Below are 48928 nucleotides of genomic sequence, written 5' to 3' on the forward strand. Positions count from 1 at the left end.
GAAACCGAGCGCAACCGCGACTGGAACCGCGACAAATCCCGCATCATGAAAGAGGGCGGCCGGGGCTAAGGCTTCGCCTTCACCTGACTGGCCTATCCCCACCCACGATGTCACCCCGGCGTAGAGCCGGGGCCCATCCTGAGACCATGCCGGTGAACCCATCTCGAGATGGGTCCCGGCTCAGGGCCGGGATGACACCGCGTTTAGCTGCTGGAATTGTCGGGTGAGGGCGCTACTCGGCGTCGTCCGCCACCGGCGCAACCGGCGCCACCACCGGCCTCGTGCTCGGTGGGCGGCCGACCGTCTTGGCCAGGTCGGCGACGTCGATGAAGAAATCCGCCTGCCGGCGCAGATCGTCCGAAATCATCGGGGTGGAGGTGGTCAGTGTCGACACCACGGTCACGCGCTTGCCCTTGCGCTGCAGCGCCACCACCAGCGCGGTGAAGTCGCCATCGCCGGAAAACAACACCATGTGATCGTAATAGGGGGCCAGCTCCAGCGCATCGACGCAGAGCTCGATGTCCATATTGCCCTTCACCTTGCGGCGCCCGGTTGAGTCGGTGAACTCCTTGGCCGGCTTGGTTATGACGGTGAAGCCATTATAGTCGAGCCAGTCGATCAGGGGCCGGATCGACGAGTATTCCTGCTCCTCGATTAGCGCCGTGTAATAATTGGCGCGCAGCAGATAGGCCCTGGCGGCAAAATCGGCCAGCAGCTTGCGATAATCGATATCGACGCCGATGGCTTTGGACGTCGCATATAGATTGGCGCCGTCGATAAACAGCACGATTTTTTCGCGGGGGTCGATGGGCATCTCAAATCTCCCGATGGCGGTGTGCCCCGACTAGAACAAGGGCCACGAAAAAGTGGCTGGAATGGATGACTTAAATTCCGCAGAGAGCATTAATTTCGGTATTCGCATGTTTTCTGGCGGCGAGCAAGATATGGCTGAATGGGCGCTGCATGGCCGCTGCGCACAGAGCGGGGCAGGCAATCCTTGTGCCAGCCGGACCACTGGTGTATGGGATGCGTTCATTCCATAAGTTTTGGAGACGTTCGTGGCCCGCGTCACCGTTGAAGATTGCATTGAAAAGATCGAGAACCGCTTCGATCTCGTTCTCATGGCTGCCCACCGGGCGCGCATGATTTCGGCTGGCGCCCAGATCACCGTTCCGCGCGACAACGACAAGAATCCTGTTGTTGCGCTGCGTGAAATCGGCGACGGCGCCATTTCGCCCGACGATCTGCGTGAGGATCTGATCCACTCGCTGCAGAAATATGTCGAAGTCGACGAGCCCGAGAGCCATGCGGCTCCAATGATTGGTGGCGACGACGATTCGATCAGTTTCGATACCATCAGCGAAGAAGAACTGCTGCGCGGTATCGAAAGCCTGGCTCCGCCAGAGCGCCGCGACGACTAAATACGCGTCGTCTCGCGAAAATTATCAACACCCTCGGCGCCAGCCGGGGGTGTTTTTGTTTGATCCTGCCCAAACATCACCCGCGACAGCCTCGCCCATCAAGGGGGAGGTGCCGTTCCGTGCTTGGGGCAGCATGGTGCCAACTCCGCTGCGCTGTACCTCCCCCTTGATGGGGGAGGCTAGGAGGGGGTGGAGCCACAGCCGCGATACTCCCGTTCATCCCTCATCGCACCCCAGATACTCCGTCGCCGCCCTTTCCCATTTTCTTTCAAAGCGCTAAGCTCATTCCTTCGAGCGAGCGGCAGCCACCCCCATGATGCGTCAGTATGAGCTTGTCGAACGTGTTCAGGCTTACAATCCTGACGTCGACGAGCAGTTGTTGAATAAGGCCTATGTGTACGCCATGCAGAAGCATGGCTCGCAGAAGCGCGCCTCCGGCGACCCCTATTTCAATCATCCCCTCGAAGTGGCGGCCATCCTGACCGAGCTCAAGCTCGATGATGCCTCCATCGCTGTCGGCCTACTGCACGACACTATCGAGGATACCGACGCCACCCGCGCCGAAATCGATCAGCTGTTCGGCGCCGAAATCGGAGCCATTGTCGATGGCCTGACCAAGATCGACCGGCTGAACCTGGTGTCGCGCGAGGAAGCGCAGGCGGAAAACCTGCGCAAGCTGCTGCTGGCCATCAGCCAGGACGTGCGCGTTCTGCTGGTCAAGCTCGCCGACCGCCTGCACAATATGCGCACCCTGCATTATATGCCGCCCGAAAAGCGGACGCGTATCGCGCAGGAAACCATGGATATCTATGCGCCGCTCGCCGGCCGCATGGGTATGCAGGACATGCGCAACGAGCTGGAGAATATCTCCTTCAAGATCCTGCAGCCTGAGCATTATCAGGCCATCGTCACCCGCCTTGACGAAATGCAGGAAACCTATCGCGAAACCATCGCCACCATCTCGACCGAGCTGACCGAGCGGTTGTCCGCCGAAGGCATCACCGCGCGGGTCAAGGCGCGGGTGAAATCGCCCTTTTCGATCTTCAACAAGATCGAGCGCAAATCCATCGCGCTGGAACAGCTCTCCGACATGATCGGCTTCCGCGTCATCGTCGGCTCCATCGAGGAATGCTACCGCACCATCGGGGTGGTCCATACCAAATGGAAAGTCGTGCCCGGGCGCTTCAAGGACTATATCTCGGTCCCCAAGCATAACGACTACCAGTCGATCCACACCACCATTGTCGGCCCCGGCCGCCAGCGCGCCGAGCTGCAGATTCGCACCGAGGAAATGGATCTGGTCGCCGAGTTCGGCATCGCCGCCCATTCGCTCTACAAGGATGGCGCGTCGGCCGATCTCAGCCGCATCGAGAATGAATCGCAGGCCTATGGCTCGCTGCGCTCCACCATCGCCCACCTCACCACCGGCAATTCCTCCACCGAGGATTTCCTCGAATATACCAAGCTGGAGCTGTTCCAGGATCAGGTGTTCTGCTTCACCCCGCGCGGGCGGCTGATTGCCCTGCCGCGCGGCGCCACGCCCATCGACTTCGCCTATGCCCTGCATACCGATATCGGCGACACCACGGTTGGCGCCAAGATCAACGGCTCCATTCTGCCGCTGGTGACCCAGCTGCGCAGCGGCGACGAAGTCGAAATCATCCGCGACCAGAACCATCTGCCGCCGCTCAACTGGCTCGGCATTGCTGCCACCGGCAAGGCCCGCGCCGCCATTCGCCGTTCGGTGCGCCATGCCGCGACGCAGCGCGCGCTGGCGCTGGGCGAGCATGTGCTGGCCATGCTGCTTGAGCGCGAAGGCGTCATGCTCGATGACAGCGAGGCCAAGGCCTTGGCCGAGGCGCTGGCTTTGCCCAACCGGCGCGATCTGCTGATCGCCGTGGGTGAGGGCAAGATCGGCTCCGAGCCGCTGGCCGCCGAACTGGCTAAGCTCAAGGGGCTGCGCAAGCGTCGCCGCAAGCTCGATCTGCCGGTCGCCGACACCGCCGATGGCTGGTTTGCCCTGCGCTCCACCGACCTGTTCCGCTTCCGCGTGCCGGGCGGCCAGCGCTCGGGTCCGCGCGCCAAGGCGGCTTTGGCCCAGCTCGATTTCCATATGAATGTGGTGGTGTCGGGGGAGGGCGTCGTGCCCGGCGACCGGCTGGTCGGCATCCTGCAGCCCGATAGCCCGATGCTGGTCTATCCGATCCATTCCGAAGCGCTGATCGACAAGCATGACAGCGATGTGGCCTGGGTCGACGTGCGCTGGAACATCGCCAGCACTGATGATCGGCTCTATCCCACGGTCATCACCATGGAGAGCGTCAACAAGCCCGGCTCGCTGGCGCAGATTTCCTCGGCCATCGCCGCCTGCGACGCCAACATCAACAATCTCGTGATGCGGATGATTTCGCCCGACTTTCACCAGATGATCTTTGAAATCGAGGTGCGCGACCTTGCGCAACTGACCGATGTTCTGGCAACGCTCAAGCGCAGCCCCGGCCTCAGCGCCGTACAGCGCGCCGGTGTGCGCGAAGCGGGCATGATTTCGACCCTGGAATGGGACGGCAAGGTTGATAAGAGGTTTGTTGATGACGAAAGATGACGTGCTGGCGATTTTCCGGGAATGCGGCGCCATGCTCGAAGGCCATTTCATCCTGTCGTCGGGCTTGCGCTCGCCGGTGTTCCTGCAAAAGGCCAAAGTCTTTCAATACGCCGCCCAGACCGAAAAGCTGTGCAAGGCGCTGGCCGACAAGATTCGCGCCGAAGGCTTTGGCGACGCCACCAAGGTCGTTTCGCCCGCCATTGGCGGCATCATTCCCGGCTACGAAACCGCGCGCCAACTCGGCCTCCCGGCCCTTTATACCGAACGCGTCGACGGCAAATTCGAACTGCGCCGCGGCTTTGAAATTTCGCCTGACGACAAGGTGATCGTGGTGGAAGACATCGTCTCCACTGGCCTCTCCATCCGCGAATGCGTCGAAGCTTTGCGCGGCATCGGCGCCAATGTCATTGCCGCCGCCTGCCTGATCGACCGGTCCGGCGGCGAAGCCGATGTCGGCGTGCCGCTGGTCAGCCTCATCGAATTCAAGGTTCCCGCCTATCCCGCCGACCAACTCCCCCCCGAACTGGCAGCCATCCCCCCCATCAAGCCCGGCAGCCGCGGCATTCAGGGGGTGAAGTGATCCGCATCGTGCTTGTGGCACCCTTGTGCGACACAAACCGGCCCGATACCTCCCCCTTGATGGGGGAGGCTAGGAGGGGGTGGGGCCACACGTACGGAGCGGTGACCCCATGATCATCGGCCTAGGCTCCGACCTCTGCCAGATTGCGCGGGTGCAAAAGACCCTCGACCGCTATGGCGAGCGCTTCACCCAGCGCTGTTTTACCGAGATCGAGCGCCGCAAATCCGACCGCCGTGCTCAGCGCGCTGCCTCCTACGCCAAGCGCTTTGCTGCCAAGGAAGCCTGCTCCAAGGCGCTGGGTACCGGCATCAGCTGGGGCGTCTATTGGCGCGATATGGGCGTGGTGAACCTGCCCTCGGGCAAACCCACGATGAATTTGACCAATGGCGCGGCAAAAGCGCTGGCCCGGCTTGTGCCGCCCGGCCACGAAGCCCACATCCACCTGACCATCACTGACGATGCGGGCCTGGCCCAGGCTTTCGTCATCATCGAGGCGCTGCCCATTGCTCCGATACGCTAAGGTCATCGGCAATAGTTTCGCACGCATTGATTGCAATCGAAGCGCCAGCAGAATAACGCTGCCGCGCTACCTTTTTCGGGGAAATTCATGAGCCAGCCCACTGACAAGTCCATCAAGAAGGCCCCGGCCAATGAATGGGTCGAAACCATCGTCGTGGTGGTCGAGGCGCTGCTGATCGCCATCGTGCTGCGCTCGTTCCTCTACCAGCCCTTTTCCATCCCCACCGCCTCGATGCAGCAGACGCTGATGATCGGCGATTATTTCGTCGCCAATAAATTCGTCTGGGGCTACGGCAAGCATTCCTTCTCGCTCGGCCGCTACGGCGATTTCACCGCGCTGGATTTCGAACTGCCGATCAATAACCGTATTCTCGGCCGTGAGCCCAATCGCGGCGATGTCGCCGTGTTCCGCCCGGTGCCGCAGAATATGGAATATATCAAGCGCGTCGTCGGCCTGCCGGGCGATACCATCCAGGTCCAGCAGGGCCGGCTCTACATCAACGGCACCATGGTCGAACGCGAGGAAATCGGTAAGGCGCAGGATACCGACAGCAATGGCGATACCCGCGACGTCACGGTCTATCGCGAGACCTTCCCCGAGGGCTCGACCCACACCATTCAGGAAATCTCCGATAACGGCCCGCTCGACAACACCTCCGAATATGTCGTGCCCGCCGGCCATTACTTCATGATGGGTGACAACCGCGACCGATCTGCCGACAGCCGCGTGCTGAGCCAGGTCGGCTATGTGCCGGCGATCAATCTGATCGCCAAGGCCGAAGCGCGCTTCTTCTCCATCAAGGACAATCTGCCGCCCTGGCAGCTGTGGCAGTGGCCGGCCAATGTGCGCTGGGACCGCATGTTCCAGTCGATCGATCGATGAGTCGTGCCGCGCGCAGCCATGAAAAACTGCAATTCCGGCTCGGCTATAAATTTGCCGATCCGGAACTGCTGAACCGCGCGCTCACCCATTCCAGCGCCGTCTCTCCGGCGCGGCGCATCGAGCGCTCCTATCAGCGCCTCGAATTTCTCGGCGACCGCGTGCTGGGGCTCGTTGTCGCCGACATGCTGTATCGCCGCTATCCCAAGGCCAATGAGGGCGAGCTGAGCCGCACCCTCAATACGCTGGTGCGCAAGGAAACCTGCGCCATCATTGCCCGCACCCTCGATCTGGGCAGTGAGATGATTTTGGGCGAGAGCGAAGCCCGCACGGGCGGCGCCGAAAAGGAAGCCATTCTCGGCGACGTGACCGAAGCGGTCATCGGCGCGATTTATTGCGACGGCGGCATGAACAAGGCTTATGAATTCGTCGAGCGCATGTTCGAGGAATTTCTCGCCGACGGCCAGGCCAACAAGGCCGATGCCAAGACCACCCTGCAGGAATGGGCCCAGGCCCGGGGCCTCGAACCGCCGACCTATACCCAGACTGACCGGCGTGGTCCCGACCACGCCCCCGAATTCACCATCACTGTCACTCTGGGCGAATTTGAACCGCTGAGCGCCACCGGCCCTTCCAAGAAGATTGCCGAACACAAGGCCGCCGAGCTGTTTCTCATCGCCCAGCAGGTATGGCAGGAACCCAAAGGCACACCGCAATGACCGAATCCATCCCTCCCATCCCGACCATCGAACCGATCGACACCGCCTGCGGCTTCATCGCCCTGGTTGGTGCTCCCAATGCCGGCAAGTCGACCCTGCTCAACGCCCTGGTCGGCACCAAGGTTTCCATCGTCACCCACAAGGCGCAGACCACCCGCAGCCAGGTGCGCGGCGTGGTGACGCTCGACAAGGCCCAATTGGTGTTCATCGACACGCCCGGCATTTTCGCGCCCAAGCGCCGGCTCGACCGCGCCATGGTCGATAGCGCCTGGGGCGGGGCAGGGGATGCCGACATCGTCGCCCTGATTGTCGACGTTGACAGGGGTTTGACGGCGGAACTTGAATCTTTGCTTGAAGGGCTGGAGAACGTCCGCCACCCGCGCATCCTGATCCTCAACAAGATCGACACGGTCAAGAACGAGGAACTGCTCAAGCTTTCCGCCGCCATCAATGAAAAGCTGCGCTTCGAAGCGACCTTCATGATTTCGGCGCTCAAGGGCTATGGCGTTGCCGACTTCATGGAGTGGTGCATCAAGCACATTCCGCCCGGTCCCTGGCATTTCCCCGAGGATCACCTCACCGATCTGACCATGGCGATCACCGCCGCCGAGATCACCCGCGAGAAGCTGTTCCTGCGCGTCCACGACGAAATTCCCTACAACACTACGGTCGAAACCGAGTCCTTCAAGATCCAGAAGGACGGCTCCTACAAGATCGACCAGGTGGTCTATGTGACCCGCGACAGCCACAAGAAGATCGTGCTCGGTGCCGGCGGCCAGACCATCAAATCCATCGGCCAGGAGAGCCGCAAGGAATTGATGGAAATGTACGAGGTGCCGATTCACCTCTTCCTCTTCGTCAAAGTCCGCGAAAAGTGGGGCGACGACCCCGAACGCTACCGCGAAATGGGCCTGGAATACCCCCATGGGAAGGGCTGACACGGCCCCGATCCTTCAGTCGTCACCCTTCTCCCCCTGTGGGAGAAGGGAAGGAAGTAGCCATGGAATGGACCGCTGACGCCCTGCTGATCGGCGTTCGTCGCCACGGCGAAAGCAGCGTCATTGCCGAGGCCATGGTCGCCGGGCGTGGGCGCTCCCTTGGCCTAGTGCGCGGCGGCCGTTCCAGCAAGCTCGCCGCCGCCCTACAGCCCGGCAATACCGTCCAGCTCACCTGGCGCGGCCGCCTCGAAAGCCACCTCGGCATTTTCACCGTCGAACTGCTGCAGGCCCGCGCCGCCGAACTGATCATCGACCGCACCCGGCTCTATCTCAGCCAGCTGGTTTGCGACCATCTCCGCCTGCTGCCCGAGCGCGATCCGCATGATCGCCTGCTCGGCATGGGCTTGCGTCTCATCGACGGCGCCCCCGACGGCGTGGCTCTGGCCCGGTTCGAGCTGGCCGTGCTCGACGAACTGGGCTTCGGCCTTGATCTCAGCGTCTGCGCCGTCACCGGCGTTACCGACGACCTCACCCACGTCTCGCCCAAAACCGGCCGCGCCGTCTGTCGCGCCGCCGCCGCGCCCTATCTTGACCGCCTGCTGCCGCTGCCCAGCTTCCTCACCGCCCGCGGCAATGCCAGCCCCCACGACATCGGCGACGCCCTCCGCCTCAGCGGCCACTTCCTCGACCTGCACATCTGGGCCCCCCGCGAGCTGGCCCACCCGGCCACCCGGGAACTGCTGATCGAGGCTCTGTCCCGCGACGAAGGCTAGTGATCTCCAATCACCCCCTCCCATCCTCCCCCATCAAGGGGGAGGTGTCTGATCGTGTATGAGGCACCATCGAGCCAGACCCCACCGGCCGATACCTCCCCCTTGATGGGGGAGGCTAGGAGGGGGTGGAGCCCCGCCCGCCGACTTCAGTGCTTCCCACCCCCGATAATCATGTGGAAAGCGCGCGGAACCGCCATTTATCGTGAGGCGGAGAGCCCCGCCCGCTATACTGCTTTCCTGATTCGTTCCTCTGGAAGCCTTGCCGATGTCCGACGCCGATACCTTGCCGCCTGCCGACGACCAGCGCGTCGTCGATCTCAAGCAGGCGCTTGAGGAGCGGTACCTCTCTTACGCTCTCTCGACCATCACCCAGCGGGCGCTGCCCGACGTGCGCGACGGCCTCAAGCCGGTGCACCGCCGCATCATCCATGCGATGCGTCTGCTCAAGCTCGATCCGGGGCAGGGCTACAAGAAATCGGCCCGTATCGTCGGTGACGTGATCGGTAAGTTCCATCCCCATGGCGACCAGTCGATCTATGACGCGCTGGTGCGGCTGGCGCAGGATTTTGCCCAGCGTTACCCGCTGGTCGATGGCCAGGGCAATTTTGGCAATATCGACGGCGATAGCGCCGCGGCGATGCGGTACACCGAAAGCCGCATGACCGACGTGGCGATGCGCCTGCTGGAAGGCATCACCGAAAACGCCATCGACTTCAAGGCGACCTATGACGGCGAAGACGAAGAGCCGATCGTGCTCCCGTCCAACTTCCCCAACCTGCTCGCCAACGGGTCCACCGGCATTGCCGTGGGCATGGCGACCTCGATTCCGCCGCATAATATTTCCGAGCTGTGCGATGCGGCGCTGCATCTTATCAATGTGAATCCAGAAGCTTCGGCCCAGGACCTGACTCAATTCGTCAAGGGCCCGGATTTCCCCACCGGCGGCATTCTGGTCGAATCGGCCTCGTCCATTGCCCATTCCTACGCCACCGGGCGCGGCTCGTTCCGGCTACGCGCCAAGTGGGAAGTCGAGGAAAGCGCCCGTGGCGTTTACCTGATCGTGGTCACCGAGATTCCCTACGGCATTCCCAAGTCGCGGCTGGTCGAAAAGATCGCCGAACTGCTGCTGGCCAAAAAGCTGCCTTTGCTCAAGGACGTGCGCGACGAAAGCTCGGACGATATCCGTCTGGTGCTCGAACCGCGCGCCCGCACCGTCGATCCGGTGATCCTGATGGAGCAGTTGTTCAAGACCACTGATCTCGAAACCCGCTTTCCGCTCAATCTGAACGTGCTCGATCGCGGCACCGCGCCCAAGGTGATGAGCCTGGCCCAGGCCCTCAAGGCCTGGCTGGAGCACCGCAAGGAAGTGCTGGTTCGCCGCTCGACGCACCGGCTCGAGCAGATTGCCCACCGTCTGGAAGTGTTGGCCGGCTACATCATCGCCTATCTCAATCTCGATGAGGTGATCCGCATCATCCGCGAGGAGGATGATGCCAAGGCGTCACTGATGGCGACCTTCGAGCTGAGCGACGTGCAGGCCGAAGCCATCCTCAATATGCGGCTGCGGTCGTTGCGCAAGCTCGAGGAAATCGAGTTGCGCAAGGAGCACGGCACGCTGACCGACGAACAGGGCCATTTGCAGACCCTGCTCGCCTCCGACAAGCGCCAGTGGGGCGTCATCTCCAAGGAGATCGAGGCCCTCAAGAAAATCTATCCGTTGACCAATGCCGATGGCACGCCACACGCCCTCGGCGCCCGCCGCACCGAACTCAAGGATGCGCCGACCGCCGATCTGGCCGAGGTCACCGAAGCCTTTATCGAGCGCGAGCCGATCACCGTCATCCTCTCCGAAAAGGGCTGGATTCGCGCGCCGCGCGGTCACGCCGTTGAGGTCAATGACGAGAAGGGCTTCAAGGCCGGCGACCGGCTTAAGCTCTCGTTCAAATGCGAGACCACCGACAAGCTGCTGCTGCTCACCACCGGCGGCAAGGTCTATACTCTGTTCGGCGACAAGCTTCCGGGCGGGCGCGGCCAGGGCGAGCCGGTGCGCATCATGGTCGATATCGAGGAGGGGCAGGATATCGTCGATATCTTCGTCTATCGCCCCGGCCAGAAGCGCATCGTCGCCTCATCCACCGGCTACGGTTTCATCGTCGGCGAAGACGAGATGATCGCCAATACCCGCAAGGGCAAGCAGATCCTCAACGTCACCACGCCCGCCGAGGCCGCCTTGCTGGTCCCCGCCAATGGCGACCGCGTCGCCGTCATCGGCCAGAACCGCAAGCTGCTGGTGTTCCCGCTGGCCCAGCTCGCCGAAATGGGCCGTGGCAAGGGCGTCCGTCTGCAGCGCTACAAGGATGGCGGTATTTCCGACCTCAAGACCTTCTATGCCGCTGATGGCCTGACCTGGACCGACAGTTCTGGCCGTACCTTCACCAAGCCGATGGAAGAACTGACCGACTGGCTCGGCGACCGCGCCACCGCCGGCCGCCAGCCCCCCAACGGCTTCCCACGCAACAACAAGTTCGTCGGGTAACTTAGCTTCTTCCCTTCTCCCCTCGTGGGAGAAGGTGCCCGCAGGGCGGATGAGGGGGCCTTCCCTCCATCCTGCCCCCTCATCCGTCGCGCTGCGCGCGCCACCTTCTCCCACGAGAGGAGAAGGATGAAAGTGGAAGCCCATGATCCGCCACTGCGTCTTCGTCAAATTCCGTCCCGAAATCAGCGCCGCCGAACGCGCTGAAATCTATGCCGGGCTCAACGCACTGGTCGGCCAGATCGAGGGCCTGCTCTCGGCCGATTTCGGTCCCAATATCTCGCCCGAAGGCCACGCCAAGGGCTTCAATGACGGCTTCATCATGGACCTGGCCGACGAAGCCGCCCGTGATCGCTACCTCGTGGATCCCGCCCACAAAGCCGCTGGCGCCAAGCTGGTCGCCGCCCTGGAAGGCGGCCGCGACGGTTTGCTGGTGTTCGATCTCAAGCTCGGCGCTTAGGCTTCACTCCACCGAAAAAGTCATCACCACCGGCAGGTGATCGCTCGCCGTCGCCGCGCCGATATGAATATCGTGCACCATTATGCCGCCTTTCGTCATCACATGGTCCAGCGGCAGGAACGGGACCGTGTCGCGCCAGTCCCCGAGATAATACCAGCTCATCGGAAAGGTGAGCAGGTTCATCGTCTGACGCACCAGCCCGTTCCGCGCCACGAAATCGCGCAGCGCGTAGGACCACGGCGTTGAGTTGAAATCTCCCGCCAGGATCACCGGGCCCTCCACCTTGTCCACCACCTCGGACAGCGCCGTCAGCTGCTCCTGCTGGCGTGAGACGGGGATCGGCCAATCCATATGCGTGGTGATCACCGAGAAGCTCTTGCCGGTCTCGGGGTGGAAATTGGCCAGGATATGCGCCGTCCGCGTCGTGCCATAGGCATTGTCGGGACAGGCATCCGCGTCGGTCTGCTCGAATGGAATGCGCGAATACAGCCCCAGATTGGCGCGCTTGCCGCCCCGGCAGCGCACGAAATACGGATAGCGCGTCAGCAGCGCCGGATGCAGGTCGGTGGCCTGTTCGCCAAAATACTCCTGCAGCACGATGATGTCCGGGTCCTCGGTGAAAATCGCGGCGGTGACCTTTTCCATCTCGTAGTTCATGCCGAACAGATTATGCGTCATCAGCGTCACGCTGCCGCTGCTGGGCGCTGCCGGCCGCGTCTGCAGCGAGCCGACATATTCGGGCAGCATCACATTGGCCGATGCCGCAACGCCCACCACGGCATAGATGATCGCCACGCCGCGCAGCCGGCCACGCAGCAGCACGGCGAGGATCAGCAGCGCAATCGCCGTGCCCGGCAACAGGAAAATCTGCGCGTGATTGAGCAGGTCGAGTTCGGGCAGGGCAAAGCCGAACAGCGCCAGAATCGCCAGCGTGGCGACGCCCAGCGCGCCGAGAATGAGGCCCAGCCGGATCAGTTTAACAAGCAAAGACATGCGGCAGTCCGGCAGGGAGGAGAGGCGGGCGATAGCCGAGCTTTATGGCGCAACCATGCCTGCGGCAATGAAAAAAGGGCAACCGCGCGGTTACCCTTGATCCGAATTCTGCTGGGTCACCTAGTCGAGCCGGCACCAGCCGAGCGGACCCTTTTGCACTTCCAGCGGCTGATACAGCGCCTTGTAGGCCATCTTGGGGGAATCCTTCACCCAATAGCCGAGATAGACATAGCGCAAGCCGGCGGAGCGCACCTGCGCGATATGGTCGAGAATGAGATAGGTCCCGAGGCTTCGCGGCGCCAGGTCGGGGTCGTAGAACGAATAGACCATCGACAGCCCATCCGGCATCACATCGGTCAGCGCCACCGCGATCAGCGTCTGGTCGGGATGGTCGCGCAGGCGATATTCCACCAGCACCGACTGCACCGGGGTGTCCTCGACCATATATTCATAGTCGACGAAACTCATCTGGTTCATGCCGCCGCCGGCATGGCGTGATTCCAGATAGCGCTTGAACAGCTCATATTGTTCGCTGGTCGCCGTGGTCGGGCGCACTTCCACCGACAGATCGTCATTATGGCGCAACACGCGACGGAATCGACTCGATGCCTCGAATTCGTCGGCGACGATGCGCACCGACAGGCAGGCATTGCAGCCTTCGCAGGCCGGGCGATAGATCAGGTTCTGGCTGCGCCGGAAGCCGTTTTCGCTCAGCAGATGATGCAGGCTCGCCGCGCGGCGGCCCGTCAAATGGGTAAACAGCTTCCGCTCCTGCTTGCCCGGCAGATAGGGGCACGGCATGGCGGCGGTCAAAAACAGCTGCGTGGTTTCGGGCGTCTGGTCGGTCATCGAAGACCCTTAGGTGGCATCGGCAGGATGGTACTCCCCCCGGTCACCCCCGGCAACGCCTCAAAATGCCTCGGTTGCAGGACCCGAATGCGTCTGCCGCCAGTGGCGCACCATCGGCGAGCGGCGCACCATCAGCGTGCCCACCACCAGATCGTGGATCATCTGCCGGCGCGGCGTAAACAGCGCGAAGGCCAGCGACAGGGGCCAGGAAATCCAGGTGGTCAGCCAGAACACCGCAGCATGGATGATCGCCATCCACCCATCCAGCGGCTGCCCGCGCGTCGGCGTCAGCACGATATCCATCATCTGCATGCCCAGCGTGGCGCGCTTCGACGAGCCGAGCGTCACGCCATAATAGACGATGATGGCGGCCGGTACGACGAACACTAGCGCCAGCCAGGCCAGCCCGAAGGTCAGAAAGCCGGCGATGATCCCCACCAGCGAAAAGCCGATGATCATCAGGCTCATCACGAACAGGTCGATAACGAACGCGATCACGCGGCGCGTCAGCACCCCCTCGAACAGCTCGGGGGCAGTGGCAGGATCGGGCAGGGTAGGGTTGCTCTGGTTCATAAGCAGAAGATTGTCACGGCCAGGGCAGGGTGCAAGAGGGCGGGCACGAAAATGTGCCCGTCAATTTGGTGTCGGCGGCGAAATGGATTGCCCGGACAAGCCGGGCAATGACGATTGGAGGAAAACCCCGATCATACCCCACCGTCATCACCGGGCTTGTCCCGGTGATCCATCTTCCAGGTAGCGGAGAGAGCCGTTTAGCCCCAATACCGCTATTACCGCCCCAACTCCCGCGCCACTTCCAGCGCAAAATACGTCAGCACCCCATTGGCCCCAGCGCGCTTGAACGCCCACAGGCTCTCCAATATCGCCCCCTTGCGGTCGATCGCCCCGGCCGCAGCCGCCATCTCGATCATCGCGAATTCGCCACTCACCTGATAGGCGTAGATCGGAATGTTGAAGCTGTCCTTGGCCCGGCGGACGATGTCGAGATAGGGCAGGCCGGGCTTGACCATCACGCTGTCGGCGCCCTCGGCAATGTCCTGCTCGATCTCGCGCATGGCCTCGTCGGAATTGGCATAGTCCATCTGGTAGGTGCGCTTGTCGCCCTTGAGCCGGCTGCCCGAGCCGACGGCCTCGCGGAATGGCCCATAGTAATAGGACGCATATTTGGCCGCATAGGCCATGATCTGGGTCTGCTCGAACCCTTCATCGTCCAGCGCCTCGCGGATGGCGGCGACGCGGCCGTCCATCATATCCGAGGGGGCGATGATGTCGGCGCCCGCCTGGCTCTGCACCAGCGCCGAGCGGATCATTACCGCCACGGTCTCGTCATTGAGAATTTCCCCGTCGCGCACCAGCCCGTCCTGGCCGTCGCTGGAATATTCATCCAGCGCCACGTCGGCGATCAGCCCGATCTCGGGGACGGCACTCTTGATGGCCGACAGCGCCCGGCACATCAGATTGTCCGGGTTATAGGCTTCCGCGCCGTTTTCGCTGCGCAGATGGTCCGGCGTATTCGGAAACAGCGCCAGCGCCGGAATGCCCGCATCGCGCGCCGCCTTGGCCGCTTCGACACACAGATCGACGCTCAGCCGCTCGACGCCCGGCATGGTGCGAATCTGGGTCTTCTCATTGTGCCCGTCGATGACGAAGAGCGGCCAGATCAGATCGGACGGCGTCAGCACGCTTTCGCGCACCATGGCCCGGCTCCATGCGGTGCGGCGGGTGCGGCGCAGGCGGCGGCCGCCGAGAAATGCCATGTCGTGCTTCTGCCAATCGTCGGCCATTGTGGGAGGCTCCTTATCGTGTGCGTCCGGTTTACCAGCGCTGTGTGCCTGCTCCAAGCTCCGGCTTGTCGCATCCCTCGCGTGCGGGTAGAAACCCAGCATGGATTTCAACGCCCAGCCCATCGGCATCTATATCCGCATCGTCGCCATCATCAGCCTGTTGCTCGGGCTGAACGATGCGGCGCGTCTGCTCGGGGTCAATCTGGGTGCGGTCAGCCCGATCACCACCATGGGCATGACGGGCTTTGTCTATCTCGCCATTTTCGGCCTCGCCCGGCTGTTTGCCGCGGTCGGGTTGTGGATCAAGGCGAGCTGGGGCGCGGTGCTGCTGGTGGGGGCCACCACGGTCGAACTGGCGCTCTATCTGCTGGGCAATGCCGATGTCCGCATGACCGCCTTTGGCTTCGCCGTTCGGCTGGTGCTGCTGGCCTCCATCCTCATCATCTTCGTGCTGTCGGTCCGCCACCGCCGCGCCCGCGCCGCCGACTGAGCTTAGGGCCAAAAAGCCGTTTACACCCCCGTAAGGTTACAACTTTATGTACTGGTGTAACGAAGAATAAAGCCAAATTCTCATTGCTTTCCAGTAAGATAGTCTTAATCACGCCACTTAGGGTGATCTTAGTCCGGCGGTCGTAGTTTGGCCTCATGAGATGCGAAAAATCGCACAGACTGCACAACAGTGAGGCACAAATGGCAATCAAATCCAACGCAGCCGAGGCCCTGTCCCCGGAACGTCCCCAGAGCCTGAAGCCGCTTTATCTGGAAGCTGTTTCCCGCGTAGAGCGCCTGCACCGTCGCCTGCTCGACCTCATCAAGGATGAGTTCGACCGGATGGGCTGGGACGATATCAACCCGGTCCAGGCGCTGCTGATGTTCAACATTGGCGACGCTGAGCTGACCGCCGGCGAGCTGCGTTCGCGCGGTTACTATCTGGGCTCCAACGTCTCCTACAATCTGAAGAAGCTGGTCGAGACCGGTTACATCTTCCAGGAGCGCTCGCGCACTGACCGTCGTTCGGTCCGCATCAAGCTCACCCCCAAGGGCGAGGAAGTGGCTGAAGTCATCGACGAACTCTATGACCGTCACCTCAAGTCCATCGACAAGGTCGGTGGTCTGGGCGACGACGAATTCGACGGCCTGAACAAGGCGCTGGCCCGCCTTGAGCGTTTCTGGGTCGATCAGATCCTCTACAAGCTGTAACGCCGGGCGCCTGCCGCCACTGTTGCTGCTGTGCCACATCTGAAGGTCAACGCCGGTCCCATGGGCCGGCGTTCACTTTTTCGCCGCAAACGCGCGCGACTGCGATGTTACGTGGTTTGAAACCATTTATGCGTATTTTCGGATCAGGCAATTCCGGGCTCACATGCGGTTGACCGCGTTGTGACCAGCGGGGCGCAATGGTAAAACTGGCACGTTTTTCGGGGCCAGCAATTTCGGGTGACTTGATGCGGCTGAATAGACGTTCCTTGCTCCGGTATACGGCCATGGCCGGAGCATCTCTGGCAATGCCGGCGGTGGTTCGCGGGCAGGAGTCGTTCTTCGACATGATGAACAGCGGCAATGTGCTGCGCAATGTCGATAAGGATGGCAACACGGCCGCCGCTCAGGCGCTGATCGCCACCAATGAGCCGATCCTGTCCTATGACACGCTGTATAATCTCCAGCTGGCCATCTCCCAATATGAGCCTTTCGTCGCCAATGGCGGCTGGGAAGAAATTCCCCAGGAGGCGTTCCGCCTGCTGATCGGCAAGTCCGGCGCTCCGGTGATCGCGCTCAAGCGCCGCCTGATTTCGTCGGGCGACATGGTGCTGGTGCCCAATGTCAACGACATGTTCGATCAGGACACCGATCGCGGCGTGCGCAGCTTCCAGGCCCGTCATGGCCTGGTGGTCAATGGTCAGGTGGACGAGGCGACCTGGTACGCCCTGAACATCCCGGCGGCGACCCGCCTGCAGCAGCTCTATCTCAATTACACCCGCGTCCAGAACATGGCCGCGTCGCTGAACCCGCGTTATGTCGTGGTCAACATTCCGGCCGCCACCATCGAGGCGGTCAATGATGGCATGGTCGAGCAGCGCCACACTGCGGTGGTCGGCCGCGTCGAGCGCGCCACCCCGATCATGGCCAGCAAGATCAGCCAGATCAATTTCAATCCCTATTGGCACGTGCCCAAGTCGCTGGTCCGTCAGGACCTGACCAAGTACATGCAGGAAAATCCAAACTACCTGACCGAGCAGAACATCTTCATCTACGATGGGTCAGGCAACAAGGTTGATCCGCAGTCGATCGATTGGACCAACATCAGCGACCAGGCGGTCAACTACATGTATCGCCAGGAGCCCGGTGCGGCCAATTCCATGGGCCACTGCAAGATCAATTTCTACAATCCCTATGATTGCTACCTGCACGACACGCCGGGCAAGGAGCTGTTCGGCGAAAACGGCCGCTTCCATTCCTCGGGCTGCGTCCGCGTCGAAGGCGTCGCCGAGCTGGTGAACTGGTTGCTGCGCGACAATGGCGACTGGGACCAGAACAAGGTCAACTCGACCTTCGATTCGCTGCAGCGGCTCGATGTGGAGTGCAAGGCCCGCGTGCCGATCCACACCACCTACATCACCGCCTGGGCCAACCGTCAGGGCACCGTCAGCTTCCGCGACGACGTCTATAAGTTCGACGAACAGGGCAAGGTCACCTTCGACCAGGCCTAATCCCGCCTCGTAGATCGCAATCGCCTCAGTCGACACCCTCCCCCTTGCGGGGAGGGATCAAGGGTGGGGGATGTTTAGCCCCCATATCCGGGCCAATCGCACCCCCTCCCAAAACCTGCTATCGTGACACCGGCGCGGTGAACAGCTTGGGGCAGGGGCGTGGCATGAGCGACGGCGAGGTCTATTTCGAGTTCGTGCAGGTTGGCCCGCAGATGCGGGTCGCCGCCATCGATGCGGCCACCGGCATCGAGGTCATCGTCATCACCCCGCGTTCGGCCACCAAGCTGCAAATGCAGCAGGTCGCCCTCGCCAAACTGCGCCGCAAACTGGTGGAAACCACTCCGGCGCCACCGGTGATCCCCGGCAAATTTGCCTGAGCCTGGCCGCCAGCTCTTCCCCTGGCGCGTGTTTTGGGCCATATTCCGCCTGTTCGCGCGACTGGCGAGAAGAGATGGGTAACCATCGGGGAACGCGAACCTTGTAGAGCCGCTCGCCTGGGCACCCATCCGCAACTAGGGGAGCCCTATGCACTCACAACCTCTTTCCCGGTCTTGGAATCGCGCTCCGCGCCATGATAAGGCCTTTCCCATGCTTGCCCGTTTCGTCTCCAGCGAGGTCGTTGTCCTATGAGCGCTGCCGCGTCCCTTCCGCTCTTTCCGCAGTTTTTCACCAACTCCGTCGCCCAGACCGATCCGGAGCTGGCTACGGCCATGACCAATGAGCTGGCCCGCCAGCAGGGCGAGATCGAGCTGATCGCTTCGGAGAACATCGTCTCCCAGGCGGTGCTGGAAGCTCAGGGCTCCGTCCTCACCAACAAATACGCCGAAGGCTATCCCGGCCGCCGCTATTATGGCGGCTGCCAGTATGTCGACGTTGCCGAAACCCTGGCCATCGACCGCGCCAAGCAGCTGTTCGGCGTCGAATATGCCAACGTGCAGCCCAATTCCGGTTCGCAGGCCAATCAGGGCGTCTATCAGGCGCTGATCCAGCCCGGCGACACCATCCTCGGCATGTCGCTCGATGCTGGTGGTCACCTGACCCATGGCGCCAAGCCCAACCAGTCCGGCAAGTGGTTCAACGCCATCCAGTACGGCCTGCGCGCGCAGGACGGCCTCGTGGATATGGATCAGGTGCGTAGCCTCGCCCGCGAGCATAAGCCCAAGATGATCGTGGCTGGTTTCTCGGCCTATTCCCGCATCATGGACTGGGCCGAATTCCGCGCCATCGCCGATGAAGTCGGCGCCATCCTCTTCGTCGATATGGCCCACGTGGCCGGTCTGGTTGCTGGCGGCGTCTATCCCAGCCCGTTCCCCCATGCCCATGTCGCCACCACCACCACCCACAAGACTCTGCGCGGCCCGCGCGGCGGCCTCATCCTGACCAATGACGAGGCCATCGCCAAGAAGATCAATTCGGCGATTTTCCCCGGCATTCAGGGCGGTCCGCTGATGCATGTCATCGCCGGCAAGGCCGTGGCCTTCAAGGAAGCCCTGCAGCCCGAGTTCAAGGCTTACGCTGCTCAGGTCGTGGCCAATGCCAAGGTGCTGGCCGACACGCTGGTCAAGGGCGGCGTCGAGATCGTCAGCGGCGGCACTGACAACCATCTGATGCTGGTCGATCTGCGCCGCAAGGGCCTCACCGGCAAGGCGACGGAAGCCGCTCTCGAGCGTGCTCACATCACCTGCAACAAGAATGCCGTGCCGTTCGACCCGGAAAAGCCGGCCATCACCTCGGGCATCCGTCTGGGCACCCCGGCCGGTACCTCGCGTGGTTTCGGCGTTGCTGAATTCCAGCTCATCGGCGAGCTGATCATCGAAGTGCTCGATGGCCTCAAGGCCAATGGCGACGAGAATAACGGGGCCGTCGAGGCTGCGGTTCGCGCCAAGGTCAAGACGCTCACCGATCGCTTCCCGATCTACGGTCAGTAAGGGCTTTTCATGCGCTGTCCCTATTGCGGCAATGACGATACGCAGGTCAAGGACAGCCGCCCGACCGAAGATTCTGGCGCTATCCGCCGCCGCCGCGTCTGTAATGGCTGCGGCGGCCGCTTCACCACCTTTGAGCGCGTGCAGCTGCGCGACCTCACCGTGGTCAAGAAGAGCGGCCGCAAGGTGCCCTTCGACCGCGAAAAGCTGGCGCGCTCGGTCTATACCGCCTTGCGCAAGCGCACCGTCGAGGCCGACCGCATCGAGCGGATGATTTCCGGCATCGTCCGCCAGCTCGAAAGCCTGGGCGATGTGGAGGTCACCTCCGACCAGATCGGCGAATATGTCATGGATGGCCTCAAGGGCCTCGATGACGTGGCCTTTGTGCGCTTCGCCTCGGTCTACAAGAATTTCTCCGCCGCCGACGATTTCCGCAATTTCCTTGCGGCACTCGCCGAGGGACAGTCGACGATTCAGGACGACGAGTGAACGAACTGACCGCCGACGACCGGCGCTGGCTCGATGCCGCCGCCCGCTACGCCACGCCCTTTCTCGGTACCACCGGCGATAGCCCGACCGTAGCCGCCTTGCTGGTCGCGCCGCACAACCAGACCCTGCTGGCCCGCGCCGTGACCGCCAAGGGCGGTCGCCCGCACGCCGAAGCCCTGGCCATCGAGGCCGCCGGCTTCGACGCGGCTGGCTGCACGCTCTATCTCACGCTCGAACCCTGCCATCATTGGGACCGCACGCCGCCTTGCGTCGATGCCATCATCCGCGCTGGCATCATGCGCGTCGTCATCGGCATGGCCGATCCTGATCCGCGCATCGCCGGCAGCAGCGTTGCCCAGCTCGAATCCGCCGGTGTCGAAACCCTGATTGCCGATGCTGCCTCGTGCAAGGCGCTGCATGCCGGCCATGCGTTACGGCATAGCGCCGGCCGTCCCTTCGTCACCGCCGTGCTCGCCATCTCGACCGATGACCGGATCGGCGTCGCAGGCGAGGGCAGGGCGGCTCTGACCGGTCCAGCCGGTGCCTGGCTCGATCTGCTGCGCACCCGCTCCGACGCCGTGCTGATCGGCGCCGCCACCGCCCGTGCCGATGATCCGAAGCTGACCGTCACCCTGCCGGGCCTTGCCGCCCGCACGCCCTTGCGCGTCGTGCTGGCCGGCGCTGCGGGGATTGATCGCAAGGTGAATCTGATTGGTGGTTTCTCCGGCTATCGCACTGCAATCATTGCCGAAACCGACGTATCGGTCGATGCGCCAGCCTCGGTCCAGACCCTGCGAGTTGCCGGTAATAGTGGCCGCCCCGACTTGCCCGCCTCGCTTGCCGCGCTGGCCGACAAGGGCATCCAGAACCTGTTGGTCGAGCCCGGCCAGCGCCTTGCCGCGGCCCTGCTCGAGGCCGATCTGGTCGACCGCTTTGCCCTGATCACCCTCGATCAGACCATTGGCGCCGCCGGCATTGCCGCCAGCCAGGATGGCAAAATGGCCGATGTTCTGGCCGCCGCCGGCCTCGTTGCCGTCGAGGATCAGCGTCTCGGTGATGCCCAATTGACCCTTTTCGAGCGCCCGGCCCAGCCAGATTAGCCGCGCGCGCAGTTGCAGTTCCCCCCGTGGGCGATTAATGGGAATGCGACGCCTCCTCCGGCAGCGCGGCCCTCGGCCACACAGCAAAGTTGAAAGCAGTTATGGCCGACGCTCCCAAACGCGACCCGCATACCGACCGCCCCGCCAATCAGCGTGGTGCCGCCCGGCTGGCTGCGGTCCAGGCGCTCTATCAAATGGATGTCGGTCGCGCGACCCTTGAGGATACGCTGGCCCAGTTCGGCGCCTTCCACCTCGGCCGCGAAATCGAGGGCGAGCAATATTTGCCCGCCGATGCCGATTTCTTCCGCCAGATCGTTGCCGGCGTCGCCAAGCACCAGCTGGCCATCGATCCCGCCGTAGATCGTGCCCTGGCCGATGGCTGGCCGGTCGAGCGCGTTGACGCCACTTTGCGCGCCATCCTGCGCGCCGCCGCTTTCGAGCTGCTGCGCCGCAAGGACATTCCGCCCCGCGTCGTCATCACTGAATATGTCGATATCGCCAAAGCCTTCTACGAAGACGACGCCTCCGGCCTGGTCAACGCCACCCTGGACGCCATCGCCCGCGAAGCCGGCCCCGACATGGACGGCACGGTCTAGGCCTGCGCCGTGGCGGCATCAAGCGCTCCAACACACTCGATGTCATCCCGGCCTTGAGCCGGGACCCATCCTGAGATGGGGTCAGTGGTAAAATCTGTGCCCACCCACCAGCCAAATCCCCTCGCCCTTCGGGGAGAGGGCTAGGGTGAGGGGGCGATGCCAGCCCAACAATCATCCCCCACAAACAAAAAAAGCCCCGGTTTCCCAGGGCTTTCTCATTTCGCTTGCTTAGAAGCTCTGCAAAATCTGGTCGATGAAGTTGCGATCCTCGCCAAAGGACGCGGTGCGGCGGCTCTCGACCGCCACGGTCTTGCCGTCCTGCAGGCCGTAAACGGCCTTGTCGATGACCTTCTTGTTCTTGTCGAAATACACCACCAGCACGGTGCGCGAGTCGATCATGGTCATGCCAAACGCGGTCTGCCGCACCTTGGTCTCGACATAATAGAATGCAGATTGGTCGCCGAAACTATTGGTCGACTGCGGCGAGCCCAGCACCAGGGTGACCAGCTGCTGGCTCTGGCCCGGGCGAATCTGGGCCATGGCACTGTCGGAGAGTTCATAGCCCTGGGTCCGCTTGGTGATCAGCGAATTGCTGCTGGTGCAGGCGGCCAGCGTCAGCGCCAGCAGGGCGGCCGCGGCGAGCGGTGCGAATGAACTGGAGACGTTACGCAGGAGCATGAATTTGACTTTCCCGATGGCTCTCGACTATAGGCACGGCAACAAGGCAGCGGCCATTGCGGCCGTCGGAATGTGTAGCTGCCAACTTGTCCGTCTGGCAAGCTGGCAATGGTCCGGCGCAGCTGTTTGCCCCTGTTAGGCCGAGCAAGATGCTGAGCGCAATCCCATGATCATGTCCCTGTTCCGCAAGAACACTGCCACCGCACCAGTTTACGCCGTCTATAACGCTATTGTGGCGCAATCCCGGCAGCCGTTTTTCTACGCCGATTGGCAGGTGCCCGATACCGTCACCGGTCGTTTTGATATGATCAGCCTGCATCTGGCGCTGCTGTTCCGGCGCCTGCGCGCTGAAACCGGCGACCAGAAGGATTTCAGCCAGGCGGTGTTCGATCTGTTTTTCAAGGATATGGACCGCTCGCTGCGCGAAATGGGGGTTGGCGATCTCGCCGTCCCCAAGCGCATCCAGAAAATGGGCAATATCTTTTTTGGCCTGCTGGCCGCGATGAACGAAGCGATGGATCGCGGCGACGAGGCCGCTTTGCAAGCCGTGCTGTCGCGCAATATTCTCGATGGTGCCACCGGCGATCACGTCGCGGCGCTCGCCAGCTATCTGCTGGCTGAAGATCGGGCGCTTGCCGCCCAGCCTGCCGCTTCCATCACGGACGGCGCGCTCAATTTTGAGGTTGCCGCGTGAGCACTGAAGCCCCGCTATTCGACGCCGTCGTCCGCATCGACCGCCTGCCGGCTGGTGGCCGCGACCTGAAAGTCTCGCTCGATGAAGCGACCCGCGCCGAGTTGGCCATCGTCCTCAAGCTGAGCGCCATCGATTCGTTCGAGGCCAATCTCGTCGTGGTGCCGCTGCGTGGCGGTTTGCGCGCCCAGGGCCGGCTGGTTGCCGATATCGTGCAGCCTTCCGTGGTGACCTTCGAGCCGGTGGGCCAGCATGTTGATGAAGTCGTTGACCGCATCTTCCTGCCCGACGCCCAGGCGCCCAAGCCGGCGGCGGGGTCGGAAGTTTTCGTCGATCTTGAAGATGACGACTTTCCCGACCATATCGACGGTCATGAAGTCGATCTCGGCGCCTTGCTGATTGAAACGCTGGCACTGGCCATCGATCCCTATCCGCGCCGCGAGGGCGAAAGCCTCGACGCGCTCGACATAAATGCCGGCAACGGACCCTCCGGGCCCTTCGCCGCCCTTCAAAAGCTCAAGAAGTCCACCGATATTGACCGTTAGCGTCGGCGGGCGGGCTTGCACCGACTCCCCGATGGGATATGTTTGCCTGCCTCCTCGGGAGGCTCAGAACAGGCTGAAATGACCGATACAATAACGATATCAGTGGATGCCATGGGCGGCGACAATGCCCCTCGGGCAGTGATCCACGGAGCTTTTCTGGCCCTGCGCGAGCGCAAGAACACCCGCTTTATCTTTCACGGGCGGCAGGAGCAGATTACGCCGCTGCTCGATGAATTTCCCGATCTCAAGCCCGCTTCCGTCGTGCGCCATTGCGATCAGGTCATCGCCATGGACGAGAAGCCCAGCCAGGCCCTGCGCAAGGGCAAGGGCACCTCGTCGATGTGGATGGCGATCCAGTCGGTCAAGGATGGCGAGGCCGATGTGGCGATCTCCGGTGGCAATACCGGGGCGCTGATGGCCATGGCCACCTTCTGCCTGCGGCCGATGAAGGGCATTTCCCGCCCCGGCATCGCTGCCATCTGGCCCACCGTGCGCAGCGACATCGTCGTGCTCGACATGGGCGCCACCATCGGCGCCGACGCCCAGCAGCTGGTGGATTACGCCATTCTGGGCTCGGCCCTGGCGCGCTGCCTGTTCTACAACGAGTCGCCCACCGTCGGCCTGCTCAACGTCGGCACCGAAGAGGTCAAGGGCCTCGAATCGATCAAGGAAGCCGGCCGCATCCTCACCGAGGCCAGCGGCGCTGGTTTCAGCTATCAGGGCTTTGTCGAAGGCGACGATATCGGCAAGGGCACCGTCGATGTGGTGGTCACCGAAGGCTTTGTCGGCAATATCGCGCTGAAAACCGCCGAAGGCACCGCCCGCCAGGTCGCGACCTATCTGCGCACGGCGCTGAAATCCACCCTGATGAGCCGCATCGGCGCCTTGCTTGCCTCCTCGGCCCTCAATGCCCTGCGTCGCCGCATGGACCCGCGCACCGTCAATGGCGGCGTGTTCATGGGCCTCAACGGCATCGTCATCAAATCCCATGGCGGCACCGACGAGATCGGCTACAAAAGCGCCCTGAGCCTGTCCTATGAAATGGCCAATAGCCGCCTGATCGACAAGATCGGCGAGACCATGCAACGCTTCCCCATCAAGGCGGCCCCCGCCACTCCCGAAGCTGAACCTGAGGCAAAACCGGCGTGACCAAAACGCGTACCATCATCCGCGGTGTCGGCGGCTACCTGCCTGAAAAGGTGCTGACCAACGCCGAACTCGCCACCATGGTCGATACGTCCGACGAATGGATTCAGCAGCGCGTCGGCATCAAGCAGCGCCACATCGCCGCCGAGGGCCAATTCACCTCCGATCTGGCGGTGGAAGCCGCCAAGAAGGCCATGGCCGCCGCTGGCGTCACGCCCGACGATATCGATCTGATCATCGTCGCCACCACCACGCCCGACTACACCTTTCCATCAGCGGCGACGCTGGTGCAGATGAAGCTGGGCATGCATCACGGCATGGCCTTCGACATTCAGGCGGTGTGCTCGGGCTTCGTCTATGCCATCGCCACGGCCGACAGCTATATCAAGAATGGCCTGGGCACCCGCGCGCTGGTGATCGGCGCCGAAACCTTCTCGCGTCTGCTCGACTGGAATGACCGCACCACCTGCGTGCTGTTCGGCGACGGCGCCGGCGCCGTGGTGCTGGAAAAGATCGAACTGGCCGACGATGCGCCCGAACAGGGCGTGCTCGCCTCGGCGCTGCGTTCTGACGGCCATCACTGGGACAAGCTCTATGTCGATGGCGGCCCGTCCACCACCGGCACCACCGGCCATGTCCATATGCAGGGCAAGGAAGTGTTCCGCCACGCCGTTGGCAAGATCACCGACGTGGTCTATGCCGCGCTCGACCAGGCCGGCTACACCGTCGACGATCTCGACTGGTTCGTGCCGCATCAGGCCAATCGCCGCATTATCGACGGGGCAGGGGCCAAGCTTGGCCTGCCGCCCGAGAAGGTGGTGATCACCGTGCAGGAGCATGCCAACACCTCGGCCGCCTCGGTGCCGCTGGCGCTGAGCGTCGCCGTTGCCGATGGCCGCATCAAGCCGGGCGACCTGGTGATGCTCGAGGCCATGGGTGGCGGCTTTACCTGGGGTGCTTCCCTCATTCGCTGGTAAACCCGGCCCGGACCTGATTGACCTTAGCCGTTTCAAGGCGTTAGTGTCCTTCCGGGCGGAGGAACCCAGCGCAGAAATCGGGTCGCACGAGGGATTTGTGACGGTCCGGTAGCGCTGAGCGAAGGCTAGGATTCCCGCGGTATGGCCCGACCTTCATTATAAGGTCGTGCCGACAGCAAGTTTGATCGGGGGCGCGAACCAACGCGTCCCGGCGCGCGGGGATTTGCACCTTTCGACAACACGGGGGTACGAATGACGCAGAAGACGATTACGCGGGCCGATCTGGCCGAGGCAGTCTATGGCACGGTTGGCTTGTCGCGAACCGAGTCGGCCGAATTGGTCGAACGGGTGCTCGAACTCATCGGCGACGCCCTGATCACCGGGGCCAACGTTAAGCTATCCTCCTTCGGCTCGTTTCAGGTGCGCTCTAAAAATGAGCGGATCGGCCGCAATCCCAAGACCGGCGAGGAGGTTCCGATCCTTCCGCGGCAGGTTCTTGTGTTCAAGCCATCCAACGTGTTGAAGTCCAAGATTAACAAATCTATGGTGAGCGCTGGGAAATAAGCCATCCAGAGTGAGTCTCAGCCTCCGTGGATAAGTCTCCAGACGCCTTTCGCACGATATCAGAAGCCGCCGACGAGCTGGATTTGCCCCAGCACGTCCTGCGCTTTTGGGAGACGCGCTTTTCCACCATCAAGCCGCTGAAGCGCGGCGGCGGCCGGCGCTATTACCGGCCCGAAGATGTGATGCTGCTGCGCGGCATCCGCCATTTGCTCTATGATCAGGGCTTCACCATCAAGGGCGTGCAGCGCATCCTCAAGGATCAGGGCAGCCGCTATGTCATCGCCGTGGGCGAGGGCAAGCCGCTCGAAGACCTGCTGCCGATGATCGAACAGGCCGAGGCCGCCAGCGACGAGGCGGAAATCGAAGACGCCGTGATGCTCGCCAGCCCCGGCCTCGACCGCGAATCCCGCGATAAGCTCTCCGACGTGCTGCGCGAACTCCTCGAATGCAAACGCATCCTCGAACGCGCCCGCGAAACCTGAGGCCAGCCGCTAGCGGCCGCTTTGTTGGCTCAGCGCCAACTGCCAACGCAGCGCTAACCCCACCCCCGATGTCATCCCGGCCCTGAGCCGGGACCCATCCCGAGCGCTCTCCGCGCCCTCCATCGGCGTGTTTGACCCGACGCCACCCACCCGCAAAAACTATCGGCTCCTGCCCAGCCTCCCCCTTGCGGGGAGGGCCGGGGAGGGGGGGCTTGTGACCCCCACCCTCAATCCCTCCCCCTGGAGGGGGAGGGAGGCGCAAATTGCCATGTCGGCGTTCACCGTCTCCCTCCCACCGTCATTGCCCGGCTCGTCCGGGCAATCCAGCGGTGCTTCCGCGTGCGCGCCCCCCCGCCTAACCTCCTCACACAAAACGAATCCCCCACCCCTCAACCCCGCCCCCTGCATCGATTTCATCCCCATTTTCCACCGATATGGAATGAATATTCCGCGTTGACAATATAACGGAACTGGTGTTTCATTATGGTCAATAAATGACCGGACCAATGCAACAAGGTCCGGCGCTGCAGGGAGTGTCCAGCCTTGTTGCCCGAGCGTGTGAATCAGCAGCTGAAAGCGCCACGCGCACTGCTGGCCACCGGCTCCGGCCTGACCATTCTGGCTGCCGCTCACTGTCATATCGACCAGGGTTTCAGGAGCATGCCCCTGGGCCCAACAATTCCCGACAAGGGATAGATCCGGGACCAAATGGGTGCTGCCGGACACCCGCTCTGTGGAGGAGAAACGACATGAAAAAACTCGCACTCGCGTGCATGATAGCCACCGCGACCCTGGTGTCCGCGGTTATGCCGGCCCAGGCTGAAGGCGAGCGCTTTGTGCTCGTCAGCCACGCCCCCGATTCCGATAGCTGGTGGAACACCATCAAGAACGCCATCAATCTGGCCGGCGAGCAGATGGGCGTGACCGTCGAATATCGCAATCCGCCGACCGGCGACATTGCGGACATGGCCCGCATCATCGAGCAGGCCGCCGCCTCCTCACCCAATGGCATCATTTCCACCATCGCCGACTTCGACGCCCTCAAGGGCCCGCTGAGCGACGCCGTGGCGCGTGGCATTCCGGTGATCACCATCAATTCGGGCACCCTGGAACAGTCCAAGGAAATCGGCGCGCTGTTGCATGTCGGCCAGCCTGAATATGACGCTGGCTTCGGTGCGGGCGAAAAGGCCAAGGCCGCCGGCGTGACCAGCTTCGTCTGCGTCAACCACTACATCACCAACCCGGCCTCGGTTGAGCGCTGCCAGGGCTTTGCCGACGCACTCGGCATCGAGCTGGGCAACCAGATGATCGACTCCGGCATGGACCCCAGCGAAGTCCAGTCCAAGGTCGCCGCCTATCTGCAGACCAACCCGGACACCAATGGCATCCTGACCCTTGGCCCGAACTCGGCCCACCCGACCATTGCCGCCCTCGACCAGACCGGCAAGGCGGGCACCATCTTCTTCGCCACCTTCGATCTGTCGCCGGAAATCTCCACCGCCATCAAGGCCGGCACGATCAATTTCGCCATCGACCAGCAGCCCTTCCTGCAGGGCTACCTCCCTGTGGTGATCCTGACCAATCTGGCGCGCTATGGCGTGGTGCCTGGCAACTCGATCAATTCGGGCCCAGGCTTCATCACCAAGGACAATATCGCCCTGGTTGAGAAGTTCGCCGGCGAATACCGCTAACAGCCGCTGCTGGCCGGCCCCGCTTCACTCCGGGGCCGGCCACACTGCGCCCCGAAATCCAACGAGATCGTGACATGACCCAGCCGAGCGCCCCAACGCCCGCCGCGACAGACGAACGCCTCGCCCGCCAATCGGGGCTGCGCACCATGCTGATGCGGCCCGAACTCGGGGCCATGGCCGGCGCCATTCTGGTGTTCATCTATTTTGGCGTCGTCGCCGGCTCGACCGGCATGTTCGCCCCCGATGGCATCATGAACTGGGGCGTGGTTTCCGCCCAATTCGCCATCATCGCCGTCGGCGCGTGCCTGCTGATGATCGCCGGTGAATTCGACCTCTCGGTCGGCTCGATGATCGGCTTTGCCGGCATCGTCATCGCCGTGCTCAGCGTGCATCTCGGCTGGCCGATGTGGGCCGCCATCATCGCCGCTTTCATCGTCGCCATGCTGATCGGCGCCGCCAATGGCTATCTGGTGATCAAGACAGGCTTGCCCTCCTTCATCGTCACCCTGGCCTCGCTCTACATCCTGCGCGGCCTGACCATCTACACCGCCATTTCCACCACGCGGCAGACCATCATCGGTGGCGTGCGCGAAGCTGCAGCCGGCGATTGGCTGGCCCCGATTTTCGGCGGCAAGGTGTTTGGCTTCTTCTTTTACTGGCTCGCCGACATGGGTTGGATCGCCAAATTCACCGCCGGCAACCGCGCCGGCCAGCCCGTGGTGGACGGCATTCCGATGCTGATGATCTGGGCGCTGGCGCTGATCATTTTCGCCCATATCCTGCTCACCAAGACCCGTTTCGGCAACTGGATCTTCGCCTCGGGCGGCGATGCCCAGGCCGCGCGCTATGTCGGCGTGCCGGTCAATCGGGTGAAAATCCTGATGTTCATTTTTTCCGCCTTCTGCGCCACCGTGCTGGCCACCTCCCAGGTGATGGAATTCGGCTCCGCCGCCGCCGACCGTGGCCTGCTGAAAGAGTTCGAGGCCATCATCGCCGTGGTCATCGGCGGGGCTCTGCTCACCGGCGGCTATGGCTCGATCATCGGCGCGGCGCTAGGGGCATTGATCTTTGGCGTGGTGCAGCAGGGGCTGTTCTTCGCCGGCGTCGAAAGCTCGCTGTTCCGCGTCTTCCTCGGCATCATCCTGCTGCTGGCCGTGGTGCTGAACACCTATATCCGTCGCCTGATCACCGGGGAGCGCTAACATGAACACCCCCCTTATCGAACTGATCGACATCACCAAAAGCTTCGGCCCGGTCATCGCCCTCAATGGCGTCTCCGTCTCGGTCATGCCGGGTGAATGCCATTGCCTCCTGGGTGATAACGGCGCCGGCAAATCCACCTTCATCAAGACCATGGCCGGCGTCCACAAGCCCAGCTCCGGCCAGATCAAGGTGAACGGCCAGGATGTGAATTTCGCCAATCCCCGCGACGCCATGAGCGCCGGCATTGCCACCGTCTATCAGGATTTGGCGATGATCCCGCTGATGTCGGTGACGCGCAATTTCTGGATGGGCCGCGAGCCGCGCAAGGGCTGGGGGCCGTTCCAGTTCTTTGACGAAGAAACCGCCAGCCGCGTCACCATGGAAGAAATGCGCCGCATGGGCATCAGCCTGCGCGAGCCCAATCAGGCCGTGGGAACCCTGTCGGGCGGCGAACGCCAGACCGTGGCCATCGCCCGCGCCGTCTATTTCGGCGCCAAGGTGCTCATCCTCGACGAGCCCACCTCGGCGCTCGGCGTCCGCCAGACCGCCAATGTGCTGGCCACCATCGACCGGGTGCGCAAGACCGGCATCGGCATCGTCTTCATCACCCACAATGTGCGCCACGCGCTGGCTGTGGGCGACCGCTTCACCGTGCTCAATCGCGGCAAAACCCTGGGCACCGCCCTGCGCGGCGAAATCACCCCCGAGGCGCTGCAGGATATGATGGCCGGCGGCGCCGAAATGGCCGAACTCAGCTCGTCATTGGGCGGCACGGTCTGATAGCATCACACCAGATTTTTGGAGACTTTTGTAAATGACTCTTCGTTTCGGTCTGCTCGGCGCGGGCCGCATCGGCAAGGTGCATGCCAAGGCCATCACCGCCAACCCCAAGGCCCAGCTCGTCGCCGTGGCCGATGCTTTCCCCAAAGCCGCTGCCGACCTCTCCAGCCAGTATGGCTGCGAAGTGCGCAGCGTCGAACAAATCCTCGGCTCGGCCGACATCGACGCCGTGGTGATCTGCACCCCGACCGATACCCATGCCGATCTGATCGAGCAGTTCTCGCGCGCCGGCAAGGCCATCTTCTGCGAGAAGCCGATCGATCTCAGCGTCGACCGCGTCAAATCCTGCCTCAAGGTGGTGGACGCCGCAGCCGGCACGCTGATGGTCGGCTTCAACCGCCGTTTCGATCCCCATTTCATGGCCGTGCATGACGTCATCGCCAAGGGCGAGATCGGCACCGTGGAAATGGTCACCATCGTCTCGCGCGATCCCGGCGCGCCGCCGGTCGACTATATCAAGCGCTCAGGCGGCATTTTCCGCGACATGACCATCCATGATTTCGACATGGCCCGGTTCCTGCTCGGCGAAGAGATCGACACCGTCAGCGCCCAGGCCTCGGTGCTGGTCGACAAGGCCATCGGCGAAGCCGGTGATTACGACAGCGTCTCGGTGATGCTGTCCACCGCCTCGGGCAAGCACGCCACCATCTCCAATTCCCGCCGCGCCACCTATGGCTATGACCAACGCATCGAAGTCCACGGCTCCAAGGGCGCCGTCTCTGCCGAGAACCAGCGCCCGGTCTCCATCGAAGTCGCCAACGCCGCCGGCTACACCCGCCCGCCGCTGCACGACTTCTTCATGACCCGCTACACCGAAGCTTATGCCCGCGAAATCAGCAGCTTCATCGACGCCGTTGAATCAAAATCTCCGGCATCTCCCAGCGGCCTAGACGGCCTCATCGCTTTGGCTTTGGCCGACGCGGCGCTGAAATCCGTCAAAGAGGGCAGGGCAGTCAAGGTAAGCGAAATCACCGGCGCCCTGGCCGACAAAAGCGTGTTCCAGGGCCGCTAAGCCCACCTCACCCACGGTGTCATCTCCTAACACCGCACGTCACCCTCGGGCCTGACCCGAGGGTGTTTCAGTTGGCATGCGTTGGTCAGTGCAGAGCCCTCGGGTCAAGCCCGAGGGCGACGGTTTTTGGGGAGGGGAAATTGTGGTGAGGCAGGGCGCCCCTACTTCAACAACCACTCATGCTCCGCCGCATTGTGAAATTTCCACACCCGCTTCGGCCCGGCCATGACGTTGAGATAATACAGATCATAGCCCGCCGCCGTCACCACCGGATGGTAGCCGCGCGGCACCAGCGTCACATCGCCATCCTCGATCACCAGCGCCTCATCCAGACTCCGGTCATCGGTATAAACCCGCTGCATGGCAAAGCCCTGTGGCGGGTTGAGCCGGTGGAAATAGGTCTCCTCCAGCTGGCTTTCATGCGGGAGATTGTCCTGATCATGCTTATGCGGCGGATAGGACGAGGTGTTGCCCTGCGGCGTAATCACCTCCACCACCAGCAGCGAATGCGCCGCGCCATCATCCTCAGGCATGATATTGTAGACATGGCGCACATTGGCGCCCTTGCCGCGGCTGATGCGCGGATGCCGCCCCGGCGGGATCACCTGCGCCTTGTGTTCGCCACCGCCCGGCGCCGCACACACCGCCAGTTCCAGCGCCGTCGTCGCGTCGGCCGCCCACGAGCTGCCCTGCGGCACATAGACGGCATAGGGCGCGCCCTCGAACGGCGTCATCCGCTCGCCCAATTCGCCAAAATCCACCCCGTCCACCGCAATCCGCGCCTTGCCGCTGACCAGCACCAGGCACAGCTCATTGGCCCCGGCTTCGCCACCGGCCACTTCGCCTGCCGCTAGCTTATGCAGCGCAAAGCCGACATGGCCCCATCCGGCCGAAGCCGGAGTGACGTCATGAACGCGGCCCGTCGTCCCCTTCGGGCGGATTCGGAGGTTGGATTGGCTCATCGGACGGCGTCTCCTTGGGAAAGGCATAAAAGAAATTATACAGCGAATAGGCGAGGGCGGCCCCCACCAGCAGCGACCAGAAGCTGTCCTGGTTCCACAGCACTTCCCAGCCCAGCCAGATGATCAAAAACACCACCACAGCCACCCGCCGCCACAGCGGCCGGAACCAGTTCAAATCATTCTGCTTGAGCGCCATTCTTCTCGTTTTCTCCAACCACCGTGGGTGGGAGCAATAGCATAGTCTTTCCCAAGCCTCACCCCTTGGGAAAGCCCTCGGTCTCGACCGTGTAACCCGCCGCATTCATCACCCGCATCAGCTCTTTGTGCCCCACCTGCGCCATGCGCAGCGGCGGATTGGCCACCGGGTCCTGCTCGGCCTCGACCACGAACCAGCCTTCATAGCCATAATCGGCAAACTTCTGCACGATGGCGCCAAAATCCAGCGAGCCATCGCCCGGCACCGTGAACGCCCCCAGCGCCACCGCATCGAGAAACGACTGCCGGCTGCGATCCAGCCCGTTGATCACCTCCATCCGCACATCCTTGACATGCACATGGCTGATCCGCGCGTGGTGATGATCAATCGCCCGCAACACATCGCCGCCCGCAAACGCCAGATGCCCGGCATCCAGCAGCAGCGGAATCCCCGCCCCGGAATAGCGCATAAACGCATCCAGCTCCGGCTCGGTCTCCACCACCGCCGCCATGTGATGGTGATAGGCCAGGGGCATGCCCTGATCGGCACACCACTCGCCAAACTCAGTCAGCTTGCGCGCATAGGCCCGCATCTCGTCATCAGCCAGCTTCGGCTTCTGCGCCAACGGAATCTCGCGCTTGCCCTGAATCGAGCGGCCCACTTCGCCATAGACGATGCAGGGCGCATCAACCGCCTTGAACAGTTCGATCATCGGCTGGATGCGGTGCTGATTAACCGCCAGCTCCTCATCCACCAGCGTGCCCGAAAACCAGCCCCCGCACAGCGTCACATCCGCCGCCTTGAGAATGGGCAGCATCACCGCCGGATCATCGGGAAACCGCCGGCCCTTCTCCATGCCGGTAAACCCGGCCGAGCGCGACTGCCGCAGGCATTCCTCCAGCGACACATCATCGCTCAATTCCACCAGATCATCGTTCCACCACGCGATGGGCGACATGCCGAGTTTGGCTTTCAATTTTGGCTCCACCAAAAAATAGGTTCTGCGCTCTCAGTCGACACCCTCCCCTCAAGGGGGAGGGGCTCAGACGGTCACCCCGCCCGCTGCCCCTTCAGCGCCTTCACATACGCCTCGCGCGCCGCATTCACCTGCGGCCGGTCGCTCACTTCCGGCACCGCCACATCCCACCAGGCCCCACCTTCATCGGTGGTCACCAGCGGATCGGTGTCGATCACAATCACCACCGTCCGGTCGACGCTTTCAGTCTCCTGCAACGCGGTTTCCAGCTCGGCAATCGACCCGACCTTGCGCGACACCGCCCCCATCGAGGCGGCATGCGCAGCAAAATCGATTCCCGGCAGAGTGACATGGTGGCTGTCCTTCAACAGATTGTTGAAGTTAGCCCCGCCGGTCGCCATCTGCAGCCGGTTGATGCAGCCATAGCCGGCATTATCCAGCAGCACGATGGTCAGCTTGGCCCCCAGCATGATCGAACTGGCGATTTCCGAGTTCAGCATCATGTAGCTGCCGTCGCCCACCATCACCACGACATCGGCGTCGGGCCGCGCCAGCTTGACGCCCAGCCCGCCGGCAATCTCATAGCCCATGGTCGAAAAACCATATTCGAGGTGATAGCTGCCCGGTCTGTCGGCCTTCCACAATTTGTGCAATTCGCCCGGCAGACCGCCGGCGGCGCAAACCAAAGTCGCGTGCTCCCGCGCCCGCTGCACCGCCCCTATTACCTGTGCGTCGGACGGCAATTCGGCATTGGTCGAGGCCGTGGCCCGGTCAGCGGCAATCAGCCACTCGTCCTTGCCCGCCTTGGCCTGCTCGGTCCATTCCGGGTCGGCCTGCCAGCCGGTGAGGGCGGCATTGAGCGCTTCCAGCCCCGCGCGCGCATCAGCCACCAGCGGCAGCGCCCGGTGCTTATGCGCATCGAAAACCTGCACATTGAGCCCGACGATTTTCAGATCGTCATTCTTGAACAGCGCCCACGAGCCGGTGGTGAAATCCTGCAGCCGCGTGCCGACCGCCAGCACCACATCGGCCTCTTCGGCCAGAGTGTTGGACGCTGACGTACCGGTAACCCCAACCGAACCCATATTGAGCGGATGGTCATGCGGCAGGCTAGATTTGCCGGCCTGGGTTTCCAGCACCGGCACGCCATGGCGCTCGGCAAAGCTGCGCAAAGTGTCCGTCGCCTCGGAATACAGCACGCCGCCACCGGCAATGATCACCGGCTTTTTCGCCCGGATCAGCGCCGCCGCGGCATTGGCGAATTCGTCGGCATCGGGCATCACCCGGCGGATATGCCAGATCTTCTCGGCAAAGAAGCTCTCCGGGTAGTCATAGGCTTCCGCCTGCACGTCCTGACAGAGGCTCAGCGTCACCGGCCCGCATTCGGCCGGGTCGGTGAGCACCTGCATGGCGCGGCGCAGCGCCGGCATGATCTGCTCGGGGCGGGTGATGCGGTCAAAATAGCGGCTGACCGGCTTGAAACAGTCATTGGCCGAAATCGTGCCATCGCCAAAATCTTCCACCTGCTGCAACACCGGGTCGGGCAGGCGGTTGGCAAAAACATCGCCGGGCAGCAGCAGCACTGGCAGCCGGTTCACATGCGCCAGCGCCGCAGCGGTCACCATATTCAGCGCACCCGGCCCGATGGAGCTGGTGCAGGCCATGAAACGGCGGCGGAAACTGGCCTTGGCAAAGGCAATCGCCGCATTGGCCATGCCCTGCTCATTCTGCGCCCGATAGGTCGGCAGCGTATCCTTGACGCCATACAGCGCCTCGCCCACGCCGGCGACATTGCCATGCCCAAAAATGGCAAACACCCCGCCAAAGATCGGCACCGTCTCGCCGTCGATCACGGTCTTCTGCATGGTCATGAACCGCGCCACGGCCTGCGCCATCGTCAATCGGATCGTGTTCTGGCTCATTTTTTGGCCTCTCCTGGTCTACCGCCCCGGTGCCTCCCTCCCCCTTGAGGGGAGGGAATGAGGGAGGGGGCGGTTGGCTTTGTCCACTTACGTCGACCCCCACCCCGACCCTCCCTCAAGGGGGAGGGGGCGCAGGAGCCCTAATTTACAGCGCGCGGAACCGAACCATCGGCTCCATCGTCCCCTCGCCCCTCAGGGGAGAGGGCTAGGGCGAGGGGTGCGATGCTGGAGCATCACGCCCGGTGCCGCGTCGCACCCCTCGTCGTCATCACCGCTTCATCCCAAACCACGATGTCATCCCGGCCTTGAGCCGGGACCCATCCTGAGATCGGGGGATGGGCCCCGGCTCAAGGCCGGGGTGACACCGCGCGCCTGGCGGGCATCTTGCCTAAGCCGCCCCCAGCCGTTCCCACACACCCACCAGCGCCCCAAACTTGCCCGCCATCTCATCGACAGCCTGTTCGTCACTGATGCTACCAGCCAACCAGCTCTTTGCCGATTCAGCAAAAATCGTACGGCCCACGGCAAATCCCTTGACGCTGCGCGAGCCACGGGCAGCGGCAAAACCAGCCTCGAGCACCACCTGCGATGCCTCTAGCCCCAGCAGCACCACGCCCCGGCAATAGGGGTCACGCGCCTCGATCACCGCATCAATGCCGGCCCACGCCGCGCCGCTAGCCTGCGGCTCCAGCTTCCACCAATCCGGCTTGATATTCTCGTCGTAAATCTGCCCCAGCGCCCGCGCCACGGTGTCGTCACCCAGCACGCCATGCTTGCTGGCAATGATCTCGATCAGCAGGTCACGCCCCACCTTGCGGGCGGCGTCATAGGCGACGCGCAGCTTCTCAATCTGCACCTCCCGCAACTCGGCCGGATCGTCGGGATGATAGAAGCACAACACCTTGATGCAGTGGTCCACCGGCCAGTCGATCAGCCGCGAGCCCAGATCCTGCGAAAACTCAAACTGCAGCGGGCGCGACCCCGGCAGCTCGATCGGCTTGGCAATCCAGAAATTGCCCTGCGCGCCGGCGTCATACAACGCGTCCCGGCCATATTTGTCATCGAGCAACATGCCGAAGCCGTCGCGGCCATTGGCCACCCTGGCTGCCGCCCGCACCGCCAGCGCCTTGAACGCCGGAATCCGCCCCAGCAGGGCCGCATCGCCATTGGCCAAATCTTCGAGCTGGCTGCGATGGTCGATGGCCAGCGCCATCAGGCTGGGAATTTCGCGCCGGCGATTGGTTGCCCAGTGAATATGGTTGAGTTCCGGGTCCTTGCGCAGCGCCCGCTCGCTGCTGCCCTTGTCGAGAAAATGGTTCAGCTCGATCCAGCTCGGATATTCCGGTGCGCAGAGCAGGCGGCTCACCGCGAAGGCGCCGCAGGCATTGGCCCAGGTCGCGCTGGTGGCATGCGGCTCATCCCGCAGCCAACCGCGCAGAAAGCCGCTCATGAAGGCGTCGCCGGCCCCCAGCACGTTATACACCTCGATGGGAAAGCCCTTGCCGACAATGCCGTCTTCGAGATTATCGGGGATGGCGCCGTCATAGACGATGCAGCCCATAGGCCCGCGCTTCAGGACGATCGTGCCGGAGGACAGGCTACGGATCGCCCTGAGCGCGGTTAGCAGGTCGGCAGCGCCGGAAGCGATCAGGATCTCTTCCTCGGTGCCGACGATCAGGTCGCAGTCGGCCAGCACCGACTGATAGGTTTTTGAAACTGTGTCCGACGCCACATAGCGCTCGAACCCGGCATCATGCCCGGCCAGCCCCCACAGATTGGGGCGGTAATCGATATCGAACACCACCCGGCCGCCATGCGCCTTGGCCAGCCGGATGGCCTTCTTCTGCGCTGCTTCGCTATTGGGGCGCGAAAAATGCGTGCCGGTGACGACGATGGCGTGGCTCGACGCGATCAGTGTTTCATCGATATCGTCCTCCGAAAGCGCCATGTCGGCGCAATCGGTGCGATAGAAAATCATCGGCGACACGCCCTCGGCCTCGACCGACAGCAACACCAGCGCCGTCAACCGATCGGGGTCGGTCGCCACGCCCACCGTCTCGACCCCCTCGCGGATCAATTGCTCGCGGATGAACCGCCCCATCTGCTCATGGCCGACGCGGGTGATCAGCGCCGATTTCAGTCCCAGCCGAGCGGTGCCGACGGCGATATTGGTGGGGCAACCGCCAACCGATTTGGCAAAGCTGCCGACATCCTCAAGTCGGGTTCCGATCTGCTGGCCATAGAGATCCACCGAGGCGCGGCCGATGGTGATGACGTCGAGTTTTTTGGTCCCGTCATCGGGGTGCGCGTTGCTCACGGCAATCCTCCCATGTGGCCTATGGCCGGTCTGCAATCATGCAGCAAACTGCAAGAAAACTGTCAGCATGCTGACAGCGAACTGCCGGCATGCTGGCAGATTTCCTCCAGCATGCTGGAGATTGTTATGAAACATGGGTTCCGGCAATTCGTCAATATGGAACATTCATTCCACAGGCGGAATTTCCGGTTTGTGGCTCAGCCGCGTCGGCGCTTTTCGGCGATGGAGACGGTGAGGGCCATGGCAAAGGCCATGCTGGCCGACAATGAGCGGAATCCGGCGTGATCGGCCTCGACCACCTCGAACCATTCCTTGGAGCACTCGGCCAGTGGCGAAAACGCCGAATCGGTGAGCGACACCACAGGGATACCGCGCGAGGCCAGCATCCGCGCCTGCGCCGCGCTTTCCGAGGCATAGGGCGAAAAACTGACGGCAAACGCGGCGTCGGCGGGCGTCGCCATGGCCAGCAGATCGTCGTCAATGCCGGCCGAGGTGCCCACCAACTGGCACTTCACCCGCAGCTTGCCAAAGGCATAGGCCATATAGCTGCTGATCGGGTAGGAGCGGCGCTTGGCGATCAGATAGATGGTTTCGGCATTGGCCAGCAGCGTCACCGCCCGCTCGAAGGCTTCCGGCTCGACCGCCGAGGTCAGCGTATCGATCGAACGATGCGCCGCCGTGGTGAAGCCATTGAAAATAGTAGTGCTTTCGGCCAGCGCCGCGCCATTCTGCTCCAGCGCCCGCAGCCGGTCTTCATAGGATGAGGTGCGCTCGCGCAGCCGGGCGCGGAACAGCAATTGCAGCCCAGAAAAGCCGTCAAAGCCGAAATGCTGGGCGAATCGCACCAGCGTCGAGGGCTGCACATCGGCCGAAATGGCGATGCTGGCCGCGGTGCCGAAGGCGATTTCGTCGGGATGATCCAGCGCATAGGCCGCCACCTGGGTCAGCCGCTTGGGCAGCTCGCTTTTCCGTTCCAGAATAGCGGCGCGCAGGGCGTCGAAATCCTGCGGCGGCGTCTCGTTGGCACTGGCGTCTGGCATGGCTCGATCTCGCTTTTGCCCCATAATCTGCAATCTTGCCCGTCAATCAAGTGTTATTAGAAAGTCCATTCCGAAATTAGAATGAATGGACTATTCATTTCGCAGACAGGAGTGAACGGAATGAAAGCAACAATCGGCGTCGGCCTCATCGGCACCGGCTACATGGGCAAATGCCACGCTTTAGCCTGGACTGGCGTCAAAGCGGTGTTTGGCGAGGGGCCACGCCCAGCCCTTATACACTTGGCCGAGGTGAGCGGGGATATCGCCCGGCAGAAGGCCGATGAGTTCGGCTTTGCCAAGGCCACTGGCGATTGGCGCGAGCTGATCGCCGATCCTGAAGTGGATGTGGTTTCGGTAACGACCCCCAACGCCTTCCACGCCGAAATGGCAATTGCCGCGCTCGAAGCGGGCAAGCATGTCTGGTGCGAAAAGCCCATGGCGGTGGCGCTGGCCGATGCCGAGCGCATGGCGGCGTCGGCCAAGGCCTCGGGCAAAACCGCCGTGCTGGGCTATAATTACATCCAGAACCCGCTGATCCGGCAGATCGGCGCCATTCTGGCCGATGGCACCATCGGCGACGTGAACCATGTCCGCCTGGAAATGGACGAGGATTTCATGGCCGACCCGGCGGCGCTGTTTTACTGGAAGAGCGAAGCCAGCTCCGGCTATGGCGCGCTGGACGATTTCGGCGTGCATCCGCTCAGCCTGTTGCAGGTGCTGTTCGGCCCGGTGACCAAGGTCTTCGCCCATCTGTCCAAGCCCTATGCCGACCGCCCTACCAAGGACGGTGGTCGCCGGGCCGTCGAAACCTTCGATATTGCCAGCGTATTGTTCGAGCTGGGGGCGGGGATAAGTGGCGTCATGGCGCTGGATCGCTCGGCCTGGGGCCGCAAGGGCCGCATCGCGCTGCAGATTTTCGGCAGCAAAGGCACCATCACTTATGATCAGGAGCGCATGAACGAACTGCAGCTCTATGTAACCAGCGACAAGCCGACCGAGCAGGGTTTTCGTTCCATTCTGGCCGCCCCGCAGCACAAACCCTATGATCGTTTCATTCCCGCCCCCGGCCACGGCCTGGGCTTCAACGACCTAAAAATCATCGAATGCCACGAGCTATTGCGGGCGATTGGCGGCGAAAACGCCCGGGTGATCGACTTCACCACCGGTCTAGGAATCGAACGCGCTGTGCATGCGATGGCGCAGAGCCATCGGGAGGGGCGCTGGGTGACGGTGTAGCGACACCCAAAAGGATCATCCCCGCCGTGGCGGGGATGATCCTTTTGGGTGTCAGGCGGCGCGCAGGCTCGGTCGCTTGTTCGACTCGATCCAGAACAGGAAGATCGAGGCGCCAATGATCAGCAGGGTGCCCGGCCAGAACAGCACGCCGGGTACCTGGCCCAGGAAAATCCAGCCTAGCAGCCCGCCCAGCGCCACCTTGAGGTCGCCGAACGGCTGCAGATAGGTCGCGTCGGCCGCCTTGTAGGCGATGCTCAGCAGGTACTGGGCCGCCGCGGTCAGCGCGCCGAGCAGCAACAGCAGCCACAGCGCTGTGCCGCCGGGCACCGCGAAGGGAAAGCCGGTGACCAGGCCTGCCGGCATGATCGTTGGAGCCAGCCAGCCCATGGCATTGACGGCCAGCAGGATGAGCAGGTGGTTCGGCGTCATCAGCACCAGCAGCGAGATGGTCAGGGTTTCCGGCGATTCCTCGCGGGCGAGATATTTGGTCAGCACGTCCGTGGTGGCCCACAGCGCCGCTGCCACTATCGGCACCAGCGTGGTCAGGCTCAGGCCTTCTGCGCCAACACCGGAAATGATGATGGCGCCGACAAAGCCCACCAGCGCGGCGGCGAGCCGGGCGGTGGTGGCGCGCTCACCCAGAAACAGCGTCGAGCCGAGAATGATGAAGAGCGGGCCGGTGGACAGCAGGGTCACCATTTGCCAGATCGGCACGCCGGAGGCGAAGCCATAGACGAAAACATGCACGCCAAGCGCCGAGGCGAAGGCGCGAATTTCATGGGCAAGCGGGCGCTTGGTGCGCAGATTGCCGATGCCGATACGCAGGATCAGCGGCAGGGCCAGCACCGAGGCGATGACATATTGCCAGAAGGCCATGCCGGTCGAGCTCATGCCGAAACCGCCATATTCGGCCGGAGTCGGCAGTACCGATTGCAGCACGTTGGAGCCCGCAAAGGCGATGGCCGCGGTGACCATCAGGATTGCGCCCGTCGTGGCGCCATTGTGGGAAGCAGAGGAAACTTGGCTCATTGATCGTCCTTTCCGTAACCAGTTTCCTCAGGGTTACGGGAAGTCTCGTCGGCAACCGGCCGCACGTGGAATCGTGCAGACGCGGACAAGCCAGCGTTGGTCCCGTTCTCTTTCATCCGGACTATACCGTCGGCTCCGGAATTACACCGGATCTGCTGACCTTCGCTTGTGCGAAGCGCTCGCGGGCTTGGCGTTGTCGCCTTTACCGCCGGTGGGGAATCGCACCCCGCCCTGAGAACATTGCGAAACTCTCGTTTCACGATGCTGAACATAGGGCAGGGCGGCGAGGCCGACAAGTAAGCACAATGGTGTAACTGTGTTTGGGTTTATCGAACGGTCGCCTTGGATTGGGCGTAGCGGCAGGGCTGGTTGCGGCAAAGGCTGCCGGCCCTATAATTGCCGGGCTCTGGGCCGACAGTGGCAGCGAGCAAGACGGAGATATTGCGATGGCCGACGAAACCTTGGGTGCAGTGATGGCCGAACTGGCCGCGCTGGAAAATCCCAAATTTCGCGTCGTCAATGAATTGCGCGGCGACGATCATGGCGTGAACCTCACCCAGTTGCGGGCTGTCGCCAAGCGCCTCAAAATCCAGCACGAGCTAGGATTGCAGCTCTGGGCAACCGGCGATACCGCCGCCCGGCTGCTGGCCACTCTGGTGTGCCGGCCAAAAGCCCTGTCCGCTGATGAACTCGACACCATGATCCGCGACATCCACGCGCCAAAACTGCTCGATTGGCTCATCACCCATCTGGTCAAGCCCGGGCCGCATGCCGAAGCATTGCGGCTGCGCTGGAAGGATGAGGATGAACTGGTCGGCCGCGCCGGCTGGAGCCTCACCACCGACCGGGTGATCAAATCCCCGGAGGGCCTCGATCTGGACGGCCTGCTCGATCAGATCGAGCGGGAGATGGCGCAGGCGCCGGAGCCGAAACAATGGTCGATGAACCACTGCCTCGCCGAAATCGGCATCCGCAACCCGGCCTTGCGCCAGCGCGCGATTGCCATTGGCGAGAAGCTGAAGGTGCTGATCGATTTCCCGGCCTCGCCGGGCTGCACCTCGCCCTATGCGCCGGCCTGGATTGCCGAGATGGTGCGGCGGCGGGAGTTGGCGGGGATGTGAAGGATAGGGCCGAGTGCCGGGCTCCACCCCCTCCTAGCCTCCCCCATCAAGGGGGAGGTATCTCTCCACTCCGTTGCACGATCCAGTCACAACCACGGAACGGCACCTCCCCCTTGATGGGGGAGGTTGGGAGGTGTGGGGCAACGTGCTTCGGCCCCTCATGCCCTAGCCGTGATCCAGCCAAGCCACCTGTTCCGGCGTCAGCTTGATCTCGAACGCCTTGAGGCTGTCGTCCAGCTCGCCCAGGGTACGCGGCCCGATCAGCGGCACGGACGGGAAGGGCTGGGCCAGCACGAAGGCCAGCGCCACGTGGATCGGGCTGTGGCCCAATTGCTTCGCCAGTTCGATGGCGCGGTCACGCCGGGCGAAGTTCTTGTCGTTATACCAGCAACGCACCAGTTCCTCATTGTCGGTCTTGTCGCGACCCGCGCGGTCGGTGAAGAAACCGCGGCCCTGGCTCGACCAGGAGAAGTTGGTGACCTGACGGTCCTTGAACCAGGCCTTCCAGTCATCGGTGGACGCGCTGACGCAGCCATCCCAGATCGGCACCAGCATTTCCGACAGTGCGAAGTTGTTGCTGAGCGCCATTGGCTTGGTCTTGCCGGTGCGCTCGGCATAGGCGGTGGCCTCGTCGAAGCGCTCCTTCGTCCAGTTGGAACCGCCGAACGGCCCGCGAATGCGGCCCGCCTTCACCTCGGCATCCATGGCATCGACGAATTCGCCGACCGGAACATCGAGATTGTCGCGGTGCATGAAATAGACGTCGACATAGTCGGTCTGCAGGCGATCGAGCGACTGGGTCAGCTGCTTGGCGATGACGTCGGGATAGCAGAGCGGGCTATGCGCGCCCTTGCCGATCAGCACCGCGCCCTCGCGGGTGCCGCGATTGCGGTGCCACTCGCCGAACAGGGTTTCGGTGTAGCCGGCGCCATAGACGAAGGCGGTGTCAAAGATATTGCCGCCCTTTTCCCAGAACGCGTCGAGCAGGATGGCGCCCGAGGCAAAGCTGCGGAAATCCTCAAAGCCCAGCGCCACGGCCGAGGCTGGCTTGCCGAGGCCCGGAATCGAGCGCTTGGGAATGATGCCGCTATTGGGGCCGAGCTTGCGGTTATCGAGGGTATTGACCCGGTTGGCGGCTTTTTCGACCGAATATTCGATGCCGGCATCCTTGCGCCAGGCGTCGAGCACGCGGGCATTGCCCAGGCTGTCGGCCCAGCTCATGCCCGGCGCGGCGAATTCCTGGCGCTTGGCAAAAATGGCTTCGGCAGCGGCGTCGACTTCGAAGGAATAGACGTGACGGCTCTCGTTGACGCTGATCGTCTCTGTCTTGCCGCCCTTGATGATGTCGATACGGCCCAGGCCCTGGGTGCGGTCACCGCCGGCGAACCAGAAATCGGGCACTTCGATGCGCCCATCGGCGCCGTGAATGCGCAGCACATTGTCGAGATTGGCCATCACCGCGCAGGAGACCTGCGCCACGATGCCGTTCTCGAAGGTGAGAATGGCGGCGGCCCAGTCATCCGTGCCTTCGGCATTGAGCTTGGCCGTGCCGCGGATTTTCACCGGATCGGCAAACGGCTTGCCCATCGCCTGACCGGCGATGAAACGGGCCATCGACACCGGATAGCCGCCGACATCGAGAATGCCGCCGCCGGCCAGCGCCGAGGCGAACAGGCGATGCTGCGGCTGAAATGTCCCCATCGAAAAGCCAAAGCTCGACTGGATCATGCGGATTTCGCCGATGACGCCCGAGCGGATCAGTTCGGCCAGCTTGGCGGCCTGCGGATGCAGGCGATACATGAAGGCTTCGCCGGCAAAAGTGCCGGCCTTGCGGTGGGCATGCAGCACCGCGTCGATCTCGAAGGCCGAGAGGGCGAAGGGCTTTTCCACCAGCACATGCTTGCCCGCTTCGGCCGCCTTGATCGCCCATTCGGCGTGGCCGGTATGGGGTACGGCGATATAGACTGCGTCGATCTCGGAATCGGTCAGCAGCGCCTCATAGCCATGCACGATTTTCGCGCCGGGGAAGTCGGTCGTCAGATTGGGCTTGCCGGGGTTGCGGGTGGCGACGGCGGCCAGCACGCCATGCTTGGAACCGGCGACGCCCCCCTGAAACGCCTTGGCAATGCTGCCGGGCCCGATAATACCCCAGCGGATTTTTTGATCGGTCATAGTCTTGGTCCTTGCATATCCGCTGTTATGGGCGGGCGATTTTGATCGGGGAGGGCGCGGCGGGCGCCGCAGGCAAAACAGTCATGACTAGCGTAGCCGCAGGCCCGCGCTGTCGAACAGGAAGGCGCGTTCGGGGCTGATCGAGACGGTCAGGCGCTCGCTGCCGATTTCGTGGCGCGAGTCTTCGCGCTCGATCACCAGCTGTTCGCCGCCGGAATTGGCATAGACATAGCTGGTCGAGCCCAGATGCTCGGCCACGTCGACATCGAGGGTGATGTCGGCCGCGCCGGCTCCCGCTTCGCCGAAATGCTCGGCGCGCACGCCAAGCGTGACCTTGTCCCCGACACTGCCCGCCGCGATGGGCAGGGTGATCCGAATCGTCTTGTGGTTGAGCAGGGCGATGGTGGTGTTGTCCGCCGTCTTTTCGACGATCTCGGCGGCGAGGAAATTCATCTGAGGCGAGCCGATAAAGCCGGCGACGAACTGGTTGGCCGGATCGTCATAAAGGTCGAGCGGCCGGCCGACCTGCTCGATCAACCCATCGCGCAGCACCACGATGGTGTTGGCCAGCGTCATCGCCTCCACCTGGTCATGCGTCACATAGATGATGGTGGTCTGCAGCTCCTTGTGCAGCCGGGCGATTTCGATGCGCATATGCACGCGCAATTCGGCATCGAGATTGCTCAGCAGCTCATCGAACAGGAACACCTGCGGATTGCGGACAATGGCTCGGCCGATGGCGACGCGCTGCCGCTGGCCGCCCGAGAGTTCCTTGGGCAGGCGATCGAGCAGCGGCTCCAGCGCCAGAATGTGCGCAGCCTCCTGCACCTGCTTGGCGATCTGGTCCTTGGCGACGCCGGCAAAGCGCAGCGCAAACCCCATATTTTCGCGCACCGTCATATGCGGGTAGAGCGCATAGGTCTGGAACACCATGGCGATGCCGCGTTTGGACGGCTCCACCTCGTTCATACGCTCGCCGCCGATCTGCAACTCGCCGGCGGTGATGTGTTCTAACCCGGCGATCATCCGCAGCAGGGTGGACTTCCCGCACCCCGACGGGCCGACAAACACCACGAACTCCTTGGCGGCGATGTCGAGATCGACGCCCTTGATGACTTCGACGCTCCCGTAGGACTTGCGCACGCCTCTCAGCTTCAAGCTGCTCATGCTGAATGCACCTTATTTGACCGCGCCCAGCATGCCTTCGACGAAGCGGCGCTGGAGCAGGAAGAAAATGATGAGGGTGGGCAGGGTGGCCAGCACCGTGGCGAACAGGGTCATGCCGTAATCGGGCACATAGGCCGAGGTCATCGACGAAATGATCAGGGTGATCGTCTTGTTATCGGCGGTCTGCAGCACGATCAGCGGCCAAAGGTAATTGTTCCAGTTGGCCATGAAGACGATGATGGTGGCCGCCGCATAGGTGGGGCGCATCACCGGCAGGTAGATGAACAAAAATATCTGCCATTCCTTGAGCCCATCGACCCGGGCGGCGTCCCGCAATTCGGGCGGGAAGGCTTTGGTGGCCTGGCGGAAATAGAAGATGATGAAGATCGAGGCGACGCTGGGCAGAATGACCGCCGTATAGGTGTTGACCAGCTTGGCCTGCGAAAACATCACGAACAGCGGCACCATCAGCGCGGCAAACGGGATCGAAAGCAGCAGCAACAGCAAGGCGAAGATGCGTTCGCGCATCCGCGAGCGGAACATTTCAAAACCATAGCCAGCCAGCGAGGAAACGATCAGCGTCAGCGCGGTGGCGACAATGGCGATGAAGGCGGAGTTGAAGAAAATGCGCGGGGCATCGACCATGGTGAAAAAGGTCGTGGCGTTGTTGAACAGCTCGGAGCCGAAATCGGATTTTCCCTTGACGATATCGGCGGATTTGTTGGTCGCGCCGACAATCATCCAGAAGAACGGGAACACCGAGATGAAGGCCGCCAGTGACAGCAGCAGATAAAGCAGCCCGCGGCGGAGCAGGGCGAACGGGTTGGCCGGCATTCGCCAGCCCGTCCGGGCGACAGTGGTGGCGGTGGTCATCGGGGTGTCGGTCATGACGATTTCCGATCGCGGGCGATGAGGAACTGCGCAAAGCTGAGGATGGCGACCACAACCACGATCACCCACGAAACCGTTGCCGCATAGCCGAAGCTGGGCATGAATTTGAAGGTGAGATTGTAGATGTAGAGCGACAGGGTCAGCGTTGAATCCGAGGGGCCCCCGGTACCGGCGGTGAAGTTGTAAACCTCGTCGAACAGCTGCAGCGTGCCGATGGTGGAGATGACGGTGGTGAACAGAATCATCGGCTTGAGCATCGGGATGGTGAGATAGCGGAACCGGGCCCAGGCGGGCACGCCATCGATGCGGGCGGCCTCATAGATCGAGCGGTCGATATTCTGCAACGCCGCCAGATAGAAAATCATGTTGTAGCCAGTCCAGCGCCAGGTGATGGCGATGATGACGGTAACCTTGGCCCAGAACGGATCGCCGAACCAGGCAATCGGCGCGCCGACGATATGCAGCGCCATCAGGGTCTGGTTGATCACGCCGTCCGTGGCGAACATCGACTTGAACAGGGTGGAATAGGCAATCAGCGAGGTCACGCAGGGCAGGAAAATCGCGGTGCGGAACAACCCGCGAAACCGCAATGTGCTGTCGTTCAGGGCCACTGCGAACAGCAGCGCCAGCACGATCATGATCGGCACCTGCACGATGAAAAAGGTGAAGGTGTTGCCCAGCGCGCGCAGGAACACCGCATCCTTGGTCAGCCGCAGGATATTGGTGAAGCCACCAAAGCTAAAATTCATGCCCTTGCCGACTTGGAAGCTCATCCAGAGCGACCAGACAATGGGATAGATCATGAACAGGCCGAGCAGCACCAGGGCAGGGGCGATGAACAGCCACCCGTGGACCTCTCCGCGACGGTCGAGACGCGTTTGTGACAAGTGTTGCCCTCCCATGGTGCAGCACGTCGAAATGGACAGTCAGGCTTGGGGCAGCGGGTGAGCCCGCCGCCCCTGTCGCAGACTACTGGATCTGCTGTTCCGACTGTTCGTTGATCGCCTGCAGCGCCACGTCGAGGTCGCCGCCCTTGATGATCTCAGGGAGCTGCGCCTGGATGGCGGAGCGCACTTCGGCCGTGTAAACGCCATAGTCGACGCTCGGGATTTGGCTCAGCCAGGTCGAGAAGTCCTGCCAGACGGGAGCGCCGCCGAAGAAGTCGTCATTGGCCTTGTAGGCGTCACCTTCGCGCGCTGCCAGCAGCGAGCCGACGGCACCCTGATTGACCAGGATCTTCTGGTAGAACTCGACGTCTTCGGCCCAGATGGTCTTGAGGAAGTCGATGGCTTCGGCCTTGTTGTCCGACGACGACAGGACATACCAGCTCGAGCCGCCCAGATTGGAGGCGTTGACCGAGCCTTCGATGTCGAGGCGCGGCGTCGAGGCAACGGCCCACAGCCCCGCCTGATCGGCATTGGCCTTGATGGTGCCGGTGATCCAGACGCCGACGGGAACCGAGGCGACTTCGCCCGAGGTGAAGGCGCCGGTATATTCGGCCCAGCCCGACACGGGCTTCACCAGATCGGCGGCATAGAACTTGGCAAACGTCTCCAGCGCCTTCCGCAGGGGTGCGTTGTCGACGATGTTGAGGCTGCCATCCTCGTTGAAATACCAGGTGCCGGCCGACTGCATCATCATCTGGATGAGGCCGGGATCGCTCAGGTCAAAGTCGAGCAGCTTGTGCCCGGTCTTGGCCATGACGTCGGTGCCGATCTCGATCAGCCGGTCCCAGGTAATGTCCTTGAGATCGTCGGCGCTATAGCCCGCCTGGGTGAAATAGTCGGAGCGGTAGAAATAGCCGGTCACGCCGGAGTCGAAGGGTAGCGAGTAGGACTTGCCGTCATAGGTGGCGGCGGCGACCTTGTAGGGCGCGAAAACCGACATATCGATGCTGTCGGAGAGCGGCTCGAAGGCGCCGGGGAAGGATTGCAGATATTTCTGCGCCACGTCGTCCTGGATCAGCACGATATCGGGCAGGCCATCGGTGCTGCCGGCCAGCAACTGCGTCTGCAGCTTGGCGCGGATATCGTCCTGGCTGGCCGAGTCATCGATGTTAGAGCTGGCTCGGGGAATCTGAACACGGGGATGAGTGGATTTTCTGCCTGACGGCGGCCAATATGGCCGCGAACAGGAGAGATCATGACGAGACGACCCCGCCGCAACCACACCCCGGCGTTCAA

Annotated in this window: 49 protein-coding genes and 2 riboswitches (1 of these 51 running past the window's edge); of the genes, 31 read left to right on the forward strand and 18 right to left on the reverse strand. The window is 62.7% G+C overall.

The features are described from left to right. Positions 1–69: the end of an SsrA-binding protein SmpB gene (gene smpB / locus ACX3OZ_RS13930; protein ID WP_459096779.1), read on the forward strand. 429 nt of this gene lie to the left of the window's left edge; 69 of the gene's 498 nt are visible here — the last part of the coding sequence; the start codon falls outside the window, past its left edge; its stop codon occupies positions 67–69. Between the two features lie 163 nt (positions 70–232). Here smpB and ACX3OZ_RS13935 read toward each other — a convergent pair whose 3' ends face one another. Continuing rightward, positions 233–814, reverse strand: a complete 582-nt coding sequence (locus tag ACX3OZ_RS13935; RefSeq protein ID WP_459096778.1) for a LabA-like NYN domain-containing protein — start codon at positions 812–814, stop codon at positions 233–235. A 244-nt stretch (positions 815–1058) separates the two neighbouring features. Between ACX3OZ_RS13935 and rpoZ the strand changes: the two genes are divergently transcribed. The 10 genes from rpoZ (at position 1059) to ACX3OZ_RS13985 (ending at position 11425) form a co-directional block, all read left to right on the forward strand. Beyond that, positions 1059–1421, forward strand: coding sequence for a DNA-directed RNA polymerase subunit omega (rpoZ, locus tag ACX3OZ_RS13940; RefSeq protein ID WP_459096777.1), 363 nt, complete (start codon positions 1059–1061; stop codon positions 1419–1421). Between the two features lie 313 nt (positions 1422–1734). Continuing rightward, positions 1735–4023, forward strand: coding sequence for a RelA/SpoT family protein (locus ACX3OZ_RS13945; protein ID WP_459096776.1), 2289 nt, complete (start codon positions 1735–1737; stop codon positions 4021–4023). Continuing rightward, positions 4010–4603, forward strand: coding sequence for an orotate phosphoribosyltransferase (gene pyrE, locus ACX3OZ_RS13950; RefSeq protein ID WP_459096775.1), 594 nt, complete (start codon positions 4010–4012; stop codon positions 4601–4603). The genes ACX3OZ_RS13945 and pyrE overlap by 14 nt, the downstream gene beginning before the upstream one ends. 109 nt (positions 4604–4712) lie before the next feature. Further along, positions 4713–5123, forward strand: coding sequence for a holo-ACP synthase (acpS, locus tag ACX3OZ_RS13955; protein ID WP_459096774.1), 411 nt, complete (start codon positions 4713–4715; stop codon positions 5121–5123). Positions 5124–5210: 87 nt separating this feature from the next. Then, positions 5211–6005, forward strand: coding sequence for a signal peptidase I (lepB, locus tag ACX3OZ_RS13960; protein ID WP_459096773.1), 795 nt, complete (start codon positions 5211–5213; stop codon positions 6003–6005). After that, positions 6002–6721: a ribonuclease III gene (gene rnc / locus ACX3OZ_RS13965; RefSeq protein ID WP_459096772.1), complete on the forward strand. Its 720-nt coding sequence runs from the start codon at positions 6002–6004 to the stop codon at positions 6719–6721. The genes lepB and rnc overlap by 4 nt, the downstream gene beginning before the upstream one ends. Next, the gene (era, locus tag ACX3OZ_RS13970; protein WP_459096771.1) at positions 6718–7659 is read left to right on the forward strand and encodes a GTPase Era; all 942 of its coding nucleotides are present in this window, start codon (positions 6718–6720) and stop codon (positions 7657–7659) included. Before rnc ends, era begins: the two co-directional genes overlap by 4 nt. Before the next feature lie 62 nt (positions 7660–7721). Next, positions 7722–8432, forward strand: a complete 711-nt coding sequence (recO, locus tag ACX3OZ_RS13975) for a DNA repair protein RecO (protein ID WP_459096770.1) — start codon at positions 7722–7724, stop codon at positions 8430–8432. A 265-nt stretch (positions 8433–8697) separates the two neighbouring features. Continuing rightward, on the forward strand, positions 8698–10968 hold the full coding sequence (gene parC / locus ACX3OZ_RS13980; RefSeq protein ID WP_459096769.1) for a DNA topoisomerase IV subunit A: 2271 nt from the start codon (positions 8698–8700) through the stop codon (positions 10966–10968). Positions 10969–11110: 142 nt separating this feature from the next. After that, entirely contained in the window at positions 11111–11425 is a 315-nt protein-coding gene (locus tag ACX3OZ_RS13985) for a Dabb family protein (protein WP_459104710.1), read from the forward strand. Positions 11426–11428: 3 nt separating this feature from the next. Here the strand turns inward: ACX3OZ_RS13985 and ACX3OZ_RS13990 are convergent, their stop codons facing one another. The 4 genes from ACX3OZ_RS13990 to hemB all read right to left on the reverse strand — a co-directional run bounded on the left by ACX3OZ_RS13990 (position 11429) and on the right by hemB (position 15069). Continuing rightward, a complete protein-coding gene (locus ACX3OZ_RS13990; RefSeq protein ID WP_459104711.1) occupies positions 11429–12418 on the reverse strand; it encodes an endonuclease/exonuclease/phosphatase family protein in 990 nt (329 codons plus the stop codon). A 120-nt stretch (positions 12419–12538) separates the two neighbouring features. Further along, complete coding sequence (locus ACX3OZ_RS13995) at positions 12539–13267, reverse strand: arginyltransferase (RefSeq protein ID WP_459096766.1); 729 nt, start codon at positions 13265–13267, stop codon at positions 12539–12541. Positions 13268–13327: 60 nt separating this feature from the next. After that, entirely contained in the window at positions 13328–13840 is a 513-nt protein-coding gene (locus ACX3OZ_RS14000) for an RDD family protein (protein ID WP_459104712.1), read from the reverse strand. Positions 13841–14055: 215 nt separating this feature from the next. Then, positions 14056–15069 (reverse strand): porphobilinogen synthase, encoded by a 1014-nt coding sequence (gene hemB / locus ACX3OZ_RS14005; RefSeq protein WP_459104713.1) that lies wholly within the window; start codon positions 15067–15069, stop codon positions 14056–14058. 100 nt (positions 15070–15169) lie between these two features. Between hemB and ACX3OZ_RS14010 the strand changes: the two genes are divergently transcribed. From ACX3OZ_RS14010 to nusB, 8 genes are all read left to right on the forward strand, one after another. Next, positions 15170–15559, forward strand: a complete 390-nt coding sequence (locus ACX3OZ_RS14010; protein WP_459096763.1) for a hypothetical protein — start codon at positions 15170–15172, stop codon at positions 15557–15559. 200 nt (positions 15560–15759) lie between these two features. Beyond that, positions 15760–16269 carry a transcriptional regulator LdtR gene (gene ldtR / locus ACX3OZ_RS14015; RefSeq protein WP_459096762.1) on the forward strand — a complete coding sequence of 170 codons (510 nt, stop codon included), beginning with the start codon at positions 15760–15762 and terminating at the stop codon, positions 16267–16269. Between the two features lie 284 nt (positions 16270–16553). Continuing rightward, positions 16554–17777: a L,D-transpeptidase family protein gene (locus ACX3OZ_RS14020; RefSeq protein ID WP_459104714.1), complete on the forward strand. Its 1224-nt coding sequence runs from the start codon at positions 16554–16556 to the stop codon at positions 17775–17777. Between the two features lie 164 nt (positions 17778–17941). After that, on the forward strand, positions 17942–18154 hold the full coding sequence (locus ACX3OZ_RS14025; RefSeq protein ID WP_459096760.1) for a DUF6898 family protein: 213 nt from the start codon (positions 17942–17944) through the stop codon (positions 18152–18154). Positions 18155–18201: 47 nt separating this feature from the next. After that, a riboswitch (ZMP/ZTP riboswitch) is annotated at positions 18202–18284 on the forward strand. A 119-nt stretch (positions 18285–18403) separates the two neighbouring features. After that, the gene (gene glyA, locus ACX3OZ_RS14030) at positions 18404–19705 is read left to right on the forward strand and encodes a serine hydroxymethyltransferase (RefSeq protein ID WP_459096759.1); all 1302 of its coding nucleotides are present in this window, start codon (positions 18404–18406) and stop codon (positions 19703–19705) included. Between the two features lie 9 nt (positions 19706–19714). Then, entirely contained in the window at positions 19715–20191 is a 477-nt protein-coding gene (gene nrdR / locus ACX3OZ_RS14035; protein ID WP_459096758.1) for a transcriptional regulator NrdR, read from the forward strand. Next, positions 20188–21291: a bifunctional diaminohydroxyphosphoribosylaminopyrimidine deaminase/5-amino-6-(5-phosphoribosylamino)uracil reductase RibD gene (gene ribD, locus ACX3OZ_RS14040; RefSeq protein WP_459096757.1), complete on the forward strand. Its 1104-nt coding sequence runs from the start codon at positions 20188–20190 to the stop codon at positions 21289–21291. Before nrdR ends, ribD begins: the two co-directional genes overlap by 4 nt. A 101-nt stretch (positions 21292–21392) precedes the next feature. Continuing rightward, complete coding sequence (nusB, locus tag ACX3OZ_RS14045; protein WP_459104715.1) at positions 21393–21887, forward strand: transcription antitermination factor NusB; 495 nt, start codon at positions 21393–21395, stop codon at positions 21885–21887. Between the two features lie 228 nt (positions 21888–22115). On the opposite strand, the gene ACX3OZ_RS14050 is transcribed toward nusB, so the two are convergent. After that, the gene (locus tag ACX3OZ_RS14050) at positions 22116–22565 is read right to left on the reverse strand and encodes an outer membrane protein assembly factor BamE (protein WP_459096755.1); all 450 of its coding nucleotides are present in this window, start codon (positions 22563–22565) and stop codon (positions 22116–22118) included. Between the two features lie 166 nt (positions 22566–22731). On the opposite strand from ACX3OZ_RS14050, the gene ACX3OZ_RS14055 reads away from it, so the two are divergent. From ACX3OZ_RS14055 to iolG, 10 genes are all read left to right on the forward strand, one after another. Continuing rightward, a complete protein-coding gene (locus tag ACX3OZ_RS14055) occupies positions 22732–23259 on the forward strand; it encodes a ubiquinol-cytochrome C chaperone family protein (protein ID WP_459096754.1) in 528 nt (175 codons plus the stop codon). Beyond that, positions 23256–23801 (forward strand): YceD family protein, encoded by a 546-nt coding sequence (locus ACX3OZ_RS14060; RefSeq protein WP_459104716.1) that lies wholly within the window; start codon positions 23256–23258, stop codon positions 23799–23801. Before ACX3OZ_RS14055 ends, ACX3OZ_RS14060 begins: the two co-directional genes overlap by 4 nt. 78 nt (positions 23802–23879) lie before the next feature. Further along, on the forward strand, positions 23880–24950 hold the full coding sequence (gene plsX, locus ACX3OZ_RS14065; RefSeq protein ID WP_459104717.1) for a phosphate acyltransferase PlsX: 1071 nt from the start codon (positions 23880–23882) through the stop codon (positions 24948–24950). Further along, the gene (locus ACX3OZ_RS14070) at positions 24947–25924 is read left to right on the forward strand and encodes a beta-ketoacyl-ACP synthase III (protein WP_459096751.1); all 978 of its coding nucleotides are present in this window, start codon (positions 24947–24949) and stop codon (positions 25922–25924) included. The genes plsX and ACX3OZ_RS14070 overlap by 4 nt, the downstream gene beginning before the upstream one ends. Before the next feature lie 252 nt (positions 25925–26176). Further along, on the forward strand, positions 26177–26488 hold the full coding sequence (locus tag ACX3OZ_RS14075; RefSeq protein WP_459096750.1) for an integration host factor subunit alpha: 312 nt from the start codon (positions 26177–26179) through the stop codon (positions 26486–26488). Positions 26489–26514: 26 nt separating this feature from the next. Then, positions 26515–26970 carry a MerR family transcriptional regulator gene (locus ACX3OZ_RS14080; RefSeq protein WP_459096749.1) on the forward strand — a complete coding sequence of 152 codons (456 nt, stop codon included), beginning with the start codon at positions 26515–26517 and terminating at the stop codon, positions 26968–26970. A 749-nt stretch (positions 26971–27719) separates the two neighbouring features. Next, complete coding sequence (locus tag ACX3OZ_RS14085; RefSeq protein ID WP_459096748.1) at positions 27720–28661, forward strand: sugar ABC transporter substrate-binding protein; 942 nt, start codon at positions 27720–27722, stop codon at positions 28659–28661. Positions 28662–28735: 74 nt separating this feature from the next. Next, positions 28736–29863 carry an ABC transporter permease gene (locus tag ACX3OZ_RS14090; RefSeq protein WP_459096747.1) on the forward strand — a complete coding sequence of 376 codons (1128 nt, stop codon included), beginning with the start codon at positions 28736–28738 and terminating at the stop codon, positions 29861–29863. 1 nt (position 29864) lies between these two features. Next, positions 29865–30644 carry an ATP-binding cassette domain-containing protein gene (locus tag ACX3OZ_RS14095; protein ID WP_459104718.1) on the forward strand — a complete coding sequence of 260 codons (780 nt, stop codon included), beginning with the start codon at positions 29865–29867 and terminating at the stop codon, positions 30642–30644. A gap of 34 nt (positions 30645–30678) precedes the next feature. Next, positions 30679–31716, forward strand: a complete 1038-nt coding sequence (gene iolG, locus ACX3OZ_RS14100) for an inositol 2-dehydrogenase (RefSeq protein WP_459104719.1) — start codon at positions 30679–30681, stop codon at positions 31714–31716. A 161-nt stretch (positions 31717–31877) separates the two neighbouring features. Here iolG and iolB read toward each other — a convergent pair whose 3' ends face one another. The 6 genes from iolB to ACX3OZ_RS14130 all read right to left on the reverse strand — a co-directional run bounded on the left by iolB (position 31878) and on the right by ACX3OZ_RS14130 (position 39129). Continuing rightward, positions 31878–32678 carry a 5-deoxy-glucuronate isomerase gene (gene iolB, locus ACX3OZ_RS14105; protein ID WP_459104720.1) on the reverse strand — a complete coding sequence of 267 codons (801 nt, stop codon included), beginning with the start codon at positions 32676–32678 and terminating at the stop codon, positions 31878–31880. After that, positions 32623–32874 (reverse strand): hypothetical protein, encoded by a 252-nt coding sequence (locus tag ACX3OZ_RS14110; RefSeq protein ID WP_459097642.1) that lies wholly within the window; start codon positions 32872–32874, stop codon positions 32623–32625. Before ACX3OZ_RS14110 ends, iolB begins: the two co-directional genes overlap by 56 nt. 58 nt (positions 32875–32932) lie before the next feature. Next, positions 32933–33850: a myo-inosose-2 dehydratase gene (iolE, locus tag ACX3OZ_RS14115; protein ID WP_459104721.1), complete on the reverse strand. Its 918-nt coding sequence runs from the start codon at positions 33848–33850 to the stop codon at positions 32933–32935. 74 nt (positions 33851–33924) lie between these two features. Then, positions 33925–35772 carry a 3D-(3,5/4)-trihydroxycyclohexane-1,2-dione acylhydrolase (decyclizing) gene (gene iolD / locus ACX3OZ_RS14120; RefSeq protein WP_459104722.1) on the reverse strand — a complete coding sequence of 616 codons (1848 nt, stop codon included), beginning with the start codon at positions 35770–35772 and terminating at the stop codon, positions 33925–33927. A gap of 388 nt (positions 35773–36160) precedes the next feature. Next, on the reverse strand, positions 36161–38089 hold the full coding sequence (locus tag ACX3OZ_RS14125; RefSeq protein ID WP_459104723.1) for a bifunctional 5-dehydro-2-deoxygluconokinase/5-dehydro-2-deoxyphosphogluconate aldolase: 1929 nt from the start codon (positions 38087–38089) through the stop codon (positions 36161–36163). Between the two features lie 197 nt (positions 38090–38286). Further along, complete coding sequence (locus ACX3OZ_RS14130; protein ID WP_459097646.1) at positions 38287–39129, reverse strand: MurR/RpiR family transcriptional regulator; 843 nt, start codon at positions 39127–39129, stop codon at positions 38287–38289. Between the two features lie 120 nt (positions 39130–39249). On the opposite strand from ACX3OZ_RS14130, the gene ACX3OZ_RS14135 reads away from it, so the two are divergent. Then, positions 39250–40365: a Gfo/Idh/MocA family protein gene (locus tag ACX3OZ_RS14135; RefSeq protein ID WP_459097647.1), complete on the forward strand. Its 1116-nt coding sequence runs from the start codon at positions 39250–39252 to the stop codon at positions 40363–40365. A gap of 51 nt (positions 40366–40416) precedes the next feature. Here the strand turns inward: ACX3OZ_RS14135 and ACX3OZ_RS14140 are convergent, their stop codons facing one another. Beyond that, on the reverse strand, positions 40417–41394 hold the full coding sequence (locus ACX3OZ_RS14140; RefSeq protein WP_459104724.1) for a DMT family transporter: 978 nt from the start codon (positions 41392–41394) through the stop codon (positions 40417–40419). A 100-nt stretch (positions 41395–41494) separates the two neighbouring features. Then, positions 41495–41637, reverse strand: a riboswitch (FMN riboswitch). A gap of 203 nt (positions 41638–41840) precedes the next feature. Here ACX3OZ_RS14140 and ACX3OZ_RS14145 point away from each other — a divergent pair. Continuing rightward, positions 41841–42515, forward strand: a complete 675-nt coding sequence (locus tag ACX3OZ_RS14145; protein ID WP_459097649.1) for a DNA alkylation repair protein — start codon at positions 41841–41843, stop codon at positions 42513–42515. Positions 42516–42680: 165 nt separating this feature from the next. On the opposite strand, the gene ACX3OZ_RS14150 is transcribed toward ACX3OZ_RS14145, so the two are convergent. The 5 genes from ACX3OZ_RS14150 to ACX3OZ_RS14170 form a co-directional block, all read right to left on the reverse strand. Further along, entirely contained in the window at positions 42681–44687 is a 2007-nt protein-coding gene (locus ACX3OZ_RS14150) for an aldo/keto reductase (RefSeq protein WP_459097650.1), read from the reverse strand. 87 nt (positions 44688–44774) lie between these two features. Next, positions 44775–45854 (reverse strand): ABC transporter ATP-binding protein, encoded by a 1080-nt coding sequence (locus tag ACX3OZ_RS14155; protein ID WP_459104725.1) that lies wholly within the window; start codon positions 45852–45854, stop codon positions 44775–44777. Positions 45855–45866: 12 nt separating this feature from the next. Further along, positions 45867–46688: a carbohydrate ABC transporter permease gene (locus ACX3OZ_RS14160; RefSeq protein ID WP_459097737.1), complete on the reverse strand. Its 822-nt coding sequence runs from the start codon at positions 46686–46688 to the stop codon at positions 45867–45869. Positions 46689–46738: 50 nt separating this feature from the next. Then, entirely contained in the window at positions 46739–47632 is an 894-nt protein-coding gene (locus ACX3OZ_RS14165; RefSeq protein WP_459104726.1) for a carbohydrate ABC transporter permease, read from the reverse strand. Between the two features lie 82 nt (positions 47633–47714). Continuing rightward, positions 47715–48928 (reverse strand): ABC transporter substrate-binding protein (locus ACX3OZ_RS14170; protein ID WP_459104727.1); only part of this gene is annotated, 1214 nt, incomplete at its 5' end.

It is taken from the genome of Devosia sp. A369 (assembly GCF_054489345.1).

Bases quoted from the DNA above. Each gene is read 5' to 3' on its own strand.
- ACX3OZ_RS14085 (WP_459096748.1), top strand. From the start codon at position 27,720: ATGAAAAAACTCGCACTCGCGTGCATGATAGCCACCGCGACCCTGGTG.
- ACX3OZ_RS14150 (WP_459097650.1), bottom strand. From the start codon at position 44,687: ATGACCGATCAAAAAATCCGCTGGGGTATTATCGGGCCCGGCAGCATT.
- ACX3OZ_RS14075 (WP_459096750.1), top strand. From the start codon at position 26,177: ATGACGCAGAAGACGATTACGCGGGCCGATCTGGCCGAGGCAGTCTAT.
- ACX3OZ_RS14095 (WP_459104718.1), top strand. From the start codon at position 29,865: ATGAACACCCCCCTTATCGAACTGATCGACATCACCAAAAGCTTCGGC.
- recO (WP_459096770.1), top strand. From the start codon at position 7,722: ATGGAATGGACCGCTGACGCCCTGCTGATCGGCGTTCGTCGCCACGGC.
- era (WP_459096771.1), top strand. From the start codon at position 6,718: ATGACCGAATCCATCCCTCCCATCCCGACCATCGAACCGATCGACACC.
- ACX3OZ_RS14020 (WP_459104714.1), top strand. From the start codon at position 16,554: ATGGCCGGAGCATCTCTGGCAATGCCGGCGGTGGTTCGCGGGCAGGAG.
- nusB (WP_459104715.1), top strand. From the start codon at position 21,393: ATGGCCGACGCTCCCAAACGCGACCCGCATACCGACCGCCCCGCCAAT.
- ACX3OZ_RS14130 (WP_459097646.1), bottom strand. From the start codon at position 39,129: ATGCCAGACGCCAGTGCCAACGAGACGCCGCCGCAGGATTTCGACGCC.
- ACX3OZ_RS14055 (WP_459096754.1), top strand. From the start codon at position 22,732: ATGATCATGTCCCTGTTCCGCAAGAACACTGCCACCGCACCAGTTTAC.
- ACX3OZ_RS14090 (WP_459096747.1), top strand. From the start codon at position 28,736: ATGACCCAGCCGAGCGCCCCAACGCCCGCCGCGACAGACGAACGCCTC.
- ACX3OZ_RS14110 (WP_459097642.1), bottom strand. From the start codon at position 32,874: ATGGCGCTCAAGCAGAATGATTTGAACTGGTTCCGGCCGCTGTGGCGG.
- ACX3OZ_RS14050 (WP_459096755.1), bottom strand. From the start codon at position 22,565: ATGCTCCTGCGTAACGTCTCCAGTTCATTCGCACCGCTCGCCGCGGCC.
- ACX3OZ_RS13935 (WP_459096778.1), bottom strand. From the start codon at position 814: ATGCCCATCGACCCCCGCGAAAAAATCGTGCTGTTTATCGACGGCGCC.
- acpS (WP_459096774.1), top strand. From the start codon at position 4,713: ATGATCATCGGCCTAGGCTCCGACCTCTGCCAGATTGCGCGGGTGCAA.
- ldtR (WP_459096762.1), top strand. From the start codon at position 15,760: ATGGCAATCAAATCCAACGCAGCCGAGGCCCTGTCCCCGGAACGTCCC.
- ACX3OZ_RS13995 (WP_459096766.1), bottom strand. From the start codon at position 13,267: ATGACCGACCAGACGCCCGAAACCACGCAGCTGTTTTTGACCGCCGCC.
- parC (WP_459096769.1), top strand. From the start codon at position 8,698: ATGTCCGACGCCGATACCTTGCCGCCTGCCGACGACCAGCGCGTCGTC.
- ACX3OZ_RS13945 (WP_459096776.1), top strand. From the start codon at position 1,735: ATGATGCGTCAGTATGAGCTTGTCGAACGTGTTCAGGCTTACAATCCT.
- iolG (WP_459104719.1), top strand. From the start codon at position 30,679: ATGACTCTTCGTTTCGGTCTGCTCGGCGCGGGCCGCATCGGCAAGGTG.
- hemB (WP_459104713.1), bottom strand. From the start codon at position 15,069: ATGGCCGACGATTGGCAGAAGCACGACATGGCATTTCTCGGCGGCCGC.
- iolB (WP_459104720.1), bottom strand. From the start codon at position 32,678: ATGAGCCAATCCAACCTCCGAATCCGCCCGAAGGGGACGACGGGCCGC.
- iolD (WP_459104722.1), bottom strand. From the start codon at position 35,772: ATGAGCCAGAACACGATCCGATTGACGATGGCGCAGGCCGTGGCGCGG.
- ACX3OZ_RS14160 (WP_459097737.1), bottom strand. From the start codon at position 46,688: ATGCCGGCCAACCCGTTCGCCCTGCTCCGCCGCGGGCTGCTTTATCTG.
- ACX3OZ_RS14155 (WP_459104725.1), bottom strand. From the start codon at position 45,854: ATGAGCAGCTTGAAGCTGAGAGGCGTGCGCAAGTCCTACGGGAGCGTC.
- ACX3OZ_RS14140 (WP_459104724.1), bottom strand. From the start codon at position 41,394: ATGAGCCAAGTTTCCTCTGCTTCCCACAATGGCGCCACGACGGGCGCA.
- nrdR (WP_459096758.1), top strand. From the start codon at position 19,715: ATGCGCTGTCCCTATTGCGGCAATGACGATACGCAGGTCAAGGACAGC.
- glyA (WP_459096759.1), top strand. From the start codon at position 18,404: ATGAGCGCTGCCGCGTCCCTTCCGCTCTTTCCGCAGTTTTTCACCAAC.
- ACX3OZ_RS13985 (WP_459104710.1), top strand. From the start codon at position 11,111: ATGATCCGCCACTGCGTCTTCGTCAAATTCCGTCCCGAAATCAGCGCC.
- ACX3OZ_RS14000 (WP_459104712.1), bottom strand. From the start codon at position 13,840: ATGAACCAGAGCAACCCTACCCTGCCCGATCCTGCCACTGCCCCCGAG.
- plsX (WP_459104717.1), top strand. From the start codon at position 23,880: ATGACCGATACAATAACGATATCAGTGGATGCCATGGGCGGCGACAAT.
- ACX3OZ_RS13990 (WP_459104711.1), bottom strand. From the start codon at position 12,418: ATGTCTTTGCTTGTTAAACTGATCCGGCTGGGCCTCATTCTCGGCGCG.
- ACX3OZ_RS14135 (WP_459097647.1), top strand. From the start codon at position 39,250: ATGAAAGCAACAATCGGCGTCGGCCTCATCGGCACCGGCTACATGGGC.
- ACX3OZ_RS14145 (WP_459097649.1), top strand. From the start codon at position 41,841: ATGGCCGACGAAACCTTGGGTGCAGTGATGGCCGAACTGGCCGCGCTG.
- rnc (WP_459096772.1), top strand. From the start codon at position 6,002: ATGAGTCGTGCCGCGCGCAGCCATGAAAAACTGCAATTCCGGCTCGGC.
- lepB (WP_459096773.1), top strand. From the start codon at position 5,211: ATGAGCCAGCCCACTGACAAGTCCATCAAGAAGGCCCCGGCCAATGAA.
- pyrE (WP_459096775.1), top strand. From the start codon at position 4,010: ATGACGAAAGATGACGTGCTGGCGATTTTCCGGGAATGCGGCGCCATG.
- ACX3OZ_RS14025 (WP_459096760.1), top strand. From the start codon at position 17,942: ATGAGCGACGGCGAGGTCTATTTCGAGTTCGTGCAGGTTGGCCCGCAG.
- ACX3OZ_RS14010 (WP_459096763.1), top strand. From the start codon at position 15,170: ATGGATTTCAACGCCCAGCCCATCGGCATCTATATCCGCATCGTCGCC.